We start from the raw sequence: 57,671 nt of genomic DNA on the forward strand, positions 1-57,671 counted from the left end.
CATATGGGCCTCAAGAACTCCCAGAAAACAGGCTCAATTGAATATCAATGTGGGAGTTTTGAGAATTGGGAATGACCCTGAAAGCCAGCATTCATGCGGGCTTCAGGGGTTTATCAGGGACGACTAAATAAGTAACCAAGATATTGATCGAACCAACGTTGATATCGAAGCCCATCAAGCTTTTCCAATGGGTGTTCTATCTTGCTACAAATGTCTGGCATAGACATCGCCAAGAACAGCGCCCCATACCAATTTTTTTCGTCAATCGAGTTTTGAAGGGAGTGGATAAGGTGATGCATTGTCAAATTATCCACCCCGGTATTTTTTTCTACTTGCTGCGCAAATCCAACACCCGCTTGGCTTTGCCCTGACTGCGCTCCACGCCGCCTTCGATTTTGAGTTCAATCGCCACGCTGGAGCCGATGAACACTTTGATCTCGTGCTGCAATTGTTTGGCCGCTGCGCGGGCTTCGACGCTCTCGGGGGAGACACCTGGCTTGGTCTCAACCACCACTTTCAGGTCGTCCATCGGGCCTTCGCGGGTCAACACACACTGGTAGTGCGGGGCCAACTCGGCACGCTTCAAAATCAGCTCTTCGATCTGGCTGGGGAACACGTTCACGCCCCGGATGATCATCATGTCGTCGCTGCGGCCGGTGATCTTTTCCATGCGGCGCATGTTGCGTGCGGTACCAGGCAGCAGACGCGTCAGGTCACGGGTGCGGTAGCGGATGATGGGCAGCGCTTCCTTGGTCAGGCTGGTGAAGACCAACTCGCCCATTTCGCCATCGGCCACCGGCTCGCCCGTCTCGGGATTGATGATCTCGGGGTAGAAATGGTCTTCCCAGATGGTCGGGCCGTCTTTGGTCTCAATGCATTCACTGGCCACACCCGGCCCCATCACTTCCGACAGGCCATAGATGTCGACCGCGTCGATGGCCATGCGCTTTTCAATCGCGGCGCGCATGTCGTTGGTCCAGGGCTCAGCGCCAAAGATGCCGATGCGCAGCGAGCTGGTTTGGGGGTCGATGCCTTGCCGCTCGAATTCGTCGGCAATCGCCAGCATGTAGCTGGGCGTGACCATGATGATGTTGGACTTGAAGTCCTGAATCAGCTGTACCTGGCGCTCGGTCTGACCGCCACCAAAAGGCACGACCGTGAGGCCGAGTTTTTCGGCACCGTAATGTGCGCCCATGCCGCCGGTGAACAGGCCATAGCCGTAGCTGATGTGCACCATGTCACCGGGCTTGGCGCCCCCCGCGCGGATGCTGCGGGCCACCACGGTGGACCAGGTGTCGATGTCTTTGAGGGTGTAACCCACCACCGTGGGTTTGCCGGTGGTGCCGCTGGACGCATGGATGCGAGCACAGTTTTCACGCGGTACGGCAAACATGCCAAAGGGGTAGCTGTCGCGCAGGTCGGCTTTGGTGGTGAACGGGAACTTGGCAATGTCGGCCAAGGTTTTGCAGTCGTCAGGGTGCACGCCTGCGGCATCGAATTTGGCGCGGTACACGGATGAGTTGGCATAGGCGTGTTGCAGCGTTTGCTTCAAGCGCTTGAGCTGCAGGCTACGCAGCTCGTCGATGCTGGCCTTTTCAATCGGCTCCAGGGGGAAGGCTTTTTCAGACATGAGGTTCTCCAGATTCAAAATCAATAAAGGGTTTCACTCGGGCACAACCGTGCCCTGAATTTGAGCGCTCTTGCCGCGGAACATGGCAATCACTTCACCGTTTTGGTTGCTGACTTTCATGTCGTAAATGCCATGGCGTCCGCTGAGTGTTTGTTCAAGGCCTTCGCAGGTCAGCACATCGCCCAGCTTGCCGGGCTTCAAAAATTCGATGCTGCAACCCGCCGCCACCGCGTTCTTGTTGTAACTGTTGCAGGCAAAGGCAAACGTGGAATCGGCCAGCGTGAAGATGAAGCCGCCATGGCAGATCTTGTGACCATTCAGGTGCAGCTCTTTGACCACCATGCGCATCAGGGCACGGCCGGGCTCGCAGGCCAGCAGCTCCATGCCCATGGTGTCTTTGGAGGCCACATCGACTGCGAACATCGTGTCGCCCACCAAACGGGCGAGGGCTTTGGGGTCTGGGGTACTCATCGTTTGCCTTGGATCATTGGCCCGTGAATTTCGGGGCGCGTTTTTGCAAAAAGGCGTTCACGCCTTCCATGTAGTCGTGTGTTTTGCCCAGCGCCGATTGCGTGTCACGCTCGACGTTCAGGTGCGCGTCCAGCGAACGGGTGCCCGCATCGCGCAGCAAGTGGCGTGTGGCCACCAGGGCCTGGGTCGGCATCACCGCCAGCTTCTCGGCCATCGCCAGGGCGGCGGCCACGCAGTCCTCGGCCACCTCCCAAATCAAGCCCCACTCTTTGGCTTTGTCGGCGCTCAACTTGTCACCTGTCATGGCCAAGGCCATGGCGCGGGGCAGGCCCAGGCGCTCGACCAGCAACCAGCTGCCCCCAGCGTCGGGAATCAGGCCAATCTTGCTGAAGGCCTGCACAAAACTGGCGGTGGGTGCGGCAATGGCGATGTCGCAGGCCATGGCCACCGATGCGCCGGCTCCTGCGGCAACACCGTTGACGGCGCAAATGACCGGCATGCGCAGCGACTGCAGACGGCGCGTGGTGGGGTTGAAGGTGTCGTTGATCACCGGCCCGGGGTCGGCACGTTCGAGCAAGCCAGGGCCGGGGGTGAAATCGAGTTCGGACAAATCAAGTCCGGCGCAAAAGCCACGACCTGCACCCGTCAAAACCAAGGCACGCACGGCAGGGTTGGCCTCGGCCTGGTCAAAGGCTGCCCACAAAGCGTGGTGCATTTCGCGTGTGAAACTGTTGAGGGCCTGTGGGCGGTTGAGCGTGACCAGCGCCACAGCGCCTCGCACTTCATACAGCACCGATGCGGTGGATTCGGTCATGTCGTGTCTCCTTAATCTCCGAATGTACCATTAACCGACCGCACGGTTGGTTAATGTTTTCCCTATGCACGCCCCAACGCCAGAGCGACAGGCTTGGTACAGCTGGCGTGGTTATAGTCACCGTTTGACATCACTGCTGGAGAAAACCATGAGCTACGAAAACATTGAAGTCCGCACCGAAGGCGGCCAAGTGGGCATCATCACCCTCAACCGCCCCAAAGCCCTGAATGCGCTCAACGGGGCCTTGATGGACGAGCTGGGCACTGCGCTCAAAGCCTTCGACGCCGACGAAGCCATCGGCTGCATCATCATCACCGGCAGCGAAAAAGCTTTTGCAGCGGGCGCCGACATCGCGGCCATGGCCAAATTCAATTTTCATGAGGTTTATAAAAACGACTTCATCACCCGCAACTGGGAAACCATCCGCAGCATTCGCAAACCGGTGATCGCGGCCGTGAGCGGCTTTGCACTGGGCGGCGGCTGCGAGCTGGCCATGATGTGTGACTTCATCATCGCCGCTGACAACGCCAAGTTTGGTCAGCCCGAAATCAAAATCGGCATCATCCCCGGCGCAGGCGGCACGCAGCGTCTGCCCCGCGCCATGGGCAAGTCCAAGGCCATGGACTTGGTGCTCACCGGGCGCATGATGGATGCCAACGAGGCCGAGCGCGGCGGTTTGGTCAGTCGTGTCGTGCCGCTGGACAAGCTGATGGACGAAGCTCTGGGCGCTGCTTTGATGATTTGTGGCTATGGCCAGTTGTCGGTGATGGCGGCCAAAGAAAGCGTGAACCGCGCCTTTGAGAGCGGCCTGAGCGACGGCGTGATGTTCGAGCGCCGCATGTTCCACGGTCTGTTTGCCACCGCTGACCAAAAAGAAGGCATGGACGCGTTTTTGAACAAGCGTGCGCCGAAGTTCATCCACGGCTGAGACGATGATCCATCTTCAGAATGTCATTTCGCGAAGCGATGACATGACGGACCCTCAAGGATCGACTTGCTAGAGATTTGTAGGTCGGTACCTTCAGGTCCGACACAGCGACAGTGAACGCATGGGCTTTAAAACTGTCGCCGCGTGTAGTTGGACCTGTCAGACAGTCAGGTTGTCAAGGTGTCAGCAGCTCAGGCTGCCAAACCAGACGCTCTGGCGCGCTGAAGCACAGGAAGCGCTTGTTGGTGGCGCGGCCGATGGCGCACAGACCGAGGCGCTTGGAGACATCGAGGCCCATTTGGGTGATGCCGCTGCGTGACACAACCACGGGCACGCCCATCTGGGCAGATTTGATCACCATCTCGCTGGTCAAACGGCCCGTGGTGTAGAACACCTTGTCTTGGCCGCTCACATCGTTCATCCACATCCACCCGGCAATGGTGTCCACTGCGTTGTGACGCCCCACGTCTTCCACAAACATGAGCATCTCGTCGCCCTGAAACAAGGCGCAGCCGTGCACCGAGCCGGACGATTTGTAGGTGGTTTCTTGCAGGCGGATGGCGTTGACCAAGCCATAGAGCTGGCCTTGCGTGATCTGGGCGGACGGCAATTGAATCTCGTCAATGTGGGCCATCAAGTCGCCAAACACGCTGCCCTGACCGCAACCGGTGGTCACGACGCGGTCAGCACTGCGCTCAACCACCACTTGAGCCCCCGCACGGGTTTTGACTGCCGCCACGCCAGGCTCACCGATTTCGCCTTCTCCAATCGTCCAGTCCACCGTGATCGATTCAATTTGGTCCACCGAATCCACCAAACGTTGGTTGCGCAAAAAGCCCAAGACCAACCATTCGGGCTCAGCACCCAAGGTCATCAGCGTCACCAGTTCTTTTTTGTCCAAATAAACGGTCAGTGCCCTCTCGGCGGGGATTTGTGTTTCGGAGTGTTCACCCCATTCATTGCACACCTTCACGTTGCGGGTCAGGGGTGCACGCGCTTGCGTGATGTGGGGCTTGGCCAATGTGGGCACAGGGGTATTCATAACAGCAGACATGGCAAGAGCCTAACGTAAAAATCCCCCGACGTTGCCGACGGGGGATTTGGCAGTGAAGCAGAAAAAAGGATCAGCCTTTTTTGGCAGGTGCTGCCGCTGGCTTGGCCCCAGCAGCTGCGGCAGGTGCCGCCGCCGTGGTTTCAGCAGGCTTGTAAGCACCCGGGTCCACACAAGCGGGTGTGGCCGTGGGTGCAGCTTTGCCCTTGCCATTGGTTTTGTAATAGTGCGCTGCCACTTTTTCGCGTGACTTGCACAGCTGGAAGTCGGCCACTTTGTTGCCGTGTGCGGTTTTGGCAGCGGCTTCTACGGCCTTGGCTTTGGCCTCGTCGCTCAAGGCGGGCAATTTGGCCATGGCGCCAAAGCTGATGGCCAGTGCCGACATGACAAGCAGGTATTTTTTCATGGTGTTCTCCTGGCTCAAACAGAAGCCGTTTTAGCGGGTGTCACAGCTGCGTCCGATGCAGGCACAGAGCGTTGCGCCGGAATCTTGCCGGACTTGATGTCCTTGTACCAAAGTTCATGGTGTTCTTTGGCCCAAGTTTCGTCCACATAGCCTTCGCGCATGGCTTTGTAAGCACCGCGCATGCCGATCGTGCCCATGTAAATGTGACCAATGAACATGGCCATCATGAACAAGGCGGCCACGCCGTGGATCATGGCTGCGATCTGCATGGTGCCGCGCTCGTAGATCAGACCGGGGATGAGCATGTCCAGCACCAAGCCAGAACCCACCACGATCAAACCGAGGAACAACACACCGCCCCAGAACACCACCTTTTCACCGGCATTGAAACGGTGCGAAGGAACCTCGGTGCCTGAGAACAAGCCGCCGCCTTTGGCCAGCCACACCAAGTCTTCTTTGGATGGCAAGTTGTCTTTCAAGAAAGTGACAAACACAATCACCAAAGACACAGCAAACAAAGGTCCTGCGAAGTTGTGGATGTTTTTCAAGGCAAATGACAACCAGCCAAACAAGGTGCCACCCAAGATAGGCAGCAAAAAGAATTTGCCATAAGCCATCACGAGGCCAGAGATGGCGAGTGCGCAAAACGCAATCGCATTGGCCCAGTGGGCCGAGCGCTCAAAGGGCGTGAAACGCTCAATCTTGCGACCTGTTTCCTGGCCATGCAACTCCATCGTGCCTTTGCTGAAGTAAAACAACGCCATCGCACCGACAGCAATGAACAACAAAGCCGCACCGTAAGGAATGATGATGTTGTTGCGCACCTGCCGCCAAGACTCACCGGCCGAAGCCAAACGGGAACCAGGGTACTGCACAAAGGGTTGAATCAAGTTGCCAGCTTCAGGAGCCTGGCTTTTGGGCAAACTCGTGTACCCATTCACGCCTTGGCCCACCGCACGCCACATGGGCGCATTGTTGCCGGGTTGAACTTGTGCACGCTCGGCATTGGTTTGGTCTTTGTATTGGGCATCAGCATCGGCGCTGGGTGCCAATTGAAAGACGTTGGCGCTTTTCACGCCCAAGCTGGTTTCAGCTTGTGCAGTGGGCGCTGACGCAGAGGCGGGCGCAGCCGGAGCTGGCGTTTGGGCGGACACGCCCATCGCCGCCAAGGCCAGCCCGAAAGTCAATAACATGCGGCGCATGAACTTCTCCTTGGCGCTCACTTGGGTGCGCGGACGTGGTCGTTTTGGCCGTAAGTGGCACGGGCCTTGAGGTGGTTGGCCCAGCCGTCTTTGTCACCGGCTTTCCAACCGGCTTCGGTGAAAGAGGCCACGCCCGTGCCGCTGTAGGCCGGTTTGTCGGTCCGCACGCCTTTGACGTCTTGCGGTTTTTCGCCGCAAGCCACCAACATGGCAGCGCTGCAAATGATGAAAGCTGCTTTCATGTTCAGGCTCCTTGTTTGGCGGGTTTGGCCTGGTTGCCGTAAGCGGTGCCCCAGCCCCAGACTTCGGCGCCAGCACCACGGCTGATCACTCGGCCACGCAAGATGTCGGTGATGACATCGCCGTCACCGGCGAGCAAGGCCTTGGTCGAGCACATCTCTGCGCAAGCGGGCAATTTGCCCTCGGCCAAACGGTTGCGACCGTATTTTTCGAATTCGGACTGGCTGCCGTGCTCTTCGGGGCCACCGGCACAGAAGGTGCACTTGTCCATCTTGCCGCGCAAGCCGAACGTGCCGTTGGACGGGAATTGGGGTGCACCAAACGGGCAGGCATAAGAGCAGTAGCCGCAGCCAATGCAAATGTCCTTGTCGTGCAGCACCACGCCTTCTTCGGTTTTGTAGAAGCAGTTGACCGGGCAAACGGCCATGCAAGGCGCGTCAGAGCAGTGCATGCAAGCCACCGAAATCGACTTCTCACCCGGAACGCCGTCGTTCAAGGTGACCACACGGCGGCGGTTCACGCCCCATGGAACTTCGTGCTCGTTTTTGCAAGCGGTCACGCAGCCGTTGCATTCGATGCAGCGCTCTGCATCGCAGATAAATTTCATTCGTGCCATCGTGTTCTCCTGATGCGCTTAGGCTTTTTCGATGTTGCAGATGGTGGTCTTTGACTCTTGCATCATGGTGACGCTGTCATAACCGTAGGTGGTGGCGGTGTTGACCGCCTCGCCGCGCACGATGGGCGCCGCACCCTTGGGGTAATGCGCCAGCATGTCGGCACCTTGCCAACGACCCGAGAAGTGGAAAGGCATCCAGACGGTGCCGGTGTCCACGCGCTCGGTGACCAAGGCCTGCACATTCAGGCGGGCACCGGTGGCACCCAACAACCAAACACGTTCGCCGTTGCGGATGCCGCGATCTGCCGCCGTCTTGGGGTTGATCTCGACATAGGCTTCTTGCTGCAACTCGGCCAACCAAGGGTTGGAACGGGTTTCTTCGCCGCCGCCTTCGTATTCGACCAAACGGCCAGAGGTCAAGATGAGCGGGTACTTCTCGTGCGCTTTGTCGGCGATGTTCTTGTCCTGCACGGTTTTGTACAGGGTGGGCAGACGCCAGAAGGCTTTTTTGTCGTCGTGCGTGGGGTACTTGGCCATCATGTCCGGACGTGTGCCGTACAGCGGCTCGCGGTGCTGCGGGATTGGATCGGGGAAGTTCCAGACCACGGCACGCGCCTTGGCGTTGCCAAAGGGGTGGCAGCCGTGGTTCTTCATGAACACGCGCATCATGCCGCCCGACGAATCGGTCTTCCAGTTTTTGCCTTCGGCCTTGGCTTTTTCAGCCTCGGTCAATTCGTCCCACCAGCCCAATTTCTTGAGCAAGATGTGGTCGAGTTCTGGATAGCCGGTGGTGATGTCTGCACCCATGGAATGCGAGCCGTCTTCGGCCAACAGGCTCTTGCCTTCACGCTCCACACCAAAGTTGGCGCGGAAGTTACCGCCGCCGTCCATGACGTGCTTGGAGGTGTCGTACAGGTTGGGCGAACCGGGGTGCTTGAGTTCGGGCGTGCCGTAGCAAGGCCATGGCAGACCGAAGTAGTCGCCGGTGAAGTCGTAACCGGTTTCTTTGTCTTTGCCGCCTTTGGCCTTGAGGGTCTTCACGTCGAACACATTCATGTTCTTCATGTGGGCCTTCAGGCGCTCTGGGCTTTGACCGGTGTAACCAATGGTCCAGACGCACTTGTTGATTTCGCGCAGGATGTCTTCGGGCACTGGCTCGTCCATGCCGCCGACTTTTTGCATTTTGTAGTTCTTGGACAGCTCTTTGGCAAAGCCCAGCTTTTCAGCCAGCTGGTGCATGATCATGTGATCGGAACGGCTTTCCCACAAAGGCTCGATGACCTTCTCGCGCCACTGCAAAGAGCGGTTGGACGCGGTGCATGAACCGCTGGTTTCGAACTGGGTCGCAGCGGGCAACAGGTACACCGCGCGGTTGGGGTTCAGGTCTTCGGCTTTGCCGGGCATCGCGGCCATGGCGGCTGTGGCCGATGGGTAGGGGTCCACCACCACCAACAAGTCCAGCTTGTCCATCGCACGCTTCATGTCCAGACCACGGGTCTGAGAGTTGGGGGCATGGCCCCAATAGAACACGCCGCGCAGGTTGCTGTCTTGGTCGATCAGCTCGTTGTTTTCGAGGACACCGTCAATCCAGCGGGAAACGGTGATGCCGTTCTTGCCCATCATGGCAGGGCTGGCGAACTGCTTTTTGATCCACTCGAAATCCACACCCCAGGTGTTGGCAAAGTGCTTCCAGGAGCCTTCGGCCAAGCCGTAGTAACCGGGCAAAGAATCGGGGTTGGGGCCGACGTCGGTCGCGCCTTGCACGTTGTCGTGGCCACGGAAAATGTTGGTGCCGCCGCCGGTTTTGCCCACGTTGCCCAATGCCAATTGCAAGATGCAAGAGGCACGCACGATGGCGTTGCCGATGGTGTGCTGGGTCTGGCCCATGCACCAGACGATGGTGCCGGGGTTGTTCTCGTGCAGCATCTTGGCGATCTTGAAGACTTGGTCTTCTTTGACGCCGCAGGCCTCTTCCACCTTGTCGGGTGTCCACTTGGCCAGCACTTCGGTCTTGATGGCGTCCATGCCGTAGACACGGTCGTTGATGTATTTTTTGTCTTCCCAACCGTTCTTGAAGATGTGATACAGCACACCAAACAGGAAAGGAATGTCAGTGCCGGAGCGGATGCGCACGTACTCGTCGGCTTTGGCGGCGGTGCGGGTGAAGCGTGGGTCGACCACGATCATCTTGCAGCCGTTTTCCTTGGCGTGCAGCATGTGCAGCATCGACACAGGGTGAGCCTCTGCGGCGTTGGAGCCGATGTACAAAGCGACCTTGCTGTTTTGCATGTCGTTGTACGAGTTGGTCATCGCGCCATAACCCCAGGTGTTGGCCACACCGGCCACGGTGGTGGAGTGGCAAATACGGGCTTGGTGGTCGCAGTTGTTGGTGCCCCAGAAGCTCACGAACTTGCGCAGCAAATAGGCTTGTTCGTTGTTGTGCTTGGAAGAACCGATGAAGTAAACGCTGTCAGGGCCGCTGGCTTTTTTCAGCTCCAGCATCTTGGCGCTGATCTCAGTGAGTGCCGTGTCCCAGCTGATGCGCTCGTACTTGCCGTTGACCAGCTTCATGGGGTAGCGCAGGCGGTACTCGCCGTGACCGTGTTCACGCAGCGCGGCACCTTTGGCGCAGTGCGCACCCAGGTTGATGGGCGAATCAAACACAGCTTCTTGGCGCACCCAGACGCCGTTTTCGACCACGGCATCGACCGCACAACCCACTGAGCAATGGGTGCAAATGGTGCGCTTGACTTCGACTTTGCCAGCGCCCACGATCGATGCGCCGGTGGCAGCCTGGGCTTTTTGCACCAAGCTCAGTTGTGATGCGGCCAAGCCCACACCCACGCCGAGGCCCGAACGACGCAAAAAGCTGCGGCGGTCAAGGGTGGGCAAGGCCTGCGACAAACCACGGCGCAAGCTGTGGATGAAGGGCGAGGAGGTGGCACCGGTGGTGCCAGATTGTTTTTTAGTCAGCAACATGGAGGGCTCCAGTTGGGGATGAACAGGAAGGACAGAAAAAGTGAATCAGACGCGGGTGGTCTTGTAGTACTGCTGAACGTGCTCGCTCAGGGTGTAACCACCGCCGCGCGTGGGTTTTGGCAATGCGGCTGCCACGGGTGCAGTGGGCTTGACGACAGCAGGCAACACAGCCGTGACTGCGGCCACAGCGCCCACGGTTGCAGCCCCCGAAAACAAACTACGACGCGACACAGAAGAAGTTTTGGAAGACATCTGAGACTCCTGATGATTTCAAAAGCACATGGCCAAGATAGGCAATTTTTTGCATACGTGATCTTAACGACAAGCCCACGCATTCACACTGTAAAAACCCTTACATGAAGCCTTTTGTTGATCTGCGGAAATGATCTTCAAATTGCTTATGAAAAAAGCCAACACAAACCAAGTAGGCACTTGGTATGGGTTGGCTTAGCAGGGTTTACTTGTAAAGAACTTCAGGCAACCACATGCCAATGGCCGGGAACATGTAGAGCAGCACGATCGCAAACACCTGGATGGCCATGAAGGGCAGCATGCCTGCAAAAATCTGGTTCAAGGTGACGTGCGGTGGGCTCACGCCCTTCAGGTAGAACGCCGCCATGGCCACGGGGGGGCTCAGGAAAGCGGTCTGCAGGTTCAAGGCCACCAACAAGCCGAAGAACAGCGGATCGATGCCGAAGTGGGGCAACAAGGGGATGAAGATCGGCATGAAAATCACGATGATCTCGGTCCACTCCAGGGGCCAGCCCAGCAAGAAGATGACCACTTGCGCCAGGATCATGAACTGCACAGGTGTCAGGTCCATGCCCAAGACCCAAGTGTTGATGATCTCTTGCCCACCCAGCAGCGCAAACGCTGCCGAGAAGATGCTCGAGCCCACAAACAACCAGCACACCATGGCACTGGTTTTGGCCGTGAGGTAAACCGACTCACGCAGCACCACATAGTTGAGCCTGCGGTAAGCGGCCGCCAGCAGCAAGCCGCCCAAAGAGCCCATGGCTGCGGCCTCTGTTGGCGTGGCCAAACCAAACACAATGGTGCCCAGCACGGCCAAGATCATGAGCGCGAGCGGGAAGAACGAACCCAGCAGCATCTTGAAGATTTCAAGGCGCACAAAGCTGAAGTAGGCATAGAAGATGGCCAAGGCCACCGCACAACTGGCCAAGCCGATCCAGAATGACAGAGGCGCTGCTTGACGCTCAGCTTCAACAGCTGACTCGGCAGCAGCAGTCACCGCCGCTGCAGTGGGTGCCGGTGCGGTTTCCTTCACGTCTGCCGCAGGGGCAGCTGCCGCTGGCGCAGCTTCGGTTCCGGGAGGCTGCTTCAAGCCATCTTCTTCAGGCTCAGACAAGCCGCTGATGCTTTCGCTTTCTTCGGCACTGTCTGTGGAATCCGACAACTCCCCACCCATGGCCACCACACCGTCGACCGTCTCGACGGGCAATGGTGCAGTGACTTTGAAGTAAATGGTGCCCATGATCGCGGCCACGGCCAAAAGTGGCAGCAAAGCAATCACCAGGTGATTGAGCAGGTCACGCATGGGCACAGCCGCATTGCGTTTGCCTTTGATGGCACCGATCAGGCCAGGCAAGACCGTGCTGCTGATGTCTTTGGACACCACTTGCGCAAAAGCAGGCAAAGGCACGATGCGGTCTTCGGCCGACATGGGCGGTGCCATGTGAGGTTTCCATTTCGCAATGATGACCACGTAAAGCACATACAAAGTGGCCAACATGATGCCTGGGAAAAATGCTCCGGCATACAGCTTGACCACCGACACGCCAGCTGTTGCACCATAAACAATCAACATCACCGAGGGGGGGATCAAAATACCCAAACAACCGCCTGCAGTGATGGCACCCGCCGACAGCTGAACGCTGTAACCCGCCCGCAGCATGGCGGGCAGCGCCAGCAAGCCCATGAGCGTGACCACCGCACCCACGATGCCGGTGGCGGTGGCGAAAATGGCGCAGGTCACGATGGTGGCCACAGCCAATGAGCCGGGCAAACGGGCCATGGCCAAGTGCATGCTCTTGAAGAGCTTTTCGATCAGGTTGGCGCGTTCAATCAGATAACCCATGAACACAAACAAGGGAATCGAGATCAGCACGTCGTTGGACATGACCGAATATGCACGCTGAACCATCAGGTCCAGCGTTTGCTGAACCGCCAAATCGGGGTTTTGGCTTTTGTAGGCGATCCACGCGAAGATCATGCCCATGCCCATCAAGGTGAAAGCGGTTGGGAAACCCAACATGATCGCCACCACCACCAAAGCCAACATCAACAGACCCAGATGACCATTGGTCATCTCAGCGGGTGAAGGCAACAACACAAAGGCCGCCAAGACGACCATGGCCATGATCGTCAGGCCAAACCAGACTTCTTTTTTCATTTTTGAATTCCCTTCGCAGTCGCCAGTTCGCCCAGTTTGGCGATGTCTTCGTCTTTCACGTTGACCATTTCCTTGAGTTTTTCGACGTCAACTTCGTCCACGTCATCGCCACGCTTGGGCCATTCGCCTTGTTTGATGCAGACGATGCAACGCACGATTTCAACCAAGCCCTGAGCCAGCAAGAAAGCGCCGGCCAGAGGCAAGATGGTTTTGAAAGGGTACACAGGCGGACCATCCGCTGTGATGTTGGAGTGTTCGTTGATGGCCCAAGATTCGGCCGCAAAGCCATAGCCCGCATAAGCCAATGCCACCACGCCCGGAATGAAAAACAAAATATAGAGCGCCAAGTCCAACCAAGCTTGCAGGCGTGGCGGGAAAAAACCATACAGCACGTCACCACGCACATGGCCGTTTTTGGACAAGGTGTAAGCACCAGCCATCATGAACAGCGTGCCATACATCATGCTCATCACATCAAAAGCCCATGAGTGGGGGCTGTCCAGCACGTAACGGGAGAAAACTTCCCAAGAAATCATCAAGGTCAACGCCACAATCAGCCAAGAAAAAAACTGGCCAATCCATGTACTGACTTTGTCAATGAAGAGCAGCAGGGCTTGCATAAAGGAACCACACAAATGAATCAGCCATCCGGCAGGCCGGATGGCTGAAATAAATCAAACCAAAGAATTAAGCTTTTTTGGCGCCGAAGAAATGATTCACAGCCATGCGACGGCTGATGTTGGTGTCTTGATCCCACTTCACTGCACGAACAGCGAATGCTTTCTGAGAGGCAACCACTTCTTTGAAGATCGGATTTTCTGCAGATTTCTTCTCCAGAATTTCTGTCCACACCTTCAACTGCTCTTGCAAGATCGCATCAGGCGTCTTGAAGAACTTGACCTTGTCTTTGGTCTGCAGCTCGACGTAATCCTTGGAGTAACGGTCGATGGCTTTCCAAGACATGTCGGCAGATGCCGCTTCAGTGGCGATAGAGATCACGGCCTTCAGCTTGGCTGGCAGCGCGTCGTACTTGGTCTTGTTGAACATGATCTCGAAAGTCTCAGCACTCTGGTGATAGCTTTGCAGCATGCAGACTTTGGAGACGTCCGGGAAGCCCAACAGACGGTCAGACGTGGCGTTGTTGAATTCGGCACCGTCGAGCAGACCGCGATCCATCGCAGGCACGATCTCGCCGCCTGGCAAGGCATTCACAGCTGCGCCCATGGCGGTGAACAAGTCAATCGCCAAACCGTTGGTACGGAACTTCAGGCCTTTCAAATCAGCTGTCTTGGTGATTGGCTTTTTGAACCAACCGAAAGGCTGAGTCGACATGGGACCGTAGAGGAAGGACTGAACGTTGCCGCCAATGGAGGCGTACAACTTGGCCAACAACTCAGCACCACCACCGTACTTGTGCCAAGCCAGGATCATGTTGGCGTCCATGCCGAAGGCTGGGCCGGAGCTCCACAGGGCCAAGGCATTTTGCTTGCCGTAGTGGTAACCCAACACGCCGTGACCGCCGTCCAAAGTGCCTTTGGACACAGCTTCGAGCAAACCGAATGCAGGCACCACAGCGCCAGCGGGCAACACTTCGATCTTCAGATCGCCACCGGTCATGTCGTTGACTTTTTTGGCGTAGTCCAAGGCGTACTCATGGAAGATGTCCTTGGCAGGCCAAGTGCTCTGCCAGCGCATGGAGATCGGGCCTGTTTGGGCCTTGGCGATCATGGGCGCGGAAATGGCACCTGCGGCGACAGCTGCGCCCTTCAGGAGGTTGCGACGACGTGGGGTTTTGGCTTCGGTCAAGGAGGTCTCCAATGGTTGTGAAACTTTTAAGCGTGAAAAGTTACCGCTTAGTCACCATTATCCGAGTTGCCTGCCTGAGACTTCTAAGTAAAAACCCGCAAATGACCCGTCATTTTTTTCACTTCGAACTCTAAAAATTTTCAATCAAACCACCAAATCAAACCCCTGCGACTCCACGCTGATGAAAGCTTCGGTAAAAGCGGCCAAGCGAGCATAAAAAACGGCACGGGGCTGTGACTGCAACACTTGGCACAAGGCGGGCAACCACGATTGCACATGTTGGTTAAAAAACGCCTGCTGACGGGTCAAGTTGGACACCGCCACATCGTCGCCTGCGATCAAAAAACGCATGACCTCGAACACATAAGCCACATGGTCTTCGGTTTCTGACATGCCTTCGCTTCGGCCCAAGCCCAGTTCGGCCAAGTCGTCACGCAGGCGCACCAAGGGCTTTTCGTTCAAAAAACCACTCAGGTAGTGCGAGCCGAACAAATACACCTCGGGCTTGCCCACACCGCCAAACAAGCTGTTGTATTCGGATGCGATCTGCGCTTGGCTCAGGCTGCGCGCGCTGGACACCAGTTCGCGCCAGGGCTCTTCCAAAAAGCCCCCCGCATCGGGCGCTTCGGTCACCGCCACTTGCAGCTGGCCCAGCAGTTCGGCACTGGGCGCGGCGTAATAGAGCTGAGACAACAAGCCGTAAATCTCGGCTCGGGCGGTTTCTTCGTCCAGCGCGTGGCTGCTGGCGGACAGGTTCAGGTCTTGGCTCATGACAACAATTTATCGGGTTTTGGGGGGCAACTGACCATCGGTGATGCGCACCTGCTTCTCGTCGGTGAACATGTCGATGACGCGGCAATCGCCGCACATCTTCAGGCGTTCCAGAGCCGCGCCCTGGAACATGCTGTGCCCGGCCAGACGGCCGAGCATGGCTTCGATGCCTTTGAGCGTGCCAAACGGTTTGCTGCAGCGGATGCAGGCATAGGGCGGGCTGCCGTGCAAAACACGCGTTTGCGTGCGCTCGGGCAGCAGCGACAGGCGCGGCTGCAAGGTGATGGCGTTTTCGGGGCAGGTCTTGGCGCACAGACCGCACTGCACGCAATTTTTCTCGATGAAGCGAATCTCGGGCTGCAACGGGTTGTCTTGCAAGGCCGACGAAGGGCATGCGCCCACGCAGCTGATGCACAGCGTGCACTTGCTGCCATCGACCACGATGGTGCCCAAGGGGGAACCGGCCGCTGGCAAATCGAGCGCCTTGGGGCGGCTGGCCTCGTCCATGGCCATGACGGGTGACTGGGCCATCAGGTGGTCGATGACCAGCTCCAGGTTGCTGCGCTTTTCGGCCTGCACCGCGTGACGGGCGGCGGTGGCCGGGCCAGTGGGCAGGCTGGCGGCCTTGAGGCTGCGGGCGCACAGGCGCTGCAGATCGCCGTCCAAAGCCGTGGCGGTTTTGGCCTCGATCAGCTGGAAATGCACGCCAGAGTAGCCCAGGCCATTGAGCAGGCTTTGGGCCACGGCCATTTGTTCCATGAGCGCGGCGCGGTATTGCGGCGCTTCTTCGGCAGTGAGCAGCACCATGACCTGGCGTGCGCCATAAGCCACGGCCGAGAGCCACAGCTCCATGCCCACACTGGCCGTGTGCCACAGCGCCACAGGCATCACCCGGGCCGGCACGCCTTGCATGACGCCCAGCTGCGCACCCCGGCCCAACTCGTCGATCAGGGCCTGGCCTTTTTCCTGGCTGTGCAGCAGCAGCGCGGCATCGCGCCCGCCAGCGGCTTGGTAGGCCGAAAGCAATGCGCGGATCTTGGCGCCCTGCTCTGCCGGGCGCGGGTAGGCGTAAGTGAGTGCGCCCGTGGGGCAAGCCGTGGTGCACGCGCCGCAGCCCACGCACAGGTTGGGGTTGACCACGATTTGCTGGCGGCTTTTGTCCGAGCGCACGGCTTCGGCCGAGCAGATGTCGATGCAGGCGCTGCAGCCGACTTGTTCGTTGCGGCTGTGGGCGCAGAGCTTTTGTTTGTAGGCAAAAAAGCGGGGCTTTTCAAATTCGCCCACCAATTCGCGCACCTTCAGCAAGGTTGGCAGGTCTTGCCCGTCCCAGCGGAAGTAACCCTGCGGCAAGGCATGCGAGGTGAAGGTGGGCGATGCTTGGTCGCCGCGCAGGTCCAGCACCACATCGAAGCGCTCGGTTTGTGGGCGGGCGTCGCGGCCAAAGTCAATGGCACCCGCAGCTTCGCACACCTTGACGCAGTCGCGGTGCGAGGTGCAGCGTGACAGGTCCACCTGGTAATCGAGGCCAATGGCCTGCTCGGGGCAAGCGGCCACGCAGGCGTTGCAGCGGGTGCACAGATCCAAGTCGATCGGGTTGCTCGCGTCCCACGACACCTCAAACGCCCCCAACCAGCCTTTGAGGCCTTGCAAGCGACCGGCCACGACTGGAAAACGCCGCTCTTGGCCGCCTCCTGCGTTGCCGGGGCCTTGCGCAAAAATCGTCACCTGCATCGCGTCGGCCAAAAAGCTGGCGGCGCGTTCGGCGGCGTCCACAGCGCCGATGATGAGGACGCGGCCTTCACTTTTGTAAGTGACGGTGGGCACCGGCTCGGGCTCGGGCAGGCGGGCGGCGGCCAGCAAGGCGGCCATTTTGGGGGTGGCGTGCGCGGCCTCACGGCCCCAGCCGCCGGTCTCGCGGATGTTGACAAAACGAATCGGGGACATCGCGCCCTCGGTTTGCTCGGCCAACTCACTGAACAAACGCTTTTCTTGGGTGCAGGCCACCACCACGGTCTCGCCGGTTTTCACGGCTTTCTGGAATTGCCCAGCCTCGCGGCGGCACAAGGTGGTGTGCAGCGTCAGGTCTTCACCCAGTGCTTGGCCCAGGGCTTGGGCTTGCAGGGGCATGGTTTGGTTGCAGTTGCAAATCAGGGTGGTCATGTTCTGGGGGTGCGTTGACAAGGGGCTGCAGCATGGGGCTGGCCGGTCCTGCTGAATCGGGCAGGGAAGGCGGCGACTGTGCCACAACTGGCGAGCCTTCCGGCGCAGCGGGACTTTTCTCAGGGTTTTCACCGAGGTCAGCAGCAGGGCTCCTGCCAGGCAACAAGGCATCAACTTTGCCCACTGTGGGCGTGGCCGCTTCATTGGGTTTGTCCAGCAAACCGAGCAGTTGCGCACCCACCATTTTTTGCAACATGCCCGCAGGCATGGGGTCCGGCGTGTTGTAGTCACCGATGTAAATGTCCAGACCGTCCATCACGTTGAAGTGCGGGTCGGTGAAGAGTTTTTTGACCGCTGCGTTGCGCACATCGCTGGCCACACCTTGTTGCATGAAGGGCCGAAAGTCTGACTTGGGCGTCAAGGCCCTTGCATCCTCCAGGCTGGGCAGCTCGGGGATGGCCCCCTGCTCAGTCTCAGGCGCGTGGGCGTCGTTGTGCACGCGATCCGGCTGGCCTTCACGGGCCTTGAGCACAGGGGCGACGGGTGGCTGGACGGGCCTGGCTGGGGTGGGTTTGGATGGCTCGGGTTCTGCCACAGGCAAGCCTTGGGCCAGTGCTTGCTTGCGCTTGGACCAACGGCTGAAAAAAGGCTCGGTCATGCCTTGCCCCCGGCATCCAAGCCTGCACGGCCGCCACCGCCTGGACCTTTGCGCTTGTCTTGGGTACTGACCGACGCGGGCTGCCCAAAACGGTCGGTGAGGCCTTGAAAACTTTGCGGGCGCTGACGCCGCTTGACCTCAGGCACATAAAACGCCTCGGTAAAAGCCTGCAGGCGAGCCACAACTTCGGGCGAAGCGGGCACAGTTTCCACAGTTTCTTGCGCATCGAGCCAACGGCCTGCATCGTGGTAACTCAGGCTCACAGACTGAGGCACAGCACGAGGCTCTTGGTCCTCTGAGGCTTCCAAGCGCCACATCACAAAAAAGCAAGGCGTGGGCGAGCTGTGGTTCAACCAATAGCCTTCTGCATCGTCCGAAAACAACTCCAGCGACCACTGCGGATAGAGCCACAAAGCCTCTTCATCGGTCAGGCGCAGGCAGCGTGGCTCGGTGCCAAAACCGCTTTCTTGCGGCACCACATCGGCCAACACCCAACGGTGAGACTGCCAACGGGCCATGGGCCCTTGGACAGGCTCGCGGCGCATCAAAATGGCGACTTCGGACAGGACATGAACGGACATGAAGGGCTTTTTCAGGAGGCAAGAGGAACAGGGCTGCAGGGTAATCGCATTGTAAAAACCGTGCCCCTGCCAGGCTCGGATTTGAAACTGAGCTGACCACCGTGCGACTCGACAATGGACCGACTGAGCCACAAACCGACCCCCATGCCTTGAGATTTGGAGGTTTTGAACAAGCTGAACACTTCATCTTGCAGCTCCACTGGAATGCCTTTGCCGTTGTCATCGACATGCAGCTCCAAAAAGCCCTTCTGTTCGTACCCCCACACTTTCAGTTGGGGGTAGCGGGGCCGTTTTTCGATCAAGGCATCCATGGCGTTGCTGAGCAAATTCAGCACCACCTGCTGCAGTTGGGTGGCATCGCCATGAAAGCGCAATTCGGATGAGAGGTCTGTGTTCATCAAAATTCCGGACGCTTGCATTTGAGGTTGCAACAAATCAGCCACCTCCCGGACCAACTGGTCCACACGCATGTCGACTTTCTCTCCCTTGCTCAAACGAAACAAATTACGCAATTTACGAATGATGCTGGCTGAGCGCTGCGTGTCGCTGACGATGCAATCGGCCACCGACCTCATCATGGGCAAATCGCTCACAGGCGGCTCATTCGGGACACGGGCCAGTTTGCTTTGCAGCAACTCTGCATGCAGCAAAATGGCCGTCAGTGGCTGATTGAGCTCGTGGGCGAAACTCGCCACCAAGGCCCCCATACCGGCGCTTTTGTTGGACAAGGTGAGCTGGCGGATGATTTCATCGCGTTCAAGCAACAAGACACCCAGGGTCTGCGAATGCTGTTGCGCCATCACCGCGCGTTCTTGCTCACTGGCCAGCTTTTTTTCAACCTCGATTTTGGCGCGGTGGTGTTTCTCGATGTAAATCTGCATGAAACCCACGTTGAGCATGATCAAGGCCACGAACTGGCCAATGAACACAACAAAATTGTCCCAAGTGACTTCATACAAATCGGTCGCACCCCAACCCGTCAGCAGCGCCAAAGTTTTGAGACCCAGCGTCGACACCAGCACCCAACCCGCCCAATAAACCGCATTGGCCCCGATGGCGTCATGGGTCTGCCCCACGCGCCGGCCTGACCAGCAGTAATCGGCACAGTTGACGCTGTAATAAGCATAAAACAGCAACACGATGGTGCTCTCGGGGGCACCCGAGAAATGCAAGCCATAGCTCAGACTCAAATACGCCACGTTGGCAAAACCCGACCACACCATCCAACGCCTTGAAGGCGGCCCGTCCAAGGAACGCAAGGCGATTTGGCGGCCCCAATTGCCTGCAGCCATCAAAAACTGCCCCAGCACCACAATCAAGCTGTAGGAGATCCAGCCTCGGCTGCCCAGCACGCACAAGCCCACGGCACTGGCAATGCCAGAAACACTCCAAAGCACCACCTTGGGGCTGCGATAGCGGGCCAATCCATACCAAATGGCCGCATACAGCATCAGGTACAAAAACGCATCCATCCAGAAGACGGTTTGCATGTTCAGATTCAAAGCGGCCTCCCTGGCCTTGTGAGTGGTACACCCCGACAGCAGGCCCCAAGTCCTTGCCCTGCCGGTTCATGACACCCGGGATTATGCTTTCTGGGAGTTAATACCTTGGACTTGAACAGCGCAGTATTTAAATTCCGGAATTTTGCCAAACGGGTCCAAAGCCGCATGGGTCAACAAATTGGCTGCTGCCTCTTGGTAGGCAAAAGGCATGAACACAGCGCCCAAAGGCGTGCCGTTGTCTTGCCTGACTTGCAGGCTCACCTCACCCCGGCGCGAACGCACCTGGATGCGCTGGCCAGGCTCCAAACCCAATCGATCCATGTCGGCACCGTGCATGGAGGCCGTGGCCGCAGGCTCCAAGGCATCGAGCACTGTGGCACGTCGCGTCATGCTGCCCGTGTGCCAGTGCTCCAGCTGACGCCCGGTGATGAGCACAAAGGGGTAATCGACATCGGGCCGCTCGGCCGCCAAAATCAGATCAACAGTCACCAACTTCACCCGGCCATCGGGGGTGGGAAAGTGGTCGTGGAAAACGATGGGCTGACCCGGGTCCTCGGCGCTCACGCAGGGGTAAGTGACCGAGCCCGCATTCAAACGCGCCCAGTCGATGCCGCCAATGGCCGGGGCCATGGCCTGGCGCATTTCTTCGTACACCGCGGCCACGCCCTCGTGCTCGCCTGCATAAGACCAATTCAGGCCCAAACGCTGGGCGATCTGCTGGATGATCCACAAATCGGGTTTCGCATCGCCGGGTGGCAACACGGCCTGGCGGCCCATTTGCACCGTGCGGTCGGTGTTGCTGACAGTGCCGGTTTTCTCGGGCCAGGCGCTGGCGGGCAGCACCACATCGGCCAACCAGGCGGTTTCGGTCAAGAAGATGTCTTGCACCACCAGGTGCTGCAAGCTGGCCAACGCGTGGCGGGCGTGGTTCAGGTCCGGGTCGCTCATGGCCGGGTTCTCGCCCATGATGTACATGCCGCGCACCTTGTGCGGGTCGCTGTCTGGCGCGAGGGCCTTGTGCATGATCTCGACCACGGTGTAGCCGGGCTGGTCGTCGAGTTTCGTGTCCCAAAATTTCTCAAACCAGTCGTGTGCCGACTTGTCGCTCACGCGCTGGTAGTTGGGGTACATCATCGGGATCAAGCCCGCATCGCTCGCGCCTTGCACGTTGTTTTGGCCACGCAGCGGGTGCAGGCCGGTGCCGGGGCGGCCGATCTGGCCGGTGATGCTGGCCAGCGCAATCAGGCAGCGCACGTTGTCGGTGCCGTGCACATGCTGGCTCACGCCCATGCCCCACAAGATCATGGCGGCTTTGGCGCTGGCATAGGCCCGCGCCACTTCGCGGAGGGTGTCGGCCGGAATGCCGCAAACCGCGCTCATGGCCTCGGGCGTGAAGTCCTGCACATGGGCCTTGAGTTCTGCCACGTTGTCGGCACGTTCACTCAGGAATTTTTCATCGCACAGGTTCTCGTTGACGATGACGTGCAGCATGGCGTTGAGCATGGCCACATCGGTGTCGGCCTTGAACTGAAGATTGCGCCAACTGTGGCGGCCGATATCGGTGATGCGCGGGTCGGCCAGCACGATGCGCGTGCCGCGCTGGGCCGCGTTTTTCATCCAAGTGGCGGCCACCGGGTGGTTGCTGGTGGGGTTGGAGCCGATCACGATGATCAGATCCGAATGCTCGACATCTCGCACCGGGTTGCTGACTGCGCCCGAGCCCACGCCTTCCAAAAGTGCGGCCACGCTGGACGCGTGGCACAAACGGGTGCAATGGTCCACGTTGTTGCTGCCAAAGCCGGTGCGCACCAGCTTCTGGAACAAGTAGGCTTCTTCGTTGCTGCCTTTGGCCGAGCCAAAACCAGCGAGTGACTTGGGGCCGTGTTGTTGGCGCAGCGTGTTGAGCGGCTGGGTGGCCAAGTCCAGCGCTTCCTCCCATGAGGCTTCACGGAAGACTTCGCGCCAGTCGGTGTGGCCATCGATCAGGTCCAGGTCTTTGGCCACGCCCGCCTTGCGGATCAACGGCATCGTGATGCGGTCCGGGCTGTGGATGTAATCCATGCCAAAACGGCCCTTGACGCACAGGCGGCCTTCATTGGCCGGGCCTTCGCGGCCTTTGACGCTGATGATTTTTTCATCGCGCACCTGGTAGGTGACCAGACAACCCACGCCGCAAAACGGGCACACCGAATCGACTTCGCGGTCCACGGTTTGCGGCCCCATGTGGCTCTTGGGCATGAGTGCGCCTGTGGGGCAAGCCTGCACACATTCGCCGCAGCCCACACAAGAGCTACCTCCCATGGGGTCGGCCAGGTCGAACACCACTTGGGTGTGTGCGCCCCTAAATGCCAAGCCAATCACGTCGTTCACCTGCAGATCACGGCAGGCGCGTTGGCAGCGGTTGCACTGGATGCAGGTGTCCAAGTTCACGGCCATGGCCGGGTGCGACAGATCGGCGGGGACGGCCTCACGGCGCAATTGAGCGAGTGCGGGGCGGACCTGCACGCCGTGGTGCTCGGCCCATTGGCTCAGTTCGCCGTGTGGGGCCTCGGCGCGGTCATCGAGCCACTTGTGGCCCTGCTCGGGCAAGTCGGCCAGCAGCATCTCCAGCACCATCTTCTGGCTTTTGACCGCTCGTTCGCTGTTCGTTTGCACCTGCATGCCGGGCGTGGCGCTGCGGCAGCAGCTGGGGGCCAATGTCCGTTCACCGGCCACCTCGACCACGCAAGCGCGGCAGTTGCCGTCGGGTGCCAGGCCCTCTTTGTGACACAGATGGGGAATGGCAATGCCCAATTCTTTGGCAATGTTGAAAATGCTTTTTCCAGCAGGCGCTTCAACCATTTGGCCGTTGAGGGTGAATGCAACCGTGTTCATGCAGAGGCCCCAACCTGTGATAGCGACGTCTTTGCCACGATGAACCCTTGCTTGCTCGCGACGGGGGCGTCGCTCCTGCAAGAGACCCACTCTCCCTGTGGGAGCGGTGCCCTCGCCGCGTTGAACCCTTGCTTGTTCGCGACGGGGGCGTCGCTCCTACAAGAGATCGACTCTCCCTGCGGGAGCGGTGCCCTCGCCGCGGTGAACCCTTGCTTGTTCGCGACGGGGGCGTCGCTCCTACAAGAGACCGACTCTCCCTGTGGGAGCGGTGCCCTCGCCGCGTTGAACCCTTGCTTGTTCGCGACGGGGGCGTCGCTCCTACAAGAGACCGACTCTTCCTGTGGGAGCGGTGCCCTCGCCGCGATGAACCCTTGCTTGCTCGCGACGGGGGCGTCGCTCCTACACAGCATCATGTCTGCATCCCCACTTCATGCGGAAAGTCATTGAGCACACACCGGATCGGATTCGGTGCCGCTTGGCCCAGGCCGCAAATCGACGCGTCACCCATGACCTGCGCCAAATCTTGCAAGGTATCGGAATCCCACACTGGGGCTGCCATGAGCTGCGCAGCCTTGTCGGTGCCCACACGGCATGGGGTGCACTGGCCGCAGCTTTCGTGCGCAAAAAAGCGCATCACATTCAGGGCCGCTTCGCGGGCGCTGTCGTGTTGGCTCAGCACCATCACGGCGGCCGAACCGATGAAGCAGCCGTACGGCTGCAGGGTGTCAAAGTCCAGCGGCACATCGGCCAAGCGCTCGGGCAAGATGCCGCCACTCGCACCGCCGGGCAAATAAGCGTACAGCGTATGCCCCTCGGCCATGCCGCCGCAGTATTCATCAACCAATTCGCGCAGCGTGATGCCCGCAGGCGCGAGTTTCACGCCCGGGTGCTTGACACGCCCGCTGACGCTGAAACGGCGCAGGCCCTTGCGGCCGTGACGTCCATGCGATGCAAAACTGTCCGCGCCCTGCTCGATCAGTTCGCGCACCCAAAACAGGGTCTCAAAGTTGTGCTCCAGCGTCGGGCGGCCAAACAGGCCCACCTCGGCGATGTAAGGCGGGCGCATGCGCGGCTCACCCCGTTTGCCTTCGATGCTTTCGATCATGGCCGACTCTTCGCCGCAGATGTAAGCGCCCGCGCCCCGGCGCAACTCAATGCGTGGCAAGGCGCAAGGCGGGTTGGCCTGCAAAGCGGCCAGTTCTTGGGTCAACAAGACACGCGCTTCGTGGTACTCGTCGCGCAAATAAATGTAGACCGCCTCACAACCCACCACGCTGGCCGCGATCAGCAAACCTTCCAGAAAACGGTGCGGGTCGGCTTCCAGGCAGGTGCGGTCCTTAAAGGTGCCGGGCTCGCCCTCGTCGATGTTGACCGCCATCAGGCGTGGGCCGGGCTGGCTGCGCACGATGCGCCATTTGCGTCCAGCCGGAAAACCCGCGCCGCCCAGGCCGCGCAGGCCGGAAGACTCCAAGCACTGGATGACCGATTCGTGGTCTTTTTGTCCGGCCGCAATGTGCTGCGCCAACTGGTAACCACCCGCTTGCCGATAAGCCGCCAGCCGGATTGCGCCGGGAAGTGGGTTGGGCTCGGTCTGGTGTTGGGTCACACGCTGCGTCACAGCTTCAAAGGTGGCATGCGCCACAGCCTGCTGACCGACCTGCGCGGCCGGGGCCTGCTCGCAGCGGCCCAAACACGGCACAGGCACGACTTGAACGTCCAGCAAATCACGCTGCAATTGGCGCAGCAAACTGTCGCTGCCGGCCAGGCTGCAGCTCAGGCTGTCACACACCCGTACGGTGATGCGTGGGGCGGTTTGGGTGTCTTTCAGAATCTCGAAGTGGTGATAGAACGATGCGACCTCGAACACCTCGACCACGGGCAGACGCATCTCGGCGGCCAGCGCAACCATGTGGCGCTCGAACAAACCATGGAAATGGTCGTTCAGTTTGTGCAGGTGCTCGATGAGCAGGTCTCGGCGGTGACCATCAGCAGGTGGCAAACCGATCAAGGCCTGCACCTCGGCACGGGCCTCGGGCATGACCTGACGGCCTTTGAGCTGCTTGCGGGGTTGACGCAGTTGCTCGCGCAGTGCATTCAATCCGATACGTGTTTCAGAAATGGAATCGGTCTGCATGCGAAGGGGTCACATCCGTTGGAAAATTCATCGTTGCCATGATCGAGTGTGCGTTGTCGGGGCTGAAGCCACCGACCTACAAGAGACAAGTGCGCTGATTTGTAGGTCGGCGGCTTCAGCCCCGACATGACCGCGAAGCGCACAGTTTCTGCTGGGATCAATAGGTTTCAAGGTGCAGACGGCCTTCTTTTTTGAGGGCCGCACCGATGCTGTCCCAATCGAGTCCAGCATTTTGCGCGATGTCGCGCAGGGCCATGACCACGCCCTCTTCCATGCTTTTGAGCCCGCACACATAAAAGCAGGTATTGGGGTCCTTGAGTTGTGCAGCGATGTCGGCAGCACGGTCGCGCATGGCGTCCTGAACGTAGCGTTTGGTCTTGCCCACTTCACGCGAAAAAGCAAACTCGATGTCAATGAAGTCTTTGGGCAGATTGTTGAGCGGACCAAAGTAAGGCAGTTCGGCCGGCGTGCGGGCCCCAAAGAACAGCATGAGTTTGCCGCCCTCGAACTTGCCACTGGCCCGCAGGCGGCGACGCCATTCGGTCATGGCCCGCATGGGCGCAGAGCCGGTGCCGGTGCAGATCATGACGATGTGGCTCTTGGGGTGGTTGGGCATGAGGAAGCTCGCGCCAAACGGCCCGATCACCTGCACTTTTTCACCCACATTCAGATCACACATGAAGTTGGATGCTACGCCGCGCACAGGTTTGCCGTCGTGGTCTTCGAGCACACGCTTGATGGTCAGCGACAGGTTGTTGTGGCCAGGGCGCTCGCCATTGCGGGGGCTGGCAATCGAATACTGGCGAGCGTGGTGTGGCTTGCCGTTGGCGTCAACGCCTGGCGGGATGATGCCGATCGACTGGCCTTCGAGCACCGGAAAGGGCATGCTGCCAAAGTCGAGCACGATGTGGTGCGTGTCGTAGTCTTGCTGACCTGCTTGTTGACCCACTTCGGTCACGCGCAGGTTTCCTGTGACGGTGGCGGTGATGGTTTTCTCAGCGGCCTTGGGACCATACAGGTTGGTGTAGGCGTGTGCGGCCGACCAGGGCGGTATGGTCGCGCCGAACTGGGCAGAATTGAAACCCGAGGCGGTGGGGGTGCTGGCGACCGACGACGAAGAGGCTGCAGATTGAACAGCGGCTTGGGATTCCTCTTGGGCAGCACCCGCAAGGCCACCGGCCTCAGCCAGTTCTTCGGCGCTCAGTTCAGCGGGCAGGTCGTACCACTTGAGTTGTTCTTCGATGCTGTAGGCCTTGGCCTTGGGCACCATGCGCCAGTTGTCAATCGAGCCGGTGGGGCATGGCGAGATGCAGTCCATGCAACCGTTGCAGACATCGGCCTTGACCACGTAGTTGAGCGAGTCGTGGGTGATGGCACCCACGGGGCAGATCGCTTCGCAGGTGTTGCAGCGGATGCAGATTTCCGGGTCGATCAGGTGTTGTTTGATCAGGGTTGCTTCTGTGCTCATGTCTTGGCTCTCTTGAATTTTGGCGTTTTCTGTCTGTTGTCTGCGTGGTCCGCAACGGTATGGCTTGGGGCCGGGCGCCTCATGCTGGGGTACCAGAAATCGGCGCCCGGCCCCAAGCCATACCGTCGCTCTGTGCCTGCATGAACGTCGTCAGTCTACCGGTGTCTTTGACTCGCGCACCCATGTCCCATGTCATTGAAAGGGCAAGGGGCGGGTGACGATTTTCGGTACCCCGGTATGAGGAACCCGCCCCTTGCCCTTTCAATGACCGCCTCATTTCAAGGCAGCACCTTCAAACCACTGGCAAACCAGTAGTCCATTGACGTCAAGGACACAGAACCAACTCCATGCAGTTGACAGGGAAAGGGGCGGGTGACGATTTCTGGTACCCCAGCATGAGGAACCCGCCCCTTGCCCTTTCAATGACCGCCTCACTTCAAGGCAGCACCTTCAAACCACTGGCAAACCAGTAGTCCATTGACGTCAAGGACACAGAACCAACTCCATGCAGTTGACAGGGGAAGGGGCGGGTGACGATTTCTGGTACCCCAGCATGAGGAACCCGCCCCTTCCTCTGTCAACTGCCGCCCCCGCAAACAGCGAGGACGGCAGCAAGAGACTCAATCAGTTGAAGCGAACGTAATCAAAGTCCACGGGCTGACGGTTGATGCCCATGACGGGGGGCGCGATCCAGTTGGCGAATTTGCCGGGCTCAACGACACGGCCCATCAGGCTGGCCACATAAGCGCGGTCTTCGTTGGTGGGCAGCCACTCGCCCACTTTGGCCATCCACTCGGCGTCGGTCACCACACGGCCATCGGGCGTGATCTTGGAACCGGACAAAGAGCCAATGTTGCGGTGGAACGCTTTGTGAGGTGCGGTCAAGGTGAATGGAATGCCGGCCTTGGAGATCACACGGTTCCAACGGTCAATGCCGCCTTTGGAGTCGGTGATGTAGTCGTCGCGCAGCACTTCGTTCAAAGCGTTGAGCATCGGCACTTCTTTTTCGACCAACTTGCCGTCTTCGACCGACAAAATCTTGTAGCTGTTGCCCTTCAGGATGTGGTCATCACCACGCTTGCCTTCTTCGTAGCGGCCTTTCAGGCCCGAGCTGTAGAAGGTGGCCGCGTTAGAAGACTCGTCGGCACCGAACAAGTCGATGGTCACCGAGAAGTGGAAGTTGATGTAACGCTGGATGGTTGGCAGATCGATCACACCGGCAGCGCGCAGCTTGCCCACGTCGTCGGTTTTGAGCTGGTTCATCACATCGACAGTGCGCTGGATGGTGCGGCTCACGCCGGACTCGCCCACAAACATGTGGTGCGCCTCTTCGGTCAGCATGAACTTGGTGGTGCGGGCCAGGGGGTCGAATGCCGACTCGGCCAAAGCGCACAACTGGAACTTGCCGTCGCGGTCGGTGAAGTAGGTGAACATGAAGAACGACAACCAGTCGGGTGTCTTCTCATTGAAGGCTTGCAAGATGCGGGGGTTGTCTTCGTTGCCGCTGTTGCGTTGCAGCAAGGCATCGGCTTCTTCGCGGCCGTCTTTGCCGAAGTATTTGTGCAGCAGGTACACCATGGCCCACAGGTGGCGGCCTTCTTCGACGTTGATCTGGAACAGGTTGCGCAGGTCGTACATGCTGGGCGCAGTCAGGCCCAGGTGGCGCTGCTGTTCGACCGATGCTGGCTCGGTGTCGCCTTGCGTGACGATGATGCGGCGCAGGTTGGCGCGGTGCTCGCCAGGCACGTCTTGCCAGGCTTTCTCGCCGATGTGGTCACCAAAATGGATCTTGCGGTCTTGCTCACCAGGGTTCAAGAAAACGCCCCAACGGTAGTCGCGCATCTTGACGTGGCCAAACTGGGCCCAGCCTTGCGGGTCCACGCTCACGGCCGTGCGCAGGTACACGTCCATGTCGGTTGAGCCTTCGGGACCCATGTCGTCCCACCAGTTGATGAAGTTGGGCTGCCATTGCTCAAGGGCACGCTGCAAGGTGCGGTCTTCGCTCAGGTTGACGTTGTTGGGGATTTTTTCGCTGTAGTTGATACCGGACATGATGTTCTCCTGGTGAAAAATTTTTAAACGCGGTTCAGATCAAACTGGACTTTTTCGCCCTTGCCGTAGACCTTCAGGGCACCCTTTTCGCCGACGGCGTTGGGGCGCTGGAAGATCCAGTTCTGCCAGGCGGTCAGGCGGCCAAAGATGCGGGTCAGCATGTTTTCTTGGCTGGCGAAACGCAGGTTGGCTTCCAGACCGGTCAGGGCATCGGGCGACATGGAAGAGCGCTCTTCCAGGGCCAAGCGGATTTCGTCGGCCCAATCGATGTCGTCAGGCGCGGCAGTCACCAGGCCCAGGGCCAGAGCGGCGTCAGCATCCAAGGCCTTGCCAATCGCGCCGCGAGCGGCTTCCATGGCAGGCACTTCTTCATAAAAGCGGCGCTGCAAGCGGGTCTGGTCGTTGACCATGGGGAAGAAACCGAAGTTCATTTCGTTGAGTTGAATCTTGGGGGCCTTGGCTTCGTCGTCCGGCAGCGCCAGCATGTAAGCACGGTCGGCGCAGAAAGCCAACTCGGCGAGTGTGCCGACAAAGCATGTCCCCTCTTCAATCAGGGCGAACAGGCTGCGCGAAGTCACGTCCATGCGGGCAAGGGTGCGGCGCAGGTGGCCGATGGTTTCACGCACAAACCAGTGGTCTTTGTTCGCCAGCATGGTGGCGTCCGAAGCCAACACGGCAGCGGCGTCGCCCGATGTTTTGAGCACCCAGGTGCCGATGTCCAGTTCGTTGGTGCGCATGTGCAGGATGGCGTCATCCAATTCGCGCACCATCTGCAGCGGCCACCAGTTCATGCCTGCGGCTTCGATGCCCGCGATGTCGGTGGGTTGGGCTGTGGCAGGGGCTTTGACGGTGAAGGTGGCAATGCGCTTGGTACGGTCAATCTCCACCGAGACGTTGGTGTAGGTGAGCGCATCGGCCGCGATGGTACGGTTCAAGGGTGTCAGTTCCACGCCCTTGACGCCTGCAGGCCGGATGCTGCCAGCGGCCAGCTTTGCGGCGCGTGCCTTGACCACATCTTTGAACACGGCGGGCTTGGCGACGGCATCGACCAGACGCCAGTCCACGGCTTTTTGACCACGCACGCCTTCGACGCTGGTGCAGAAAATGTCGGCCAGGTCGTGGCGCACATGGCGCTTGTCGGTCACGCGGGTCAGGCCGCCGGTGCCGGGCAACACGCCGAGCAAAGGCACTTCAGGCAAAGACACCGAAGAAGAACGGTCGTCCACCAGCACGATGTCGTCGCAGGCCAGGGCCAGCTCATAGCCGCCGCCAGCGCAAGCGCCGTTCAGGGCGGCGACGAATTTCAGGCCGTCGTGCTTGCTGGAGTCTTCAATGCCGTTGCGGGTTTCGTTGGTGAACTTGCAGAAGTTCACTTTCCATCCGTGGGTGGACACACCCAGCATGAAGATGTTGGCACCGGAGCAGAACACGCGGTCTTTCAGGCTGGTCACCACCACCGAGCGCACTTCGGGATGCTCGAAACGGATGCGTTGCAGCGCATCGTGCAACTCGATGTCCACACCCAGGTCGTAGCTGTTGAGCTTGAGTTTGTAGCCAGGGCGGATGCCGGCGTCTTCATTGATGTTGATCGACAAGGTCGCGATCTCGCCATCAAAAGCCAGGTGGATGTGCTTGTACTGCGAAGGGTGGGTCTGGTAATTGACTTGAAGCGCTGCGGTCATGGGTGTCTCCATCGGTGAAGGGGTGGAATTGATTTCTGTCAAAAATGCAGTTCATTGCATGTTGAGCTGAAGTTTAGTGCATCTTTGCCGTTCGCGTAATATGCACTTTAATGCATTTTATAGGTATTTACCCTATGAAATAAATTCTCACCCCCACATCAAGCCTGACGTCCCAGATGTTGGCGAACCGAAGTACGCAAGGCCTCAAAAGCCTGGTCTTCTGTTCGGCCACTGGTGTTGATGGCCATGTCGGCTTTGGAATAAAAAGCGGCTCGTCCTTCCAAAATGCGTTTGAGGTCTTCCATGGCCTCGCGGCTGGCGGCCATGGGGCGCATGTCCCCTTGGGCGGCCACACGGCCCATGTGGTCGGTGGCATCGGCCTGCAGCCACACGGTGGTGCAGTGCGACAGCAACAGATTGAAGTTGGCCGAATCCGACACCAGCCCCCCGGGCGTGGCAATCACCACTTCGGGGTAAATCTGAATGGCTTCTTCGAGGGCACGGCGCTCGTAGCGTCGATAAGCGTTAGCCCCATACAGGTTGTGGATCTCGCTGATCTGGCATCCGGCAAATTGCTCAATTTCTCGGCTCAGCTCAATGAAGGGAAATCCCATGTCGTCGGCCAGGCGCTGGCCCAGCGCGGTTTTGCCTGCCCCGCGCAAACCGATCAAGGCAATGCGGTTCTGACGCTCTTGTGCGTTACCCCCTTCACCCAATAAATCCACCAGCTGCAATCTGGCACGGCGCAAATCGGCTTCGCTGCGCTGGCCCAACAACTCACGAATCAAGAGCCATTCGGGCGAGCGGGTGGTCACATCACCGAGCAATTCGGCCAAAGAACATTGCAAGGCGTTGGCCACCTGCAACAGCACCAACACCGAGACGTTGCCAGTGCCGTATTCGAGGTTGGCCAAGTGGCGTTCAGAGACTTCGGCGGCCAAAGCCACGGCGCGGCGCGTCATGCCTTGACGCGAGCGCAAGTTGCGCACCCGCTCCCCCAAGGCTTCCAAAAAAGGATGGCGTCGGGTGTCGGGCTCGGTCGGATCGATGGGCAAGCTGGCTTCAGAGGTCATGTTCAACACGGAATGACAAAACAAGGGGAAAACCCTAGGATTTCAGGAAACCCAAAACATGCACTTTAATGCATACTAGAGGGCAAGCACAATAATGCATGGAGCTTTGTTTATACCGCCAACTGGCCCCGTGGAACAAACTTTGATGCACTGTCAGTGCAAATTGCGCCCCCATCGCCCCCCATCCAAACGAAAGCCACGCCCATGTCCCCATTGCTTCCCAACTTTTTTGCAGGCCGCTGGCAAACCGGCACCGGTGCAGGCACGCCCCTGTTCGACCCGGTGCTGGGCACCGAGCTGGCCCGCGTGTCCAGCACCGGCATAGACCTGGCCGAAGGCTTTGCCTTTGCCCGTGAACAAGGCGGCGCTGCGCTGCGTGCCCTGAGCTACGGGCAACGCGCTGCATTGCTCACCAAGATCGTCGAAGTCCTGCAAGCCAACCGCGACACCTACTACGAGATCGCCACGGCCAACAGTGGCACCGTGGCCAAGGACTCGGGCGTGGACATTGACGGCGCGATCTTCACCCTGGGCTACTACGCCAAGCAGGGCGCGGCCCTGGGCGACGCCACGCTGCTGCTCGACGGCGAGCGCATCCGCATGGCCAAAGACCCAGCCTTCCAGACCCAGCACATCCAGGTGCCCACACGCGGCGTGGCGCTGTTCATCAACGCCTTCAACTTCCCCAGCTGGGGCCTGTGGGAAAAAGCCGCGCCGGCACTGTTGTCGGGCGTGCCCGTCATCATCAAGCCCGCGACCGCCACCGCCTGGCTGACCCAGCGCATGGTCAAAGACGTGGTCGACGCAGGTGTGTTGCCCGTGGGTGCGCTGTCGGTCATCTGTGGCTCCTCCGCTGGCCTGATGGACCAGCTGCAAGCCTTTGACGTGGTCAGCTTCACCGGCTCGGCCGAGACCGGCAAGATCATCCGCAGCCACCGCGCGGTGACCGAGCTGTCGGTGCGCTGCAACATCGAAGCCGACAGCCTCAACAGCGCCCTGCTCTCGCCTGCGGCCACCGCAGACAGCGAAGCCTTCAAGCTGCTGGTGGCCGAAGTGGCCCGCGAGATGACGGTCAAATCGGGCCAGAAGTGCACCGCGATCCGCCGCATTTTTGTGCCGCGTGCTTTGTACAAAGCCGCCGCCGAAGCCATGGGGGCGCGTCTGGCCAAAACCACCGTGGGCAACCCGCGCAACGAGACCGTGCGCATGGGTGCATTGGTCAGTCAGGAACAAAAAGCCAGCGTGCTTGCGGGCCTGAAACTGCTGAAAACCGAAGCCACCGTTTTGTTCGACGGCAACAGTGCCGCACTGATCGATGCCGACGCCAACAGCGCTTGCGTGGCCCCGGTGCTGCTGGGCACCGAATCGCCCATGACGGCCCAGGTGCTGCACTCGGTCGAGGTGTTCGGCCCCGTGTCCACCCTGATGCCTTACGACAGCATCGACGAGGCCTACGCCATGATTCGCCGGGGTGAAGGCTCGTTGGTGTGCTCGGTCTACAGCGAAGACCCTGTATTCACCGCGCAAGCCTCTGTGGCTTTGGCCAGCAGCCACGGCCGTGTGCACGCCATCTCACCCGACGTGGCAAGCCTGCACAGCGGCCACGGCAACGTGATGCCCATGAGCTTGCACGGCGGCCCCGGCCGCGCGGGCGGCGGCGAAGAGCTGGGCGGCCTGCGGGCGCTCAATTTCTACCACCGCCGCAGTGCGGTGCAAGGCAGCTCGCTCGCTTTGGATCAGCTGACCGCCCAGGGCGGCAAGCTGGCCCTCTGACCCCCCTTGTAGGAGCCGCGCCCCCGCAACGAAAATCCCCAGCAGGCGGATCGCCGCAAGGGCGCGGCTCCTGCAAAAGATGGGCCAACACAGGTCATTTCAACAACCAAGACAACCCTGAGGAGACACACATGACACGCCCCGTGACCCCACCCCCCGCAGATTTCAATTTTGCCCAACACCTGATCGCCATCAACGCCAAGCGCACGGGCAAAACCGCCTTGATCGATGACGTGGGTTCACTCACTTACGGCGAGCTTCACGATCAAATCCGGCGTTTCGCCGGAGGCCTGAAGACCCTGGGCCTCAAGCGCGAAGAGCGTGTGCTCTTGCTCATGCAAGACAGCAGCGACTGGGTCGTGGCCTTTTTGGGGGCGCTTTACGTGGGCGTGGTGCCTGTGGCCGTCAACACCTTGCTGACGCCCGATGATTACGCCTTCATGTTGGGCAACAGCCGTGCACAAGCCGTTTTGGTGTCTGGGGCCTTGCTGCCAACCTTGCAAGCGGCCTTGGACCTGGGCAAAACCGAAGTGGCTCACATCGTGGTCTCTCGCCCTGCAGCGGCCTTGACCCCGGGCCAACTCAACATGGCCGACTTTGTGGCCCAAAACCCGCCCGCACTGCCCGCACCCACCCTGTCCGATGAACCGGCTTTCTGGCTGTACTCATCGGGCTCCACAGGCCAGCCCAAAGGCACCGTGCACAGCCAAGGCAACCTCTACTGGACGGCCGGGCTGTATGGCCAAGGCGTGCTGGATTTGCGTGAGAGCGACACGGTGTTCTCGGCAGCAAAACTCTTTTTTGCCTACGGACTGGGCAACGCCCTCACCTTCCCGCTGAGCGTGGGCGCCACTGTGGTGCTGATGGCCGAGCGCCCCACACCACAAGCCACCTTCAAGCGCATGGTCGACCATCAACCGACGGTGTTTTATGGTGCTCCCACCGGTTACGGAGGCATGCTGGCCCAACCCGATTTGCCCGCCCCCAAAGCGGTCGCTCTGCGTTTGTGCTCATCGGCCGGTGAAGCCCTGCCGCGCGACATCGCCGAGCGCTGGTCCAGTCACTTTGGCTGCGAGATCATTGACGGGATTGGTTCGACAGAAATGCTGCACGTTTTTCTGTCCAACCGCCCTGGTGATGTGCGTTATGGCACCACGGGCAAGCCTGTGCCCGGTTACGAAGTCCAATTGCGCACCGAGGACGGCCAAGTGATCACAGGACACGACGAAATTGGCGATCTTTACATCCAGGGCCCCAGCAGCGCCCTGATGTACTGGAACAACCGCAGCAAAACCCGCGACACCTTCCAAGGCGTGTGGACCAAGAGCGGCGACAAATACACGCGGGATGCCGACGGTTACTACACCTACGCGGGACGCAACGACGACATGCTCAAGGTCAGCGGCATTTACGTCTCGCCTTTTGAAGTCGAATCCACCTTGGTGCAACACCCCGCCATTTTGGAAGCGGCCGTGATTGGCAAGGAAGACACCGATGGCCTGACCAAAACCAAGGCCTTCATCGTGCTCAAATCCGGGCAAACCCTGAGCCAAGAGGAGGTCAAAGCCTTTGTCAAAGAGCGCCTGGCCCCTTACAAATATCCGCGCTTCATCGAGTTTGTGGCCGAACTGCCCAAAACGGCTACCGGCAAGATTCAGCGCTTTAAGCTTCGGGATCTGGAAAAGCAGACCCCCTGAGACCCAGGCCGGGCCCTGAACTGCCCCCCATTGAAGAGGGACACCTGTTGAAATGCCATTCAAGCAGGGCCCTCGGCTTCAGATGGCGGGCTCTTCGCCCTCTTCGAGGGCCAAAACGCGCTCGATTTCAGTTTGCAAACTCGCCTGAGACATGGGCTTGGACACATAGCCATCGGCCCCTGCGTTCAAGAAACGCTCGCGGTCACCGGCCATGGCATGGGCCGTGACCATCAACACGCGCGACCTGAAACCGGTGCCTTTTTCACGTTCGCGCACCAATTTCAGGGCGGCCAGACCGTCCATGACGGGCATCATCACGTCCATCAAGACCACGTCAAAACGGGTTTTATCCATGGCATCCAGGGCTTGCAAGCCATCGCGCACAGACACGAGTCGGCAGCCCATGCGCTCGATCATGATTTCAGCCAATTTGCGGTTGATTTCATGGTCCTCGACCAACAACACAGAGACCTGTTCTCCCTGCCGTGTGGTCATGGATTGGACCATCAAGGGGCTGTCATCCACCCTGGACACAAGACCCCGATCCTTGCTGACGGGGTGCTTGTCCAACTGCGCTTGCACCAATCGGACCTGCTCAGGCGCCATCGACACCAAATCGACGGGCAATGCCACCGTGAAACAAGCGCCCAGTTCTGGCTGGCTGTTGGCAATGATTTCACCGCCCATCAAGTGCACCAAACTGCGGGTGATGGCCAAGCCCAGACCTGTACTGCCAAAAATGCGTTTGTCCGAGTCGTCCACCTGATTAAAAGGATTGAACAAAGAGGCCGATCTGGACGAATCAAAACCCTTGCCCGTGTCGGTGATGCTGATGCGCAAGACACACTTGTCGGCACTGGCGGCGCTGTGGGCTTGCATGGCCACGGTCACAGCACCCAAATCGGTGAACTTGATGGCATTGCCAATCAGATTGGTCAGCACTTGCTGCATGCGCACAGGGTCCATGCGCACCAACAGGGGCAATTGAGGGGACAAGTCGGTCAACAAGTCAATGTTTTTGGCGCGGGCCCAGGGGACCATGTCTTCCACCGATTTTTCAAGCCATTGCGCAGGACTGACGTCTTGCAACTCCAACTTCAAGGCATTGGCTTCGATTTTTGAAAAATCAAGGATCTGGTTGATGATGTGAAGCAAGTGGTTGGCTGAGTTTCTGGCCAGTGTCAGGTACTCTTTTTGCTCCGCTCTGTCCGGTGTGTCCATGGCCAACTCGGTCATGCCCACGATGCCGTTCATGGGGGTGCGAATTTCGTAGCTCATTTTGGCCAAAAATTCACCACGCAATTGCCGGTCTTCTTCGGCTTTTTCTTTGGCTTGGCTGAGCAGTTTTTGGGTGTTTTCGGTCCCCGAAAAATCCTGCATGACGGTCACATACAAAATGTCCTCGTCCACACGCATTTCGCTGAACGTCATGCGCAATGAAAAAAGCTGGCCGTTTTTACGTCGGCCCGTCATCACCTGGGCCTGGTTGAGCAAGGTGGACTCGCGTGTCCGCAAGAACTCCGCCATGGGTTGCTCGGGCTCGATCATCTCTTGGGGAGCCATGAGCACATCGATTTTTTTCCCAATCAAGTCCTCTGAGGGGTAACCAAAAATGGCCACGGTTTCAAAGTTGCATTGAACAATTCGCCTTTGGGCGTCCGACACCACAATGGCTTCAGGCACCGAGGTGAACAGGCTTTGCAGTTTGCTTTCACTCAGGCGGCGTTGGCGTTCTTCTTTTTTACGCTGGTCCACTTCTTGGCTCAGCTGGGCCAAAACGGCTTCGCGTTCACTGGACAACTTTTGGCCCTTGAGCAAGGCACCCCTAAACCCCTTGAGCATCCACCACACCCACAGCAAGCAAAGCAGCACCGCCACGGACTGCGTCAATAAGGTGTATTTGACCGTGAACATGCTGCTGACTTCGCTGGTCTCGATGGGCAACACCACTTCTAGCGCCCCCACCACCTCGGCCTGTGCGGCACGTTCATTGCCAGAGCTGGCACCGCAGGCCACGCATTGCACCGCCACCCGGTCGGCTTGTGCGTAGCGTAAAACCCGAATCCCATTGCGAATTTCTTCCTGCACAAAGGGCACTTCAGGCTGACTGCGCAGGGCCACCAAGGCCTGTTTTTGAAAGGCGTCCAGTTCGACAGGCACAGCACGCCCAGACAAAGGCACATCGCTGTAAAAACGGACTTGAATATCACCCGCTTTTTTGGCCAAAAACAAGCTCATGTCAGCCATCAAGCTTGCAGGCAATGGCAAGGCATTTCGGCTTGATCGCTCATCTTCGGTGAAAGGCACACCGGCTTGCATGGCACGCGGCAACAGGGCTTGCTCATAAAACAATCGAAACTGACTCAAACCAAGGACATGCGCTTTGGCACGATCGATGGCGGCCTGCCTGACGTGGTTCTCATAGGTCCGATTGGCGTACAGCAAAACACCGGATCCCAATATCAGCAAGGCCAAACCCACCCAAATGAGGGGCCAGCGAATCGTTTTTTCGATGAATGAAGGGTGAGGTTGTCGAGGAGAGTTCACTTTGCACCTTTTTAGCAAAGTGAATAATAACAATGAATACTTATTGTTTATTTGGTAACTACCCGACATTTTTGGATTTTTCAATCCCCAAAGGCTTCCTGCCGAGTACTGGGCATTGCCCTTGTATCAAGCCGCGCATGGCCTCTTGCGTTGAGAACAAACACAGTCACTGGGCGAACTCACCCACGGCATTCGACGCCCCAGGCTCGTTGGAATGTCGCACGTTCAGCACCCGCTCGATTTCTTTTTGCAAAGCCACCTGTGACATGGGCTTGGACACATAGCCATCCGCCCCGGCACTCAGGAAACGCTCCCGGTCACCCGTCATGGCGTGAGCGGTGACCATCAAAACGCGGGTTCTGTGGCCTTGTAGAGCCTCCCGCTGCCGCAACAATTTGAGGGCGCTGATGCCATCCATGACTGGCATCATCACATCCATCAACACCACGTCAAAGCGCTCTTGCGCCAGCCGGTCCAGCGCCTGCTGGCCATCTGCGGCCAAGGCATACCGATAGCCCATGCGTTGCAGCATGATTTCAGCGAGCTTGCGGTTGATGTCATGGTCTTCAACCAGCAGTACCGAATACGTCTGACCTGGGGTCTTCTTCACCTCTGAGTCCAGAGTGGGAGGGGGGGTCAACACGCTCGAATTCAGCACTTGACGGGCAGGCAAGGTGGCGACAAAGGTAGCGCCTTTGCCTGGCCGCCCTTCGGCCGAGATGGAGCCCCCCATCAGCTGCAACAGGCTGCGTGTGATGGCCAGACCCAAACCCGTGCCTCCAAAGGAGCGCGTCACCGAGCCATCGGCTTGGGTAAAAGGGCTGAACAAGGCCTCGGTGCGCTCTGGATCAAATCCGATGCCCGTGTCGATGATGCTGATGCGCAAAACCACCGTGTTGGCATCGGCTGCTGCCAGGCGTTCGGTACAGACGGTGACAGAACCCGCATCGGTGAATTTGATGGCATTGCCAATCAGATTGGTCAACACCTGTCGCATCCGCACCGGGTCCATCCACAAGCGCTCAGGGATATCGGACCCCATCTCCAGTCTCACGGCCACCCCCTTGGCGAAGGCCAGTTGTTCCAGTGACCGGACGGTTTGACGCACCAGTTGCGCAGGACTGACCTCCAACAGCTCCAGCTCCAAGGCTTTGGCTTCGATTTTGGAAAAGTCCAGGATTTCGTTGATGATTTGCAACAAATGGTTGGCCGAGTCTCGGGCCAGCACCAAGTATTCCTTTTGCCGATCGGGCTCTGAGGTGTCCAAGGCCAATTCGGTCATGCCCACAATGCCATTCATGGGCGTGCGAATCTCGTGACTCATGTTGGCCAAAAACTCACCACGCATGCGATTGGCTTGTTCGGCTTTTTCCTTGGCTTCGACCAGCAGGTCCTGGGCACTTTGGATGGCCGTGAAGTCCTGCATGACGCCAATGAAGAAATGTTCTTTGTCCAGCCGAGTTTCACTGAGGGTGACCCTGACCGGAAACAAGCTGCCATCACGCCGACGCCCATGAAGCACACGCGGCTGGTTCATGAGCTTCTTCTCACCGGTCACCAAGTAGTTCGACATGGACTGGTCGTGGTGCTGACGGTCCGTGTCCGCCATGAGCAGATTGACGCGCTGGCCCATCAACTCCTCCATCGGGTAGCCAAAAATGCCCGCCATTGCATCATTGCACTGCACCATTTTTCCATGGGCATCGGCCACCACAATGCCTTCGGGAACCAATCGAAAAATACTCTGCAGTTTGCTTTCGCTCAGGCGCAAATTTTTTTCGACCTGTTCACGCTCCAGAATTTCTTCACTCAATTGCCGAATGGCCGTTTGCCTCTCTGCAGAAAGGGATCGGGAGGTCAGCAAAGCCGAACGGATTCGGCGCAAGGACAACCACACCAGAGCAAAGCCCAAAAACAACAACACCAACAAAACAGCAAAAGTTCGGTTCAACACCCCTGTGCTGGCCAATTGCCATTCCGAGACAGGCAGCACGACCTCTAAAGCACCCCGGACATCCCCTTCTCGCCATTGGGTATTGGGAGAGCCAGGGTAACTGTTATGGCACGCCACACAACTGGCCAGCATCTTGTCGGCTTGCGCGTAACGCAGCACACGGGTGCCGTTCATGATTTCTTCGCGAACAAAGGGGCGATCGGGATGCGTTTTCAGATGCATCAAAGCCTGGTGCTGGAAATCATCGAGGTGACGCTCAGCCACGCGCCATGGAAAAGGCTGATCGCTGAACAAGCGCACCTGCGTGCCGCCATCGACTTTGGACAAATAATGTCCAAGATCGATGGTCAAGCTGGCAGGCAAAGGCAGTGCGTTGTCACGCAACTGGTATTCGTGGGTGATGTCCACCCCCGCCTTGACGGCCCTGGGCACCAGTTCTTGGGTGTAGAAATTGCGAAACTGCGTGATGGACACCGCGTGCGTTTGAGCACTTTCTGCAGCATATTGTTTGACCATCGCCTCGCTGGACTGGTAGGTGTACAGCACCACCCACAGCCCCACGGCCACCAACAAACCCGCCAGCCACTCCATGGGCCAACGCCACAATACTTGTCGGACTCCGGCGGCAAGCCGATGGAAAGCATTCACTTTGTACCTCACAACACAAAGCAAATGATAACAATGAATACGTATTGATTACTTCAAAACGGTCTCTTTGCAAAGGACTGAGGCATGGCCGCCGCAGTGGACGGCCTGTCCCGTGTTCAGGTGTCCTTGCTGACCTTGATGGTCGGGAACTTGCTCGAAAAATCTTTGGCCTTGGCCGCGATTTTGACCGCCACCTGGCGGGCCACGGCCTTGTAGATTTGCGCCACTTCGCCATCGGGGTCGTAGACCACGGTGGGCTTGCCGCTGTCGGCTTGCAGGCGAATTTGCATGTCCAGAGGCAGTGCGCCCAGGTAATCCATGCCGTATTCGGCGGCCATTTTCTTGCCGCCATCAGCGCCAAAGATGTGCTCGACATGGCCGCAGTTCGTGCAAACGTGCACCGCCATGTTTTCGACCAAGCCCAAAATCGGCACGCCGACTTTCTCGAACATCTTCACGCCTTTTTTGGCATCCAAGAGGGCAATGTCTTGCGGGGTGGTCACGATCACTGCGCCGGTCATGGGCACACGCTGGCTCAGGGTCAGCTGGATGTCGCCCGTGCCCGGGGGCATGTCCACGATCAAATAGTCGAGTTCTTTCCAGTTGGTCTGGCGCAGCAGCTGTTCCAGCGCCTGGGTGGCCATGGGGCCGCGCCAGATCATGGCTTCGTCAGCGTTGACCAAGAAGCCAATCGACATGACCTGCACGCCGTAGTTCTCCATGGGCTCCATGGTCTGGCCGTCTTCGCTCTCGGGGCGGCCTTCGATGCCCATCATCATGGGCTGGCTGGGGCCATAGATGTCGGCATCCAGCAGACCCACTTTGGCACCTTCGGCGGCCAGCGCCAGCGCGAGGTTGACGGCGGTGGTGCTTTTGCCCACGCCGCCCTTGCCCGAAGCAACAGCCACGATGTTTTTCACCTGAGGCAGCAGGGCCACACCGCGCTGGGCGGCGTGCGCCGTGATCTTGCTGGTCACGTTGGCCGACACATTGGCCACGCCCGCCACGCCTTTGGCGGCGGCGATCAAGGCCTGACGCAGGGCCGGGATTTGGCTCTTGGCCGGGTAGCCCAGCTCCACGTCAAAAGAGACATCGCCGCCTTCGACTTGGAGGTTTTTCAGGGTTTTGGTGGACACGAAATCTTTGCCCGTGTTCGGGTCAATGACGGCTTGCAAAGCCTGGAGGAGTTGTTCGGTGGTCGCCATGGTCACTTTCTAGAATGGGCCGAAGTTTACCGACAAGACAGCCCATACACCCTAAAATCACCGATTCCCCTACAAACTGCCCCACCATGTCTGCCCCCACCGCGCCCCGCCAGCTTTTTGTCACCACCGCCTTGCCGTATGCCAACGGCAATTTCCACATCGGCCACATCATGGAATACATCCAGGCCGACATCTGGGTCCGTTTCCAGCGCATGCAGGGCAGCCAAGTCAATTTTGTGGGCGCGGACGACACGCACGGTGCGCCGATCATGATTGCCGCCGAAAAGGCGGGCAAGACGCCCCAGCAGTTCGTGGCCGACATCGCGGCGGGACGCAAGCCTTATTTGGACGGTTTTCACATCCAGTTTGACAACTGGCACAGCACCGACGCACCCGAAAACCACGAGTTGGCCCGTGCCATTTACCGGGACCTGCGCGACATTTCGGCTGCCGACGGTGGCTCGCTGATCGAGGTGCGCTCGGTCGAGCAGTTCTTTGACCCGCAAAAGAACATGTTCCTGCCCGACCGTTTCATCAAAGGCGAGTGCCCTAAGTGCCACGCCAAAGACCAGTACGGCGACAACTGCGAAGTTTGCGGCGCGGTCTATGCCCCCACCGATCTGATCAACCCGTTTTCGGCCCTGTCGGGTGCCAAGCCTGAGCTCAAGACCTCGGAACACTTTTTCTTCAAGCTCTCCGACCCGCGCTGTGTCGAGTTTTTGAGCCAATGGACCCAAGACGGCAAGCTGCAGCCCGAGGTGGCCAACAAAGTCAAAGAGTGGTTTTCGGTGCGCACCAACCCCGACGGCACGACCAGCGAGGGCTTGGGCGACTGGGACATCTCACGCGACGCGCCCTACTTCGGCATTGAGATTCCGGACGCGCCGGGCAAGTACTTTTATGTGTGGCTGGACGCGCCTGTGGGCTACCTGGCCTCGCTGAAAAACCTGCTGGACAAACGCGGCGAAGATTACGCCGCCTACATGGCCAACCCCAATCTGGAGCAGATCCACTTCATCGGCAAGGACATCGTCACCTTCCACACGCTCTTCTGGCCCGCCATGCTGCATTTCAGTGGCCGCAAGACGCCCAACAAGGTGAACGTGCACGGCTTCCTGACGGTGAACAACGGCGAAAAAATGAGCAAGAGCCGGGGCACGGGCCTGGACCCGCTCAAGTACCTGAGCCTGGGCATGAACCCCGAGTGGCTGCGCTACTACCTGGCGGCCAAACTCTCGGCCCGCAACGAAGACATCGACTTCAACGCCGAAGACTTCATGGCGCGGGTCAACAGCGATTTGATCGGCAAATTTGTGAACATCGCCTCGCGCTCGGCCGGCTTCATCGCCAAGCGCTTTGGCGGCCAACTCGGCCCCGTGAGCGCCGACGGGCAAGCCTTGCTGACAAGCTTGCAAGCCGCTGCGCCGACCATTGCCGCGCTTTACGACGAACGCGAATACGCCAAAGCACTGCGCGAAATCATGCTGCTGACCGACAAGGTCAACAGCTATGTGGATCAAAACAAACCTTGGGACTTGGCCAAACAAGCAGGCCAAGACGCGCGATTGCACGACGTGTGCAGCACCTGCATCGAAGCCTTCCGCCTGCTCAGCCTGCAACTCAAGCCCGTGCTTCCCGCACTGGCGGCGCAGGTCGAGGCTTTCCTGAACGTCGAGCCCTTCACCTTTGAGCAAGCGCAAAGCCTGCTGGGCGCAGGCCACAGCATCAACGCCTACCAACACCTGATGCAACGCGTCACCCCTGAACAACTCGACGCCCTGTTCGAGCCACCGGCCGTGGTGGAGGAAAAGCTCATTCCCGGCGGCGAAGACATCGCCCCCACCATCAGCATCGACGATTTCGCCAAGGTGGACCTGCGCATTGCCCAGATCGTGAATTGCGAGCCCGTGGAAGGCTCGGTCAAGCTGTTGCGCCTGACGCTCGACGTGGGCGAAGGGCGCATGCGCAATGTGTTCAGTGGCATCGCCAGCATGTACAAACCCGAAGATCTGATCGGCAAGCTGACCGTGATGGTGGCCAACCTGGCCCCGCGCAAGATGAAGTTTGGCGTGTCGGAGGGCATGGTGCTGGCCGCCAGCCACGCGGATGAAAAAGCCGAGCCGGGTATCCATGTGCTGCACCCCTGGCCCGGTGCCAAGCCCGGCATGCGCATTCACTGACCCATTTGCAAAAAAACGCTGCACATGTTCCCCCTGATTCGCGGATGGACCGATGTGCAGCGCAGCCCTGAGGCCAACCTGCGGTTGGGCTTGGTGCTGACCTTTGTCGCCGGAGCCACCAACGCAGGTGGTTTTTTGGCGGTGGGCAGCTACACCTCGCACATGACCGGCATCGTGTCTTCTGTGGCCGACGACTTGGTGCTGGGCAACATCACATTGGCCTTGGCGGGCCTGGCATGCCTCATGGCTTTCATGTCTGGTGCCATGTGCACCGCCATCTTGGTCAACTGGGGCTTGCGACAGCAGCTGCGCAGCAGCTACAGCTTGCCGCTCCTGCTCGAATCCGGGGCCTTGCTGGTGTTCGGGCTGTTTGGCGCGGCCATTGCGGCCTGGTCGCAGCTGTTTGTCCCGGTCACGGTGGTCCTGTTGTGCTTCATCATGGGCCTGCAAAACGCGGTCATCACCAAAATTTCCAAAGCCGAAATCCGCACCACCCACATCACCGGGCTGGTGACCGACCTGGGCATCGAGTTGGGCAAACTTCTGTACATGAACCGCAGCCAGCCCGGCACCCCGGTGCGTGCCAACCGCCAGCGCCTGCGGGTGCAGCTGGCCCTGGTGCTGGGCTTTTTTCTGGGCGGGCTGATCGGGGCACTGGGTTTCAAGTACTGGGGTTACATCACCACCGTGCCCTTGGCGGCCCTGCTTTGGGTGTTGTGCCTGCGCCCCTTGTTGACCGACCTGCGTTGGCGTGCCGCATAATTTGCCCACAAAAAATCTACACGAGACGCCCATGAAGTGGATGCAGGCCACGCATTTCTTTCGCCCCCGATTGTTCGACAGCTTGAGCGCTTACAACCGTCAACGCTTCAGCCAGGATGTCGGCGCGGGACTGACTGTCGGTGTGGTCGCCCTGCCCTTGGCCATGGCCTTTGCCATCGCCTCCGGACTCAAGCCCGAAGCCGGCCTGTTCACTGCCATCATTGCGGGCTTTCTGATCTCTGCTTTGGGTGGCAGTCGGGTACAAATTGGCGGCCCGGCCGGTGCCTTCATCGTCATTGTTTATGGCATTGTCGAGCGTTATGGTTTGGCCAACTTGATTTTGGCCACCGCCATGTCGGGTGTACTGCTGTTCCTGATGGGTTTGTTTCGCTTGGGCACGCTGATCCGCTTCATTCCGGTGGCGGTGGTGATTGGATTCACCAACGGCATCGCGGTGCTGATCATGCTGTCACAGATCAAGGATTTTCTGGGTCTGAAAATCATCAGCATGCCCGCCGATTTTTTTGGCATCTTGCACACCCTTTGGCACAACCTGCACAGTGCCAGTCTGGCCGCTGTGCTGCTGGCCATGGCCTCTTTGTCCTTGTTGGTCGGTTGGTTGCGCATGAGCCGCCGTTTGGCGGACACCCGCTACCGCTGGGCCTGCATGATGCCTGGCTCCATCGTTGCGCTGGTCTTTGCCACTTTGGTGACTTGGCTGCTGAACTTGCCGGTTGAGACCATTGGCAGCAAGTTTGGAGGCATCCCTGCGACCTTGCCTGCGTTTGCATGGCCCGAGTTCAGCTGGGACAGTGCTCGTTTTTTGCTCATGCCCACCTTGACGCTGACGCTATTGGGAGCGATTGAGTCCCTCCTGTGCGCCCGCATCGCCGATGGCATGATCGGCGACCGGCACAACCCGAATCAAGAATTGATGGCCCAAGGTGTGGCCAATTTTGTCACGCCCTTCTTTGGAGGCATGCCGGCCACTGGCACCATCGCCCGCACCGTCACCAACATCAAAAGCGGGGGCAGCACCCCAATTTCGGGCATGGTGCATGCCCTCACTTTGCTGGCCGTGGTGCTGGTGGCAGCCCCCTTGGCCGGACACATTCCATTGGCGGCGCTGGCGGCTATTTTGATGTTTGTCGCCTGGAACATGGGCGAGTGGCGCGAATTCATGCTCTTGCGCCAATACCGCTTGCCCTACCGCATCACTTTGTTGGCGGTCTTTTTTCTGACGGTTGTCTTTGATCTGACGGTGGCCGTCGAGGTGGGGTTGGTTGCAGCCTGCCTGACTTTCATTTACCGCATTTCCAGCCTGACCCGGTGCGAACAAGTCAGCGCGGCCGACCACCCCGAACTGACCGGCCACGACCACCAAGTTCAAGCTTGGCGCTTGTATGGGGCCTTGTTTTTTGGTGCCGTCAAACTGGTGGAAGAGTTGGAGGACACGGTGCAAACCCCGGTTTTGGTGCTGGACCTGAAAAACGTCATCTACATCGATTCTTCCGGAGCTGATGCGTTGATGAATCTGGTGGAAACCTGCCGTAAAAAACAAATTCAGCTCATCGTTTGCGGTTTGTCACACCAACCTCTGGACATTGCCCGGCGCAGCGGCCTGGTTGAACACCTTCAAGGTCAACTGGTCAAAGACTTGTCTGCTGGACTGAACCGCGCTGTCAGCCTCTTTGAGCACCATGCCCGCTAAAATGCAGACCCCAGCACTGTCTTGGAGTTTGTGCCGTGGTCAGCGCTCAGTTTTCTTTTTCCGAACGGAAGTTCCCCCATGTCCATTTTTCGCCGCCCCGACTACGTTTCGGACGCTACACAATTCATTGATCAACTCAAGCGCGAACATCCTCAACTGGAAGCGCAACAACGTCAAGGTCGCGCCCTGTTGTGGGACAAATCCATCAGCCGTGACGATCAACAGGCATTCAAAGACGGACGTGTCGCCCAAAAGCCTTACGTGTACCAGACCCTGGCCTGAACACGTCGCAGGCACCTGACCCTCTGCTGAACGCCCCCTCTCCCCCCATGAGCACCGCCCCCAAGGAGCTGCCACCAGCACAACTTGAGCAAGCCCAGGCCATGCCCCATGTGGTGGACCAAGTGGCTCTGGCTCGCTTGTATGGTGAACCCCTTTTCGCCATGCCCACGGACCTGTACATCCCACCGGATGCGCTGGAGGTGTTTTTGGAGGCGTTTGAGGGTCCACTGGACTTGCTGCTTTACCTGATTCGCAAGCAAAACTTCAACATTCTCGACATTCCCATGGCGGGCGTGACCCGTCAGTACCTGAGTTATGTGGATGAAATCCGGGCACGCAACCTGGAATTGGCTGCCGAATACCTGCTGATGGCGGCCATGCTGATCGAGATCAAGTCGCGCATGCTGCTGCCGCCCAAAAAAGTCGCCGAGGGCGAAGAGGCCGAGGACCCGCGTGCCGAATTGGTGCGGCGTCTGCTGGAGTACGAGCAGATGAAACTGGCCTCCATGCAGCTGAACCTCATTCCACACTATGGTCGGGATTTTTTGCAGGCCCAAGTGCACATCGAACAAAGTCTGCAACCGCGTTTTCCAGACGTCAGCATGGGCGAGTTGCAATCAGCGTGGCAAGATATTTTGCGACGTGCCAACTTGGTGCAACACCACAAAATCAGCCGGGAAGAGCTCAGTGTCCGAGAGCACATGAGCATCGTGCTCAAGCACCTGCAAGGTCGCAAGTTTGTCGAGTTCGAAAACTTGTTCGATGCCAGCTTGGGCACCCCCGTGCTGGTGGTGACCTTCATCGCTTTGCTCGAATTGGCCAAGGAAACCTTGGTCGAAATCACCCAAGCCGAGGCTTTCGCCCCCATTTACGTGCGCTTGGCTTACACCCCCAATTGAGCCTGCGCCAGATCAAGCGAGTGTCAGAAATTTGCCCAAGCCAAAGGGCGAGTTTTGCTTTTGATGGGCCGCCAGCCTCAGTGACTGCGGCCGCTTCTGAACATGCCGTGGGTTTTGCGGTTGAGAACGCCTTGCGCGGCCAATTTGTTCATCGAGGGGCTGGCGTGGGCATGGGTGATGGCCATGCCCAAAGCATCAGCGGCATCTTGCCGGGGCAACACAGGCAAGTGCAACAAACGCTTGACCATTTCCTGCACTTGCGACTTGGCCGCCCGGCCATGGCCGGTGACCGACTGCTTCATTTGCAATGCGGTGTATTCGGCCACCGGCAAATCACACGACACCAAGGCCGTCACACAGCAGCCACGGGCCTGCCCCAAAAGCAAGGTCGCTTGCGGGTTGATGTTCACAAACACAATCTCGACCGAAGCCACATCAGGCTGGTAACGCGCTTTGATTTCGCGGATGCCGTCATAAATCACTTTCAAACGCGCAGGCAAGTTGCCCATTTCTTCCCGCGTGGTCTCGATCACGCCGCTGGCCACATACTGGAGTTTGGATCCGCTCATGTCGAGCACACCAAAACCCGTGGTTTGCAGACCCGGATCAATGCCCAAAATGCGCAAAGTCGTTGGTGCCGCATGGGTCAGCGTGCTCATGGCAAAACCACATCGTTCATGCGGGCGGTGATGGTTTCGGCACGGCTTGCCAAATAAGGCGATTGGGGCAACTTTTCAAAATAACGCGGGCGGGGCAGCATCACCGCCAAACGGGCGGCCTCCCATGCGCTCAGACGCGAGGCGTTTTTGCGAAAGTAATGCTGTGCAGCGGCTTGTGCACCAAACACCCCTTCACCCCACTCCACGCTGTTGAGGTAAATCTCCAGAATGCGGCGTTTGCTCAAAAACGCCTCTAAGGTCAGGGTGATCAACATTTCTTGTCCCTTGCGCAGCAGGGTGCGCTCACCGGACAAAAAAAGGTTCTTGGCCAATTGTTGGGTGATGGTCGAGCCGCCCACAATTTTTGCGGTGACTGGGGGCTTGCCCGCTTGGTTTTGCGTTTTTTTCTCAGCCAAAGCTTTGGCCTTGGCATTTTTCTCCCACGCTTTTTCCAAAGACTGCCACCAAACCCCTTTGTGCTGGGTGAAGGCCCCATCTTCAGAGGCGATCACGGCACGCTGCAGTGTGGTGGCCACAGCCGCCATCGACACAGATTCCTGACGCCAGGGCAGCGCCCCTTGACGCTGCACGATTTGCCAAGCTTGGGAGCGTTGGAACGTGGTGGATTCGGGCATCCACCAGTTCATGCTCACAATGCGCAGAGCAAAAAACAACTGCAGGCCCAACGCGGCCAACAACACCAACAACAACCATCGGCCAAGGGCACGCATCACAATCTTTCGGTGTTCGTTAAACCTTGCACAGTCTCAAGGTTTGGCTTTTTCTTGCGCTTGCATGCGCGTTTCCAGGGTGTTGTCCCGGGAAAAATCAAACCGGGTGACGACCACAATTTGGTCGGCCTGCTGGCGCATTTTGGAGGTAAACACACCAAAAGGCGCAGCACTGCGCACAATGGCCACGGCCCGTTCATCGAGCATGGGGGTGCCCGATGGCTTGGCCACCTCGGTCGACAACAATCTGCCCCGACTGTCCACCGTGATCACCATGGTGAGCTGCCCGTATATTTTTTGTCCGTTGGCTTCCGGAAAATTCAAGGTGCCTTGGTACTCGATGGTCCGGCGCAATTTATCGTAGTACAGCGCATAGGCCACCTCTTGTGTGGCGGGGCTGATGTAGCGCTTGCGGGCCGATCCCTGTGTCTGGTCAACACGTTGCTCAATCTGGGCCAACTGCCGGGCCAACTGTTGTTGGCGTTGCTCGCGGGCTTGGCGGTCAGGGCCGTCCTTTTTGTCACCGGCGTTTTCTCGGGTCAGCACCGACAACTCGTCCTTGAGTTGTGTGAGCAAACGCATTTGCTGCATTTTGAGTGCCTCAATCTGGCGCTGCATTGCGCTGATGTCGGTGCCAGGATCTGGATTCAAGGCCGGTGGCAAGGGCGAGCTGGCGATGCGCACTTGAGGCACCTCGCCACCCCCAGCCAAACGGACCTGTGCCAAGGCCTGCGCTTTTTGTGGGGCCTCGTCACTGCGGGCATTGACAAGCATCACTTCAAGAGGCGTGTCCTGAAAGACGCGGTTGTAGGTTTCGGGGGCGGCAAAGCGCAAAGTCACCAAACCCAAATGCACCGCCACGGAGAGTGACAATGCCCAAATCAAACCCCGGTGGGGGGATGGCTTGGTGGCTTGCGCCGGGGCGCTTGACTTGGGCCCATCGGCCATGGCATCAGTTTTCATGGCTTTGTGTGCTGTCCTGAAGGTCCACAGCAATGGTCACAGGTCCTGCGGGCAGGACATCGTCTTCCTCGGCTTCTTCCGCATCAGAATCCACGGGGTTGTCTGCATCGAGGTGCGCGATCACGGTGCCACTCACATCCAGTGCCATCAGGTCAATCTCGCCGAGCTTGACGCGCACATGTGCTCCCCGGGCCAGACCCTGGGCACCCATGACACTGAACATCAGCGGCAAGGTGTCGGCACGCACCAGCCAGCTGCCGCCGCCCATTTCCTTGACCAGGCTGGCGTCCAACTCGTCCATGCTTTGCTGCTGCACATGGCGCAGCGTCCAGTAACGCTCCATGCTGGACTGCACGCTGTTGTAGGCGCTGTAGGCGGCATCAAAGCCGCTGATGATCGAGAACAATTCGGCGTCTTTGGGCTTGAAGGGCGCAGCCAGCGCAGCGGTGGCCCCATGCTTGGCGCAGGCGATGATTTGCCACTGGTTGACCAGGTCGGTGTAACGGCGCAGCGGCGAGGTGCTCCAGGCGTAGCTGGGCACGCCAATGCCCGCATGCGGCAAGGCCTTGGTGCCCATGCGCACCTTGACGCCCGGGGCCAAGCTGGCTTGGCTGCGGTAGATGCCGGGCACCCCCAGCTGAGCCATCCACTGGCCCCAAGTGCTGTTGGCCAAAATCATGGCCTCGGCCACCATCAAGTCGAGCGGGGCACCGCGTTTGCGGGTGCCGATCAGCACGGTCTCTTCGCCTGTGGGCGGGGCGTCGTTGCTGGCCCGGTCCAGCTTGAAGCTGTAGTCGGGGCGGTTGAAGTTCTCGGGTTTGCCGCGCACCACTTCGCGCCGGGCCTTGAGGGTTTGCGCCAGACGCCAATAAAACGCCAGCGTGGCGCGGCTCACGGGCACATCGGCATGGTCGCTTGAGTCCTCGCCTTCGAGCCACTCGCGGGTGATGCGATCGTCCAGCTGGTCGTGGCGCAGGTTGACCAGAATCGGCACGCGCTCCAGCCGGGTTTCGGTCTTTTGCACCTCCAGCGTGTCTTCACTGAAGGTCACGTACAGCGACACGGCCGGGCAGTCGCGCCCTTCAATCAGGGTGTAGGTTTGCACCACGCTGTCGGGCAGCATGGTGATTTTGTAACCCGGCATGTAGACGGTGGACAGGCGCGCACGGCCCAACTGGTCGATGGGGCTGCCCGGCGTCAGCGCCAAGCCAGGTGCGGCGATGTGGATGCCCACCGTGACCGTGCCGGTGCCCAGTCCCTGCAGCGACAAAGCATCGTCAATTTCGGTGGTGTGAGAGTCGTCAATGGAAAACGCCTGCACGGGTGCCAGCGGCAATTCGTCCTGGATGGCGGGCGCTTGCAGGGGCGGAAAGCCGGTGCCTTTGGGAAACAGGTCAAACAAGAAACGCTGCCAATGAAAATCCCAGGCCGAAGCGATGGCACCCGCGTTTTGCAACAGGTCCAAAGGCGCGGTCTGGCTGCTTTTGCTGGCCTCGACCACGGCCTTGTATTCGGGCGTGTTCTTGTCGGGACGAAAAAGGATTTTGTACAGCTGCTCGCGGATGGGGGCGGGGCAGCTGCCGGCCATCAGCTCGGCAGACCAGGCGTCTATTTGGGCTTGAATCTGCTTTTTCTTCTCGATGGCCAGCAAAGCCTGCTGCACGATCTCGGCGGGTGCCTTGCGAAAGCGCCCCTTGGCACTGCCCCGACGAAAGTAATGGGGCGCTTCGTGCAAGCGCAGCAAGGCGGCCACTTGCTCTGTGGTGCTGGCGTTGGCGCTGAAATAGTCCTTGGCCAAATCGCCAAAACCAAACTCTTCGTCTGAAGCGCACTCGTAGGCCAGTTCGAGCTCAATGCTTTGGCTCAAGGCGGCGGCCTCGCTCATCAAAACGGCAGGGCTGGGCTTGTCGAACTTGAGCAACAAATAGGCCGACTTGACCTTGACCCGCTTGCCCGAGTCGAGTTCGACCTGCGCAGAGGACTCGGCTTCGGACATGATCCGTCCGGCCATGAATTTGCCGGCTTCTTCAAAAAATGCATACATGGCTGGATTTTCCCATGCCACCCGACCATTCAGCCCTCAGGGCTTCACACCAACCGCAGAAATTCAAGAATTTGCAGCAAATGGTCTTCAAAATCACTCAGAGCGTGGTCACTGCCCTCGATCAAGCACACCTGACCGGCTTGGTGACGGGCCAGCATCTCGCGCCAGTCGAGCACCTCGTCTCCCTTGGCGATCAAGGCCAGGGTTGAGGGCATGGTGGGCGGGGGCTGGCTTTCGAGCTGCACCAACTCTTGGACATAAGCAGGTTCAAAAAAAATGCTTTGCGCCGGGTCTTGCCAAACCGGGTGCTCGCCAATGTATCGCGCCAGATCTCGCGCGGGGTGCACAGCCGGGTTGATCAGCACCGCTGGGATGGACAGGTGTGCCGACAGCCATGCGGCGTAAAAGCCGCCGAGTGAAGACCCCATGACCGCCATGTGCCCGGGCGGCCAAGCGGCCGTGCCCTGCAGCAAGAGGGCAACAGCTTGCGCAGGCGAAGCGGGCAGCTGTGGACACCACCAGGTCACACCGGGGTGCAAGGTCTGCACCCGTTGGGCCATGATTTGGGCTTTGGCCGACTGCGGCGACGACCTGAAGCCGTGCAAATACAGCAGATGGGTGGTGCTCACGGGGCCTTAAATTTCAATCTTGGAGCCCAACTCGACCACCGCATTGGTGGGCAAGTTCAAAAATTCGGCCGCAGCACTGGCGTTGTGGTGCATCTGGGCAAAAAGTTTTTCACGCCAGGTGGCCATGCCGCCACCAATGGTGGGAATCACGATGTCGCGTGACAGGAAATAACTGGTCATCATCGGATCGAGTTTGTAGCCCTCTCCTTTGATTTTGCTCAGCGCAGAGGGCAGGTCAGGATTGTCTTTGAAGCCGTAATTGACAATGACTTGCCAGCATTCATGCCCCAAAGGCGTGACATCCAGGCGCTGTGCAGCGTCCACACGGGGCACCTCGTGGCTGCGCACGGTGACAAACAAATTGGTTTCGTGCAAAACCTTGTTGTGCTTGAGGTTGTGCAACAAGGCATTGGGCACAGCCCCCGTCTCGGCCGTCAAGAACACGGCCGTGCCCTCCACCCGGGTGGGCGGAGAAATGAACACCGCTTCCAGAAAATCGCCCAACTGCAAAGCATCCGTGCGCAAAGACTCGTTGAGCAGTCGACGCCCATCGTGCCATGTGAGCATGAGGGTGAACACCGCTGCGCCAATGAGCAGGGGAAACCAGCCCCCATCAAACAACTTGAACATGTTGGAAGCCCAAAACGCCAGATCAACCACAAAGAAGAAACCGGTCGCACCGATGCACAGAGCCAGTGGCAATTTCCAGGCATAGCGGATGACGAAAAATGTCAGCACCGTGGTGATCAACATGTCGGTGCACACCGCGATGCCGTAAGCAGCAGCCAAATTGCTCGACGACTTGAACATGACCACCGCCAGCACGATGGCCACAAACAGGCCCCAATTGACAAAGGGCATGTAAATTTGCCCTGTATCGGTCTCGCTGGTGTGCAGCACCTGCAAGCGCGGCAAATAACCCAATTGAATGACCTGTTTGGTCACACTGAAAGCCCCTGAAATCAGCGCCTGCGATGCAATCACCGTGGCCATGGTGGCCAAACCCACCAGTGGCAGCAAGGCCCATTCGGGAGCCATCATGTAAAACGGGTTTTTGACCGCTTCAGGTTCGGCCAGAAGCAACGCGCCTTGACCAAAATAGTTCAGAGTCAAACAAGGCATGACCACACTGAACCAAGCCAGGCGAATCGGTTTTTTACCGAAATGGCCCATGTCGGCATACAAGGCTTCGCCCCCGGTCACACACAAGACCACCGCGCCCAAAATGATGAAGGTGGTGCCCGGCTCATTCCACATGAAACCCAGCGCATAGTGGGGGCTGATGGCGAACAAGATCTCGGGGCGCTGCACGATGTGCGACACGCCCAAGACCGCGATGGCAAGAAACCAGACCAGCGTGATCGGACCGAAGAATTTGCCAATGCCCGCCGTGCCCCGCTTTTGCACCCAAAACAGCAGGAACAAGATGACCAGCGTGAGGGGGATCACCGCCTTTTTGAAGGTCGGGGAGATGATCTCCAAGCCTTCAACGGCCGACAACACCGAGATGGCGGGTGTGATGACCCCGTCACCATAAAAAAGACAGGTTCCAAAAATGCCGACGATCAACAGCACTTTGCGCAATTGCGGTTTGTCTTTGACCGATTGCGAAGCAAGCGCCAACATGGCCACCAGCCCCCCTTCGCCGTGGTTGTCGGCACGCAGCACCAACACCACATACTTGACCGACACGATGGTGGTCAGGGTCCAAAAGAAGATGGAGAGGATGCCGTAAACATTGGCCGGCGTAAAAGGCACATGGCCGGAGCCAAAGACCTCTTTCATCGCATACAGCACACTGGTGCCGATGTCGCCATACACCACGCCAATGGCGCCCAAGGTCAATGCGACAAGTGAAGAACGGGTAGTGGACACAGGCAGGGGCCTGGGTATAAGCAGGCCTGATGACAAACAAGCTGGCTATTTTGCGCCCGATTCGAGCCCTGTGTCACCGTTCATTTTGTGATTTTGTTGCAGTGCAACAACTTCAGTCGTACACCTCGGCCTCAGGGTCGGTCGCTTCCAGCTCATAGCTGGCTGCCAACATGGCCAGGCGGCCGATGACGCCATACATGTAAAAGCGGTTGGGCACGCTGGCCCCAGGCTTGACGCCCGGTTGGGGCAAATGCGGGCTTTCGGCAAAGGCCAAAGGCACAAAGCTGGCACCCGGGGCATTCAGATTTTCGTCCACACCGCGCTCGGCATGCACCCGGTAAAAACCGCCCACCACATAGCGGTCCATCATGTAAACCACGGGCTCGGCCACAGCGTCATTGATGCGCTCATTGGTCAGCACGCCCTCTTGGATGATCACGTCGTTGACGGTCTGACCGTCCTTGATGACGTTCATCTTGTTGCGCGTCTTGCGGTTGAGTTGGTCCAGATCGGACACATCGCGCACGGTCATGATGCCCATGCCATAGGTGCCGTTGTCGGCCTTGACCACCACAAACGGCTTTTCGTTGATGCCGTATTCCTTGTATTTGCGCTTGATCTTGGTGAGCAACGCGTCCACATTGCTGCGCAGGCATTCCATGCCCGTGCCTTCGGCAAAGTTCACATCACCACACTGACTGAACATGGGGTTGATCAGCCAGGGATCGATGCCCAGCAGCTTGCCAAAACGCTTGGCCACTTCTTCGTAGCTCTGGAAATGTTTGGTCTTGCGGCGCACGCTCCAGCCGGCGTGCAGGGGCGGCAGCAAGAATTGCTCGTGCAGCTCTTCCAGAATGCCGGGGGCACCGGCCGACAGGTCGTTGTTGAGCAAGATGGTGCAGGGGTCAAAGTCCTTGAGGCCCAGGCGGTGCTTGGTGCGCACCACGGGCTCGAGGGTCACGCTCTCGCCGTTGGGCAACTCAATGACCGTGGTTTCCTTGATTTCGGGGTTGATCGAGCCCAAGCGCACATTCAAACCGGCCATGTGGAAGATGCGCTGCAACTGCGCCACATTGGTCAGGTAAAAGGTGTTGCGGGTGTGGTTTTCGGGAATGATCAGGAGGTTTTTGGCCTCGGGACAGATCTTTTCGATGGCGGCTTGGGCGGCCTGCACGGCCAAGGGCAACATCTCGGGTGTCAGGTTGTTCCAGCCACCGGGGTAAAGATTGGTGTCCACGGGTGCGAGCTTGAAGCCGGCATTGCGGATGTCCACCGAGGTGTAGAACGGGGGCGTGTGCTCCATCCACTCCAGACGGAACCAGCGCTCAATGGCGGGCATGGAGTCGAGAATGCGCTGCTCGAGCTCATTGATAGGGCCGGTCAGGGCGGTGACGAGATGAGGAACCATGGACTTGCCTTCGATGAACCAGAAAATCAAAGTGATGATATGGGGACGTTCTGGCGCATTGCAAGCGCCAAGCGGACAACCGTCCCCCGGGTGTGATCAGCCACGCACTTCACCCTCGCCGAGCACCACGTACTTGAGCGAGGTCAGGCCCTCGATGCCCACCGGGCCCCGGGCGTGAAACTTGTCGGTGCTGATGCCAATTTCGGCACCCAGCCCGTACTCAAAGCCATCGGCAAAGCGGGTGCTGGCGTTGACCATGACACTGGCCGAATCCACCTCACGCAAAAAGCGCTGAGCGTGCATGTGGTCGCGGGTCAGGATGGCGTCGGTGTGGTGGCTGCTGAAGTGGTTGATGTGGGCAATCGCCTCATCCACCCCCTCAAGCACCTTGATGCTGATGATGGGTGCGAGGTATTCCTCGAACCAGTCCTGCTCGGTCGCGTCTTTCAAATTGGCCCCGGCGACCTGGCTCAAAATGGCTTTGGCCTTGGGGCAGCAACGCATTTCCACGCCTTTGGCCGCATAAATCGCGCCGATTTTGGGCAAGAATTCGGCCGCGACACCCCGCGCCACCAACAGGCTTTCGCTGGCGTTGCAAGGGCTGTACTTTTGGGTTTTGGCGTTGTCGGCCACTTTGACGGCCATGTCGATGTCGCAGGGATCGTCCACATAGGTGTGGCAATTGCCGTCCAGGTGTTTGATCACGGGCACCTTGGCTTCGGCGCTGATGCGCTCGATCAGGCCCTTGCCGCCACGCGGGATGACCACATCCACGTATTGCGGCATGGTGATGAGCTGACCCACGGCGGCGCGGTCGGTGGTTTGCACCAGCTGCACCGCGTTGACGGGCAAGCCACTCTCGGTCAGGGCTTGCTGCACCAGCTTGGCCAAGGCCTTGTTCGATTCAATCGCCTCGGAGCCGCCGCGCAAGATGCAGGCATTGCCGCTTTTGATGGACAGGCTGGCCGCTTCGATGGTCACATTGGGGCGGCTCTCAAAAATCATGCCAAACACGCCAATGGGCACCCGCATTTGACCGACACGGATGCCACTGGGCACCTGCTTCATGCCGATGATTTCGCCGATCACATCGGGCATGGCGGCCAGCTGTTCGCAACCCTGGGCGCAGGTTTCCAGCACTTTGGGGCTCAATTTCAGACGGTCCACCATGGGCTCCGCCAAGCCAGCAGTGCGGGCACGTTCCAAGTCTTTGGCATTGTCCAGTTGCAAGGCGTCGGTGTTCTCGCGCAGCAAGGCGGCCAGATGACGCAAAGCCTTGTTTTTGATGGCGGCAGAGGCCCGGGCCATCTGGCTTGAGGCTGTTTTGGCTTGCAGGCCCAAGGCCTGCACATGTTCAACGGTATTCAATTCGGTCATGCACGCATTTTCGCAGATGCAAACGTGGCTCAGCGAACGATGCAAAAGCGTGAAAAACGCACGGCCAATCGCTGCAGGGCTTGCCAAGGGTCGGTCGGCCAATCGGGCACTTTGAGGCCTTTGACAATGCCGTCCACTTGGTGGGCCGCTTGCAGCAGGCCATGCAGCCGTGCCGCGCTCATGGTGGGCAGCACGCGCTCAAACAAACGGTCCCGCGGACTCCACACCCTGTGTTCACGCAAAGCCATGGGCATGGGTTTGCCTTGGGCAATGGCGTCTTTGACGCGTTTCATGGCACGGATGTCTTCGGCAATGGTGTAGTGCACCAGCACAGCGGCTTCGCCCTCGGCCTGCAAGCCATCGAGCATGCGCTGCACCCGGGCCACCTGACCCGACAAAACCGATTCAGACAACTTGAACACATCGTAGCGGGCCACATTGACCACCGCCGACTCAACCTGCGCTTGGGTGAGTTCACCCTGCGGGTAGAGCAGGCCCAGTTTCTGGATTTCCTGGTGTGCAGCCAGCAAATTGCCTTCGACACGATCGGCAAAAAACTGCAAAGTCCGCTGGCCGGCCTCTCCCGCCAAGACGCGCTGGCCTTGGCCTTGCAATCGCTGGGCAATCCATTGGGGCAAAGCATTGCGCTCTATCGGGTCAATCGTGACCAACACCCCCAAGTTTTCCAAAGCACCGAACCAAGCCCCTTTGCGTGTGGCGGCATCCAGGCGGGGCAACAAAACCAGGGTCAAGGTCGAATCATTGTCTTGTGTCGATACAGCCAATTGCTGCAGTGCCGTGCTGCCCTCTTTGCCA

Annotated in this window: 44 protein-coding genes (1 of these 44 running past the window's edge); 8 read left to right on the top strand and 36 right to left on the bottom strand. The window is 58.9% G+C overall.

Features of this window, described 5'->3' with window-relative positions; translation table 11 throughout:
- Positions 1–328: 328 nt before the first annotated feature.
- Genes paaK through B9Z48_RS10370 form a run of 3 tightly spaced genes read right to left on the bottom strand, consistent with a single transcriptional unit; the run spans position 329 to position 2,915 of the window.
- Positions 329–1,630: a phenylacetate--CoA ligase PaaK gene (gene paaK / locus B9Z48_RS10360; protein ID WP_108378229.1), complete on the bottom strand. Its 1,302-nt coding sequence runs from the start codon at positions 1,628–1,630 to the stop codon at positions 329–331.
- Positions 1,631–1,663: 33 nt separating this feature from the next.
- Complete coding sequence (paaI, locus tag B9Z48_RS10365; protein ID WP_089959021.1) at positions 1,664–2,101, bottom strand: hydroxyphenylacetyl-CoA thioesterase PaaI; 438 nt, start codon at positions 2,099–2,101, stop codon at positions 1,664–1,666.
- A 13-nt stretch (positions 2,102–2,114) separates the two neighbouring features.
- Positions 2,115–2,915 (bottom strand): enoyl-CoA hydratase-related protein, encoded by an 801-nt coding sequence (locus B9Z48_RS10370; protein ID WP_108378231.1) that lies wholly within the window; start codon positions 2,913–2,915, stop codon positions 2,115–2,117.
- 148 nt (positions 2,916–3,063) lie between these two features.
- On the opposite strand from B9Z48_RS10370, the gene B9Z48_RS10375 reads away from it, so the two are divergent.
- Positions 3,064–3,843 carry an enoyl-CoA hydratase gene (locus tag B9Z48_RS10375; RefSeq protein WP_108378233.1) on the top strand — a complete coding sequence of 260 codons (780 nt, stop codon included), beginning with the start codon at positions 3,064–3,066 and terminating at the stop codon, positions 3,841–3,843.
- 175 nt (positions 3,844–4,018) lie between these two features.
- On the opposite strand, the gene B9Z48_RS10380 is transcribed toward B9Z48_RS10375, so the two are convergent.
- The 21 genes from B9Z48_RS10380 to B9Z48_RS10485 all read right to left on the bottom strand — a co-directional run bounded on the left by B9Z48_RS10380 (position 4,019) and on the right by B9Z48_RS10485 (position 31,511).
- Positions 4,019–4,897, bottom strand: coding sequence for a formate dehydrogenase accessory sulfurtransferase FdhD (locus B9Z48_RS10380; RefSeq protein WP_108378235.1), 879 nt, complete (start codon positions 4,895–4,897; stop codon positions 4,019–4,021).
- 70 nt (positions 4,898–4,967) lie between these two features.
- Entirely contained in the window at positions 4,968–5,300 is a 333-nt protein-coding gene (locus B9Z48_RS10385; RefSeq protein ID WP_108378237.1) for a hypothetical protein, read from the bottom strand.
- A gap of 14 nt (positions 5,301–5,314) precedes the next feature.
- Positions 5,315–6,502 carry a formate dehydrogenase subunit gamma gene (locus B9Z48_RS10390; protein WP_089959166.1) on the bottom strand — a complete coding sequence of 396 codons (1,188 nt, stop codon included), beginning with the start codon at positions 6,500–6,502 and terminating at the stop codon, positions 5,315–5,317.
- Positions 6,503–6,519: 17 nt separating this feature from the next.
- A complete protein-coding gene (locus tag B9Z48_RS10395; RefSeq protein WP_089959042.1) occupies positions 6,520–6,744 on the bottom strand; it encodes a hypothetical protein in 225 nt (74 codons plus the stop codon).
- A gap of 2 nt (positions 6,745–6,746) precedes the next feature.
- On the bottom strand, positions 6,747–7,358 hold the full coding sequence (fdh3B, locus tag B9Z48_RS10400) for a formate dehydrogenase FDH3 subunit beta (RefSeq protein ID WP_089959046.1): 612 nt from the start codon (positions 7,356–7,358) through the stop codon (positions 6,747–6,749).
- An 18-nt stretch (positions 7,359–7,376) separates the two neighbouring features.
- Positions 7,377–10,337 (bottom strand): formate dehydrogenase subunit alpha, encoded by a 2,961-nt coding sequence (locus tag B9Z48_RS10405; RefSeq protein ID WP_108378239.1) that lies wholly within the window; start codon positions 10,335–10,337, stop codon positions 7,377–7,379.
- Between the two features lie 45 nt (positions 10,338–10,382).
- A complete protein-coding gene (locus B9Z48_RS10410; RefSeq protein WP_089959053.1) occupies positions 10,383–10,589 on the bottom strand; it encodes a formate dehydrogenase in 207 nt (68 codons plus the stop codon).
- 205 nt (positions 10,590–10,794) lie between these two features.
- Complete coding sequence (locus tag B9Z48_RS10415) at positions 10,795–12,750, bottom strand: TRAP transporter large permease subunit (protein ID WP_089959057.1); 1,956 nt, start codon at positions 12,748–12,750, stop codon at positions 10,795–10,797.
- Positions 12,747–13,370, bottom strand: a complete 624-nt coding sequence (locus B9Z48_RS10420; protein ID WP_089959061.1) for a TRAP transporter small permease subunit — start codon at positions 13,368–13,370, stop codon at positions 12,747–12,749. The genes B9Z48_RS10415 and B9Z48_RS10420 overlap by 4 nt, the downstream gene beginning before the upstream one ends.
- Before the next feature lie 67 nt (positions 13,371–13,437).
- The gene (locus tag B9Z48_RS10425; protein WP_199233496.1) at positions 13,438–14,556 is read right to left on the bottom strand and encodes a TRAP transporter substrate-binding protein; all 1,119 of its coding nucleotides are present in this window, start codon (positions 14,554–14,556) and stop codon (positions 13,438–13,440) included.
- A gap of 144 nt (positions 14,557–14,700) precedes the next feature.
- Positions 14,701–15,327 carry a molecular chaperone gene (locus tag B9Z48_RS10430; RefSeq protein ID WP_108378241.1) on the bottom strand — a complete coding sequence of 209 codons (627 nt, stop codon included), beginning with the start codon at positions 15,325–15,327 and terminating at the stop codon, positions 14,701–14,703.
- 9 nt (positions 15,328–15,336) lie between these two features.
- The gene (locus B9Z48_RS10435) at positions 15,337–17,487 is read right to left on the bottom strand and encodes a 4Fe-4S dicluster domain-containing protein (protein ID WP_233261089.1); all 2,151 of its coding nucleotides are present in this window, start codon (positions 17,485–17,487) and stop codon (positions 15,337–15,339) included.
- Positions 17,414–18,145, bottom strand: coding sequence for a DUF3306 domain-containing protein (locus B9Z48_RS10440; protein WP_108378245.1), 732 nt, complete (start codon positions 18,143–18,145; stop codon positions 17,414–17,416). Before B9Z48_RS10440 ends, B9Z48_RS10435 begins: the two co-directional genes overlap by 74 nt.
- On the bottom strand, positions 18,142–18,726 hold the full coding sequence (locus tag B9Z48_RS10445; protein WP_108378247.1) for a DUF3305 domain-containing protein: 585 nt from the start codon (positions 18,724–18,726) through the stop codon (positions 18,142–18,144). Before B9Z48_RS10445 ends, B9Z48_RS10440 begins: the two co-directional genes overlap by 4 nt.
- Positions 18,727–18,737: 11 nt before the next feature.
- Positions 18,738–20,216, bottom strand: coding sequence for a sensor histidine kinase (locus B9Z48_RS10450; protein WP_108378249.1), 1,479 nt, complete (start codon positions 20,214–20,216; stop codon positions 18,738–18,740).
- A 93-nt stretch (positions 20,217–20,309) separates the two neighbouring features.
- A complete protein-coding gene (gene fdhF / locus B9Z48_RS10455) occupies positions 20,310–23,102 on the bottom strand; it encodes a formate dehydrogenase subunit alpha (protein WP_108378251.1) in 2,793 nt (930 codons plus the stop codon).
- Positions 23,103–23,511: 409 nt separating this feature from the next.
- Positions 23,512–25,236, bottom strand: coding sequence for an NADH-ubiquinone oxidoreductase-F iron-sulfur binding region domain-containing protein (locus B9Z48_RS10465; protein ID WP_108378255.1), 1,725 nt, complete (start codon positions 25,234–25,236; stop codon positions 23,512–23,514).
- 157 nt (positions 25,237–25,393) lie between these two features.
- The gene (gene boxA, locus B9Z48_RS10470) at positions 25,394–26,704 is read right to left on the bottom strand and encodes a benzoyl-CoA 2,3-epoxidase subunit BoxA (RefSeq protein ID WP_108378257.1); all 1,311 of its coding nucleotides are present in this window, start codon (positions 26,702–26,704) and stop codon (positions 25,394–25,396) included.
- A 624-nt stretch (positions 26,705–27,328) separates the two neighbouring features.
- Positions 27,329–28,756, bottom strand: coding sequence for a benzoyl-CoA 2,3-epoxidase subunit BoxB (boxB, locus tag B9Z48_RS10475; RefSeq protein ID WP_108378259.1), 1,428 nt, complete (start codon positions 28,754–28,756; stop codon positions 27,329–27,331).
- A 23-nt stretch (positions 28,757–28,779) separates the two neighbouring features.
- The gene (gene boxC, locus B9Z48_RS10480) at positions 28,780–30,438 is read right to left on the bottom strand and encodes a 2,3-epoxybenzoyl-CoA dihydrolase (RefSeq protein ID WP_199233497.1); all 1,659 of its coding nucleotides are present in this window, start codon (positions 30,436–30,438) and stop codon (positions 28,780–28,782) included.
- Between the two features lie 158 nt (positions 30,439–30,596).
- Positions 30,597–31,511 (bottom strand): helix-turn-helix transcriptional regulator, encoded by a 915-nt coding sequence (locus tag B9Z48_RS10485; RefSeq protein WP_108378263.1) that lies wholly within the window; start codon positions 31,509–31,511, stop codon positions 30,597–30,599.
- A gap of 204 nt (positions 31,512–31,715) precedes the next feature.
- Here B9Z48_RS10485 and B9Z48_RS10490 point away from each other — a divergent pair, with 204 nt between their 5' ends.
- Positions 31,716–33,284 carry a 3,4-dehydroadipyl-CoA semialdehyde dehydrogenase gene (locus B9Z48_RS10490; RefSeq protein ID WP_108378415.1) on the top strand — a complete coding sequence of 523 codons (1,569 nt, stop codon included), beginning with the start codon at positions 31,716–31,718 and terminating at the stop codon, positions 33,282–33,284.
- A 131-nt stretch (positions 33,285–33,415) separates the two neighbouring features.
- Positions 33,416–34,981: a benzoate-CoA ligase family protein gene (locus B9Z48_RS10495; protein WP_108378265.1), complete on the top strand. Its 1,566-nt coding sequence runs from the start codon at positions 33,416–33,418 to the stop codon at positions 34,979–34,981.
- 78 nt (positions 34,982–35,059) lie between these two features.
- Here B9Z48_RS10495 and B9Z48_RS10500 read toward each other — a convergent pair whose 3' ends face one another.
- The 3 genes from B9Z48_RS10500 to apbC all read right to left on the bottom strand — a co-directional run bounded on the left by B9Z48_RS10500 (position 35,060) and on the right by apbC (position 41,335).
- Positions 35,060–37,528 carry a response regulator gene (locus B9Z48_RS10500; protein WP_158273246.1) on the bottom strand — a complete coding sequence of 823 codons (2,469 nt, stop codon included), beginning with the start codon at positions 37,526–37,528 and terminating at the stop codon, positions 35,060–35,062.
- 166 nt (positions 37,529–37,694) lie between these two features.
- Entirely contained in the window at positions 37,695–40,073 is a 2,379-nt protein-coding gene (locus B9Z48_RS10505) for a response regulator (protein WP_108378269.1), read from the bottom strand.
- 173 nt (positions 40,074–40,246) lie between these two features.
- Positions 40,247–41,335: an iron-sulfur cluster carrier protein ApbC gene (gene apbC / locus B9Z48_RS10510; protein WP_108378271.1), complete on the bottom strand. Its 1,089-nt coding sequence runs from the start codon at positions 41,333–41,335 to the stop codon at positions 40,247–40,249.
- An 86-nt stretch (positions 41,336–41,421) separates the two neighbouring features.
- Between apbC and metG the strand changes: the two genes are divergently transcribed.
- The 5 genes from metG (at position 41,422) to B9Z48_RS10535 (ending at position 47,169) form a co-directional block, all read left to right on the top strand.
- Positions 41,422–43,515 carry a methionine--tRNA ligase gene (gene metG / locus B9Z48_RS10515; protein ID WP_108378273.1) on the top strand — a complete coding sequence of 698 codons (2,094 nt, stop codon included), beginning with the start codon at positions 41,422–41,424 and terminating at the stop codon, positions 43,513–43,515.
- Between the two features lie 24 nt (positions 43,516–43,539).
- A complete protein-coding gene (locus tag B9Z48_RS10520; RefSeq protein WP_108378275.1) occupies positions 43,540–44,277 on the top strand; it encodes a YoaK family protein in 738 nt (245 codons plus the stop codon).
- Positions 44,278–44,308: 31 nt separating this feature from the next.
- The gene (locus tag B9Z48_RS10525) at positions 44,309–45,988 is read left to right on the top strand and encodes a SulP family inorganic anion transporter (RefSeq protein ID WP_089962148.1); all 1,680 of its coding nucleotides are present in this window, start codon (positions 44,309–44,311) and stop codon (positions 45,986–45,988) included.
- 78 nt (positions 45,989–46,066) lie between these two features.
- A complete protein-coding gene (locus tag B9Z48_RS10530; RefSeq protein WP_089962151.1) occupies positions 46,067–46,270 on the top strand; it encodes a DUF3460 family protein in 204 nt (67 codons plus the stop codon).
- Between the two features lie 47 nt (positions 46,271–46,317).
- A complete protein-coding gene (locus B9Z48_RS10535) occupies positions 46,318–47,169 on the top strand; it encodes a ScpA family protein (RefSeq protein ID WP_089962154.1) in 852 nt (283 codons plus the stop codon).
- Between the two features lie 77 nt (positions 47,170–47,246).
- Here the strand turns inward: B9Z48_RS10535 and ruvC are convergent, their stop codons facing one another.
- The 9 genes from ruvC to holA form a co-directional block, all read right to left on the bottom strand.
- On the bottom strand, positions 47,247–47,795 hold the full coding sequence (ruvC, locus tag B9Z48_RS10540) for a crossover junction endodeoxyribonuclease RuvC (RefSeq protein ID WP_089962359.1): 549 nt from the start codon (positions 47,793–47,795) through the stop codon (positions 47,247–47,249).
- A 29-nt stretch (positions 47,796–47,824) separates the two neighbouring features.
- Positions 47,825–48,559, bottom strand: a complete 735-nt coding sequence (gene mtgA, locus B9Z48_RS10545) for a monofunctional biosynthetic peptidoglycan transglycosylase (RefSeq protein WP_089962158.1) — start codon at positions 48,557–48,559, stop codon at positions 47,825–47,827.
- 36 nt (positions 48,560–48,595) lie between these two features.
- Entirely contained in the window at positions 48,596–49,522 is a 927-nt protein-coding gene (locus B9Z48_RS10550) for an energy transducer TonB (protein WP_233261090.1), read from the bottom strand.
- Positions 49,512–51,566: a ribonuclease catalytic domain-containing protein gene (locus B9Z48_RS10555; protein ID WP_108378277.1), complete on the bottom strand. Its 2,055-nt coding sequence runs from the start codon at positions 51,564–51,566 to the stop codon at positions 49,512–49,514. Before B9Z48_RS10555 ends, B9Z48_RS10550 begins: the two co-directional genes overlap by 11 nt.
- Before the next feature lie 44 nt (positions 51,567–51,610).
- Positions 51,611–52,195, bottom strand: coding sequence for a YqiA/YcfP family alpha/beta fold hydrolase (locus B9Z48_RS10560; RefSeq protein WP_108378279.1), 585 nt, complete (start codon positions 52,193–52,195; stop codon positions 51,611–51,613).
- A 6-nt stretch (positions 52,196–52,201) separates the two neighbouring features.
- Positions 52,202–54,070 carry a potassium transporter Kup gene (locus B9Z48_RS10565; protein WP_194944846.1) on the bottom strand — a complete coding sequence of 623 codons (1,869 nt, stop codon included), beginning with the start codon at positions 54,068–54,070 and terminating at the stop codon, positions 52,202–52,204.
- 112 nt (positions 54,071–54,182) lie between these two features.
- Complete coding sequence (gene gshA / locus B9Z48_RS10570) at positions 54,183–55,478, bottom strand: glutamate--cysteine ligase (protein WP_089962366.1); 1,296 nt, start codon at positions 55,476–55,478, stop codon at positions 54,183–54,185.
- A 96-nt stretch (positions 55,479–55,574) separates the two neighbouring features.
- Positions 55,575–56,855 carry a glutamate-5-semialdehyde dehydrogenase gene (locus B9Z48_RS10575; protein ID WP_108378281.1) on the bottom strand — a complete coding sequence of 427 codons (1,281 nt, stop codon included), beginning with the start codon at positions 56,853–56,855 and terminating at the stop codon, positions 55,575–55,577.
- Between the two features lie 29 nt (positions 56,856–56,884).
- Positions 56,885–57,671: the 3' portion of a DNA polymerase III subunit delta gene (holA, locus tag B9Z48_RS10580; protein ID WP_108378419.1), read on the bottom strand. Its footprint extends 266 nt past the window's final position; 787 of the gene's 1,053 nt are visible here — the last part of the coding sequence; its start codon lies off the right edge, out of view — the gene reads right to left on this strand; the stop codon is at positions 56,885–56,887.

This window comes from Limnohabitans sp. WS1, from assembly GCF_003063265.1.
Lineage (GTDB): Bacteria > Pseudomonadota > Gammaproteobacteria > Burkholderiales > Burkholderiaceae_C > Limnohabitans_A.

Excerpts from the sequence above, each read along its gene's own strand:
- gshA (WP_089962366.1), bottom strand. The coding sequence starts at position 55,478 with ATGGTTCCTCATCTCGTCACCGCCCTGACCGGCCCTATCAATGAGCTC.
- fdh3B (WP_089959046.1), bottom strand. The coding sequence starts at position 7,358 with ATGGCACGAATGAAATTTATCTGCGATGCAGAGCGCTGCATCGAATGC.
- mtgA (WP_089962158.1), bottom strand. The coding sequence starts at position 48,559 with ATGCGTGCCCTTGGCCGATGGTTGTTGTTGGTGTTGTTGGCCGCGTTG.
- B9Z48_RS10430 (WP_108378241.1), bottom strand. The coding sequence starts at position 15,327 with ATGAGCCAAGACCTGAACCTGTCCGCCAGCAGCCACGCGCTGGACGAA.
- boxC (WP_199233497.1), bottom strand. The coding sequence starts at position 30,438 with ATGACCGCAGCGCTTCAAGTCAATTACCAGACCCACCCTTCGCAGTAC.
- boxB (WP_108378259.1), bottom strand. The coding sequence starts at position 28,756 with ATGTCCGGTATCAACTACAGCGAAAAAATCCCCAACAACGTCAACCTG.
- B9Z48_RS10420 (WP_089959061.1), bottom strand. The coding sequence starts at position 13,370 with ATGCAAGCCCTGCTGCTCTTCATTGACAAAGTCAGTACATGGATTGGC.
- metG (WP_108378273.1), top strand. The coding sequence starts at position 41,422 with ATGTCTGCCCCCACCGCGCCCCGCCAGCTTTTTGTCACCACCGCCTTG.
- B9Z48_RS10490 (WP_108378415.1), top strand. The coding sequence starts at position 31,716 with ATGTCCCCATTGCTTCCCAACTTTTTTGCAGGCCGCTGGCAAACCGGC.
- B9Z48_RS10380 (WP_108378235.1), bottom strand. The coding sequence starts at position 4,897 with ATGTCTGCTGTTATGAATACCCCTGTGCCCACATTGGCCAAGCCCCAC.
- paaI (WP_089959021.1), bottom strand. The coding sequence starts at position 2,101 with ATGAGTACCCCAGACCCCAAAGCCCTCGCCCGTTTGGTGGGCGACACG.
- fdhF (WP_108378251.1), bottom strand. The coding sequence starts at position 23,102 with ATGAACACGGTTGCATTCACCCTCAACGGCCAAATGGTTGAAGCGCCT.
- apbC (WP_108378271.1), bottom strand. The coding sequence starts at position 41,335 with ATGGCGACCACCGAACAACTCCTCCAGGCTTTGCAAGCCGTCATTGAC.
- B9Z48_RS10535 (WP_089962154.1), top strand. The coding sequence starts at position 46,318 with ATGAGCACCGCCCCCAAGGAGCTGCCACCAGCACAACTTGAGCAAGCC.
- B9Z48_RS10530 (WP_089962151.1), top strand. The coding sequence starts at position 46,067 with ATGTCCATTTTTCGCCGCCCCGACTACGTTTCGGACGCTACACAATTC.
- B9Z48_RS10525 (WP_089962148.1), top strand. The coding sequence starts at position 44,309 with ATGAAGTGGATGCAGGCCACGCATTTCTTTCGCCCCCGATTGTTCGAC.
- B9Z48_RS10575 (WP_108378281.1), bottom strand. The coding sequence starts at position 56,855 with ATGACCGAATTGAATACCGTTGAACATGTGCAGGCCTTGGGCCTGCAA.
- B9Z48_RS10410 (WP_089959053.1), bottom strand. The coding sequence starts at position 10,589 with ATGTCTTCCAAAACTTCTTCTGTGTCGCGTCGTAGTTTGTTTTCGGGG.
- B9Z48_RS10465 (WP_108378255.1), bottom strand. The coding sequence starts at position 25,236 with ATGCAGACCGATTCCATTTCTGAAACACGTATCGGATTGAATGCACTG.
- B9Z48_RS10445 (WP_108378247.1), bottom strand. The coding sequence starts at position 18,726 with ATGTCCGTTCATGTCCTGTCCGAAGTCGCCATTTTGATGCGCCGCGAG.
- B9Z48_RS10485 (WP_108378263.1), bottom strand. The coding sequence starts at position 31,511 with ATGACCTCTGAAGCCAGCTTGCCCATCGATCCGACCGAGCCCGACACC.
- B9Z48_RS10390 (WP_089959166.1), bottom strand. The coding sequence starts at position 6,502 with ATGCGCCGCATGTTATTGACTTTCGGGCTGGCCTTGGCGGCGATGGGC.
- B9Z48_RS10375 (WP_108378233.1), top strand. The coding sequence starts at position 3,064 with ATGAGCTACGAAAACATTGAAGTCCGCACCGAAGGCGGCCAAGTGGGC.
- B9Z48_RS10440 (WP_108378245.1), bottom strand. The coding sequence starts at position 18,145 with ATGACCGAGCCTTTTTTCAGCCGTTGGTCCAAGCGCAAGCAAGCACTG.
- B9Z48_RS10405 (WP_108378239.1), bottom strand. The coding sequence starts at position 10,337 with ATGTTGCTGACTAAAAAACAATCTGGCACCACCGGTGCCACCTCCTCG.
- B9Z48_RS10550 (WP_233261090.1), bottom strand. The coding sequence starts at position 49,522 with ATGAAAACTGATGCCATGGCCGATGGGCCCAAGTCAAGCGCCCCGGCG.
- paaK (WP_108378229.1), bottom strand. The coding sequence starts at position 1,630 with ATGTCTGAAAAAGCCTTCCCCCTGGAGCCGATTGAAAAGGCCAGCATC.
- B9Z48_RS10385 (WP_108378237.1), bottom strand. The coding sequence starts at position 5,300 with ATGAAAAAATACCTGCTTGTCATGTCGGCACTGGCCATCAGCTTTGGC.
- B9Z48_RS10520 (WP_108378275.1), top strand. The coding sequence starts at position 43,540 with ATGTTCCCCCTGATTCGCGGATGGACCGATGTGCAGCGCAGCCCTGAG.
- B9Z48_RS10495 (WP_108378265.1), top strand. The coding sequence starts at position 33,416 with ATGACACGCCCCGTGACCCCACCCCCCGCAGATTTCAATTTTGCCCAA.
- B9Z48_RS10395 (WP_089959042.1), bottom strand. The coding sequence starts at position 6,744 with ATGAAAGCAGCTTTCATCATTTGCAGCGCTGCCATGTTGGTGGCTTGC.
- B9Z48_RS10370 (WP_108378231.1), bottom strand. The coding sequence starts at position 2,915 with ATGACCGAATCCACCGCATCGGTGCTGTATGAAGTGCGAGGCGCTGTG.
- B9Z48_RS10450 (WP_108378249.1), bottom strand. The coding sequence starts at position 20,216 with ATGCAAACCGTCTTCTGGATGGATGCGTTTTTGTACCTGATGCTGTAT.
- B9Z48_RS10505 (WP_108378269.1), bottom strand. The coding sequence starts at position 40,073 with ATGGAGTGGCTGGCGGGTTTGTTGGTGGCCGTGGGGCTGTGGGTGGTG.
- B9Z48_RS10435 (WP_233261089.1), bottom strand. The coding sequence starts at position 17,487 with ATGACCACCCTGATTTGCAACTGCAACCAAACCATGCCCCTGCAAGCC.
- B9Z48_RS10415 (WP_089959057.1), bottom strand. The coding sequence starts at position 12,750 with ATGAAAAAAGAAGTCTGGTTTGGCCTGACGATCATGGCCATGGTCGTC.
- boxA (WP_108378257.1), bottom strand. The coding sequence starts at position 26,704 with ATGAGCACAGAAGCAACCCTGATCAAACAACACCTGATCGACCCGGAA.
- B9Z48_RS10555 (WP_108378277.1), bottom strand. The coding sequence starts at position 51,566 with ATGTATGCATTTTTTGAAGAAGCCGGCAAATTCATGGCCGGACGGATC.